Source organism: Niallia yueguangensis, from assembly GCF_052663115.1.
This window is the reverse complement of the sequence record NZ_JBQTCX010000001.1, coordinates 115,343-173,013: the sequence shown is the minus strand read 5'-3', so window position 1 is coordinate 173,013 and position 57,671 is coordinate 115,343. Positions and strand designations below refer to the sequence as shown.

Sequence of the window (57,671 nt, the reverse complement as noted above, 5' to 3'; positions counted from 1 at the left end):
CAGAAGTGAGACGGGAGTGGATGGAAGTTGAATAAAATTCCCGTACTTGAGATTTTCGGTCCAACGATACAAGGAGAAGGCATGGTAATTGGCCGAAAAACGATGTTTGTACGAACTGCAGGCTGTGATTATAAATGTTCCTGGTGTGATTCGGCTTTTACATGGGATGGTTCAGCCAAACAAGATATTCAGCAATTAACAGCGGCGGAAATATGGGAACAATTATCCCTTTTAGGAGGAGCATATTTTGACCATGTTACCATCTCAGGTGGAAATCCTGCCCTCTTAGCAGCTTTAGACAGTTTGATTAATTTATTAAAAGAAAAAGGCATTTCGGTCGCGTTAGAAACGCAAGGAAGCAGATGGCAAGACTGGTTTTATAAAATTGATGATTTAACGATTTCACCAAAACCACCAAGTTCAGGTATGCAAACAAATTTCTGCATTTTAGATACTATTATAACGAACTTACAAGAAAATAATAATGATTTTAGTGTTAAAGTGGTCGTATTTGATGAAGTGGATTTTGCGTATGCAAAAAAAGTCCATGCACGTTATCAACATGTTCCTTTTTATCTTCAAGTAGGAAACGATGATCTTACTAACTCAAATAATGCAGAATTAGGATCAAAATTATTAGAAAAGTACGAATGGCTCATTCAACAAACAATCGAATCAGCGGAAATGAATGATGTGAGAGTATTACCTCAGCTGCATGCACTAGTTTGGGGAAATAAAAGAGGCGTTTAATCTAGGCATTTTGGCAAAAAACCGCCATTACATTCTGACTTTTGAAGGATTTTGTAGAATTCATTCGAAAAATCTTAAAAAAGATTGTATAATAGAAACTTAGGATTGTAGATTCTAAAAAGAGGGAGGACCTTAAACGATGGAATGGACTTTAGCCATTTTGTTTGGTGCAGCCTTACTCCTATTTATTTTGTCGATTGTAAAATCACAACAATCGTCCAAAGCAGAACAACGAGAAATTGATATGATTCACTTTTCTGTACTGGATGAAGTGGAACAGCTGCAAAAACAATTACGAAACGTTGAGCTTGATTTAGAGATAATTGAAAAAAAAGCAGGGATTAAATTATCTTCTAATGAAAGAATCATGATGCGCGAAGTATTAGACTTATTTAAGCGCAACTACTCAATAGAAAGCATTGCTGCAGAAAAAAATCTATCTGAAATGGATGTAGAACATATGCTATCTCCTTTCTTAACAGCAAAAGAGGAAGGGAGAAAAGTCGCAAATGAAGTCTAATATAGTTACTAGCTTCTCAGCAGGACTCCTTTTAGCTACGACAGCATGTGGGATCATGTACTTCTCAAACAAGGGAGAAGCGACAAATGCTCAAACGGAAAACAAAAAAACAGAAGAAACTGCTGTAGCAAAAACACCTACTATTGATGAAATGAAAACTTTACTTGCTTCTTCCGGTTATGTAGTGCAAACAAAAGAAGAGATAGATAAAAAAGATGCTGCGACAGAAGACGAATGGAAGAAAAAAGTCGCAGAGGCAGAAGAATCTGCTAAAAAAGCAAATTCCGATAATAAAGACAATGATGGTAAGGTCGTTTATCGTACGATGATTACCGTAACAAATGGTATGACTAGCATCGATGTTGGACGAGCATTAAAAAGTAGCAAAATCATTAAAGAAAGCGCCTTTGACTTTTCCCGAAAAGTGGATAAAAAAGGGGTTGCCGAATACTTGAAGCCTGGAACATACGAAGTAGATAGTAATATGGAAACAGATAAAATCATTTCCACTATATTCAAAAAACGATAATATTTAAGGATATCCAAAATACACGGATATCCTTTTTATATTAGATGAAAAGCCTTATCGATAGTTAGGAAATACTCTTCTTACAGTTTCAGTAAACTCATTAAACAGTCCACTTATTGGCTGGCCATTTTCAATATCTTGTCCATAATTAGTCATTCGATCAAAAAAATCTGGGTTGGAGGAAACATATACATTGTCAACATCTTTGTCAGCATCTCTAACTTTATCTGCAATTTTTTCCTCGAGTCTATTTGTTACATTGCCTTCTTGGTTTCCAGTTAATTGGACTGCAACAAAAGCATTTTCGTCTGTTTTAAGTACAACTGCTCGTTCCACTTCTTTTAAATCCGTCACCATATCCGCTGCTTTATCTGCTAAATCAAGATTATCAGTTCCTCTATTATTTGTTTTATAACCAACATTCTCAACATCTACATTGCGGTTATTGTTTCTTTCATTCAAGGCAGTGTTATTATCATTAAAATTACAACCTGTCATTATTGCCATAGCCCCAGCTAAAACAAATAATATTTTTGCTATTTTCATTCCAGATCTTCCTTTCTATTTTTACTTCAATATTAATTTTCCCAATTATGCAGATATCATACTTTTCTTGATAAGGAAAAGCACGAATGCTTTTGATAAGGAGTAATATAATAAACATAAGCATAAAACTGAAAATAAAAATTGAGTTAATTCGTTCAAAATAACTGTCTTATTATTTCAAATATTGAATCAAATGAATTAAAATAAAAAATAAGATGAAATCTAGGAGGGAAAAGGCATGAAAAACGTCATCAATCAATTCATTTCTTTAGGAATCGGGGTAGCTGCAGCCAGTAAGGAGCAAGTAGAAAAGCTTGTGAATGACCTTGTAGCTAAAGGAGAAATTAGCAAAAACGAATCAAAAGATATCGTCAATCAATTATTAGAAAAAGGCCAACAAACAAAAAAAGAAATGGATGGTATCATTAAAACAAAAATTCAACAAGCACTAAAAGAGTTGGATGTTGTTACGATGGAAGAATACCGAGAGTTAGAGCGCAGAATCGCTTTGCTTGAGCAGAAGAGTGAATAATTATTTTTTGTTATCTTGGGAGGGATGGAAATGTTCAGCAAAAGAATGAAGCATGCTCATCGTTACCAAGAGATTATTCGAGCTTTACTTCGAAATGGATTTGGCTATATGGTAAAGGACCTAGGTTTAACGGAGGCATTTTCTCCTATTATTAAAAAGATCCGGAAATCACAAACCTCTTATCGGCGTACATTAGGAGAAAGAATTCGTATTGTATTAGAAGAACTAGGACCTACTTTTATTAAATTCGGGCAAGTGATGAGCACAAGACGAGACCTTTTTCCTGAACATATTATCCATGAATTAGAAAAGCTGCAGGATCATGTACCGCCTTTTTCTTTTGCGGAAGTAAACGAAATTATCCAAACAGATTTAGGCGGAACGATTGCTGGGATTTTTACAGAATTTCGTGAAGAACCAATTGCTTCTGCATCCATTGGACAAGTGCATTTCGCCGTCCTTCATACAGGCGAACAAGTAGCGGTAAAAGTGCAGCGGCCAAATATTACGAAAATTGTTAACACGGATCTGGAAATAATAAAAGATCTGCTGCAATTAGCTAAATCCAAACTAGAATGGACGAAAAAATATCCAATAACAGAGCTTCTCGATGAATTTTCCAGCTCTTTACGAGAAGAATTGAATTTTACAATTGAAGGAAGAAATGCAGAAAAAATAGGAAAACAATTCAAATCGAGCGCAATTGTCCATATACCTGCTATTTTTTGGAATTATTCAACCGAAAGATTGTTAACAATGGAGTTTTTAGACGGGATAAAAATCAATGATCTAAAAAGGATGGAAGAATTGGGGTATAACCGTAAAAAAGTCGCCGAAAAATTTGCAAACAGCCTTCTTCAGCAAATGTTAGAATACGGCTTCTTTCACGGTGATCCTCACCCAGGAAACATCCTTATTTTACCAGGAGAAAAAATTGGTTTACTAGATTTCGGCATGGTTGGCAAATTAAGTACAGAAATGAAATACCAATTTGTTTCGTTAGTCATTTCATTAAAAAGAGGAAACAATGACAGTATTATCAAGGTTCTGTCTCAAATGGGAATATTGCCTGATGACATAACCTTACCTACTATTCGGTTCGATATTGAAAAAATGCGGGACAAGTACTACGATATTCCCCTTAGTCAAGTAAGTTTTGGTGAAATCATTCACGATTTTTTTCAAATTGCCCAACGTCATCAAATTCAAATACCAGCTGAATTAATGATTCTAGGAAAGTCGCTTATGACGTTAGAAGGAATTGTCGAGTTTCTTGATCCGAGCTGCAATATTATGGGGTTAGCTGAACCATTTGCTGAACAGTTGGCAAAAGAACGATTCCACCCAAAAAACTTGGCGGAAAATGCCTGGCACCATCTAAATGATTATGCAGAATTGCTGTCCACTTTTCCAAAAAGTATGAAAGAATTATCAACGGCCATTAGAAAAGGGAAGCTTCGTTTTGAAATTTCCACTCCGGAATTACATATGATATTAAAAAAGATGGATCAAATCTCCAATCGCTTATCGCTAAGCATCGTGTTGCTTGCCTTTAGCATTTTGATGGTGGGCTTAATCGTCGGATCCTCCATCAGCAGACAATCCACCATCCTATGGAAAATTCCAGCAATCGAAATCGGATTTGTGGTGGCAGGATTGATGTTTTTTTGGCTAATTATCTCTATTTTTCGGTCAGGGAAGTTTTGAAAAATCGTTATTAATTCATGAATACCAAGAATTGTGAGCTTTTTCTCTACAAAGGAGGAAAAGCTTTTTGATGTTGTTTCAAAATAGGGTACAGCCACATTTCTTACATAAATACCCAATTTAATATAATAAATGGAAAGGTTTCAAAAAAATTCTTGACCTAGAGTAAACTCTAGCTATTATAATAAACAGCATCTTACTGAAAGAAAGGATGGAAAAAACATGTTGAATATCAAAGGGAAAGTAGTCGTTTTAACAGGAGCATCTAGTGGAATTGGTGAAGCAACAGCTAAAGTGCTTGCCAAAAATGGTGCTAAAGTAGTTCTTGCTGCTAGACGTAGGGAGCGATTACAAGCCCTGAAGGAAAATATAAACAAACAAGGTGGAACAGCTGAATTCAAGGTAACAGATGTAACTTCCCAAAAGGAAGTAGAAGAGCTTGCACATTTTGCTTTTAATACCTTTGGACAAATTGATGTGCTGATCAACAATGCAGGCATCATGCCTCTTTCATATTTACACGAAAGAAAAGTAGCGGAATGGGACCAGATGATTGATGTTAATATCAAAGGTGTACTTTATGGTATTGGTGCTGTTCTTCCATACATGCGAAACAAAAAACGCGGTCATATAATTGATGTATCTTCGGTTACAGGACATATCGTAAACAAGTCATGGGCTGTCTACTCAGGTACAAAGTTTGCTGTACGAGCAATCACAGAAGCTCTAAGACAAGAAGAAGCAATAAATAATATTCGCACGACGATTATTTGTCCTGGAGCGGTGGCAACAGAGTTGGTGAATACTGTTACTAATGAAGAAATCAAAAAAAATATTGAGGAGGGTTTGCAAATTGCAATACCTCCTGAAGCTATTGCAAATGCAATCCAGTATGCCATTTCTCAACCAGAAAATACCGCTATAAACGAAATGATTGTAAGACCAACGAATCAAGAATTATAAATGGGGGTTAAAACACGGGCTATACAATCGGTCAATCCGAAGCAAAAGGAATCTATTCATATTTTGCGATATTATGAGAATGAAGGGATTATGCCTTTTATAAAACGCAATGACAATGGAATACGGATTTATGAAAAAGAAGAATTGGATCTATACGCTGTCTTCGAGCGACGGATTAGCCGTTAAAAATTGGAAGAAGTTTGTTTCTCTTATTATGCAGGGAAATAAGACTATTGCTTACTTTCAATTAATTAATCTTTTTAATTTTACCACTAAGTTCCACTATTATTTCAGTAAATTAAGATAGTATTATATATCTTATGTGCAGATAGAAAAATAGGAGGAACAGTTTAATAGTGAAAAAGATTTTTAGTTTTTTAATTATTTTTTTAATAGTAGCAAGCCTTCTACCTAGCAAAGGAGTGGCAGTCTCTAATTCTCTAACTATTGGTTCTGTCAAAGTAGACAAAGTCAATGTATATAGTTCAGCAAAATTAAGTTCACAAATATTAACTGTGCTGAACAAAGGGGAAGAATATCCAATTATCACTTCAGTCGCAGGGGATTCTACAAGTTCGATTACTCATACAGTTGTTGCTGGCAACACATTATGGATTATTGCAAATCAATATGGAACAACAGTAAGTGAAATACAAAAAGTAAACAAACTAAAAACTACGCACATTACCGTTGGCCAAAAATTAAAAATTCCACAGAAATATACTACTCACACAGTTGTTTCTGGAGATACATTATGGAAAATTTCTCGTAAATACAGTGTAATCGTAAATGATTTAACAAAGGTAAATTCTCTCCGTACGACAAAACTTACGATTGGGAAAAAAATTAAAATTCCGATTTATTATTACCAAGTTCAATTACTTGGCGGAAAAAAAGGATGGATTAAAAAGTCCCTTGTTCAAGCGTCAACTAAAGACCGTATCATTATGGGATGGAATTATAATGGAACGACAGAAAGCTACATCCAACAATTGCAAAATAAAAAAAATCTAGAGGTAGTATCACCACGTTGGTTTTCGTTAAATAGTTCAGAAAATGTAGTGACTGTTTCTGCCAATGCTAAGTACGTTCAAGCTGCACACGCATCAGGAAAACAAGTATGGCCGTTGCTTGGAAATAAATTTGATCCAGTTTTAACGGATTCAATCATAAGCAATCCTCAAAATCGCCAAAAGCTTGTTTTAACATTACGTGATTCCTTGATCCAAAGCAATAGTGATGGAATAAATGTAGATTTTGAAAACATAGATATAAAAAACAAACAAGATTTTGTCCTATTTATTAGTGAGCTAAAAACTGCTCTTAAACCCTCTGGAATTGTAGTTTCTGTAGATGTTACCCGTACAAACAACGATCCATTTTGGTCAGGGAGTTTTGATCGCAAGGAACTTGGAAAGATAGCTGATTACATTATTATGATGGGTTATGATGAGTATTGGTCAGGAGGAACTCAGTCAGGTTCGGTTGCTACCTTGCCTTGGGTTGAAGAAGGAATTCAACTGTTGATGAGCGATGTACCATCTCATAAAATCATTCTTGGTGTCCCATTTTTTACAAGAGAATGGGTTACCAATTTATCCACTAATAAAGTAAAAAGTATAGACCGAACAATGACCGAAGTGAACCAAATTATTGCTGCAAATGGCTTGCAGGAAGTATGGGATGAAAAAGCTTCCCAAAATTATGTTGAATTCATTGCGAATGGAGAAAAACATCAAATATGGGTTGAAGACAAACAGTCACTAGAACTTAGGCTAAATATTGTAAAACAAAATCATTTAGCTGGAGCTGCAGCATGGTATATTGGTTCTGAAACTCCAGATATTTGGGATATTTTTCATTTTAATCAATAATAAGTTTAAATATCGTTTCATCTAATGCTCGGATAAAGTTATCCGGGCTTTTTTTTGTATACAATAATTTGTCTCTATGTAAATAAAGATAGTATCACAGCTAAGGAAAAGAATTACTTTAAAAATCCAAATAACAAATTACAAATTATAATATTTGTCATTTGTTATTTGTTATGTTAATCTCAAATCAGGAGGTGAGAGCAGCAATATTTTATTGCTGATTATGGAAAAGAAAAATACTATTTTAAGTAAAAAAGACATTCTAGATGCAGCCGAAAAAACATTTCGTCACTATGGACCGAAAAAAACATCTGTAACTGATATAGCAAAATTGTTAAATGTAAGTCATGGAACGATTTATAGACATTATTCCAGTAAAACCGTATTAAGAGAAGCTGTAACAGAGAGATGGTTGGAAGAAGAAATTATTGCTCCTCTGCAAGCTCTCATCAATTCTGAAGCAGCAGATTCAGAAGAATTATTGAAAACATATTTACTTCACTTAATTTCTCTTAAGCAAAATCATGCCCTAAATGATGAAGAAATGTTTGAAATGTATGCAGAAGTGACAGCTGAATCAGCTGCTCTTATTCAACATCACGTTAATTGCATTATCGAACAATTAATCTTCGTCATCGAAAAAGGGATTAATGCAAATATCATAAAAGAAGTAAAGGATAAAAATAAGTTAGCACGATCTATTTTTTTCGCAACGGCAAGATTTCATCATCCTTCTCATGCGTATGAATGGAAGAGCAAAACAATTAATGAAGAGTTCGATCAAGTATGGGATTTAATAAAAGAAGGCTTTAAAAAAGTATAAAATCCGGTAAGCAACAAAAATAAGAGAAAGAAGGGATTATACATGACGACAAATATAAGCGGAAAAGTAGCGATTGTGACAGGGTCTTCAAGAGGAATAGGAAGGGCAATAGCTGAACAATTAGCAAGTTTAGGAGCTAAGGTTGTAGTTAATTATTCCAGTAGTCGCAAAAAAGCAGACGAAGTTGTAAAAAGCATTCAAGAGAAAGGCGGGGAAGCGATTGCATTAAAAGCAGATATTGGTAATATAAGTGATCTTGAAAACTTATTCGCTGGAACTATTCGTGCTTTCGGAAAATTAGATATTTTAGTTAATAATGCTGGTTTAATGGTAAACAAACCTCTTTTAGAAGTGACAGAAGCAGATTTTGACCAGCATTTTGCTATTAATGCAAAAGGTACTTTCTTCGCTTGTCAATTGGCAATGAAGCATATGGAGAAAGAGGGGCGTATTGTGAATTTATCCACTTCTGTAAACGGGCAGATGTTCCCTTCCTACAGTGTCTATGCTGGAACAAAAGGAGCTGTTGAACAATTCACAAGACAGCTTGCAAAAGAATTTGGACCTAAACAAATCACAATCAATGCAGTTGCACCAGGGCCAGTTAACACAGCGCTTTTCACATTTGGCAAATCTGAGCAACAAATTGAAGGGATAAAGAAGTTGAATGCTTTTAACCGCATTGGTGAACCAGAAGATATCACGGATGTCATAGCATTTCTAGTAAGCAAGCAATCACAATGGATAACAGGTCAAACAATTCGAGTTAATGGTGGGTTTATTTAATAGATTAAAAGTTCAGTTATAAGTCCTTCTGCCTTTTTTGACCTACAAGGGCCAAGTGCAGGCTCTTACCAAAAAAAGAAAGGATCATATTCTCGTTAATGCTAAAGGGAAAAGCTATCGTTCCATCAAATAAAAAGATGTTTTTCCTGTATATAACGAAAGGACAATCTATTTATGAAATAATATTTAGAGTAACAAAGAAAGAGATCGATAATATGCTGAGAAAATATCATACAAAAGAAAAGACTATGTTTTTTTTCCGAAAAGTAGGTAAAGAAGAAATAAAGAAAACTAAGTATTTGCCTGATTACGGATGGACTTTCAATTGGTTGCACTAAGTCTAGGAGTGATGCTAAGGTGCAAAGAGATATTGAAAGATTCGGCAATGCTTTTCCCAATGGTGTATTTGCCTTTCCACCAAGTTCAGAAGCACCAAAAGTAAAGATTAGAGCATTAGGAGAGTATTGTAAAGCTAAAGGTATCGAACCAAACGATTTAAGCCCTAAAGAAATGGAGCAATTTTTATATTTTGAGTAAGATAAGAAAGGAAAAGTCCGTACATATAGGGGCTTTTTTATTGAATATGCAAATAATCTATTCTATTTTTTGAAATTGTATTCACTCCAAAATTATAATAAGTAAATGAATAGGTTTCACACTGAAAACATAAGTGGTAAAGTCAAAAAGGAGAAGGAGTGAAAGTGAAATGATGAAAAAATATGTTATAGAAGAGGTGTCCATTCCTAAAAATTCCTTGGCAAGCCAAGCTTTTACTTATAAACATTATTCAGATGCATATAAGGCTCTACTACCTGATAAGGCAGATTTTGATGTAGATACAATAACGCGGTTGTTTTTCACTTCTGTTCCTTCTTGGGTTTCTCATTTAATGATGGTGCGAGATAAAATAGTTAGGCTTATTGGGTTAAAGACATCTAATCGGTTTGAAGTACAAAATATGACATTTGAGCAGGGAAGCAATACGGGAATATTTCATGTCAAGAATCGTTCATCTAATGAAATATTGCTAGGGGAAGATGATCGTCATTTGAATTTTCGTATGTCCATTTTATTAAACGAAGGGAATGGATCAACATATGTAACGGTATCGACTGTAGTTTATATGAATAATTGGTTAGGAAGACTGTATTTTTTTATGATAAGTAAAATTCACAAATTCCTCGTCCCTGTCCTGTTAAAGAATATGATACTAAATATAAACAGGATGTGATAGCATGAAACACGCTTTAGTAGTTGGTGGTACAGGAATGTTATCAAATGTATCTTTATGGTTAATGAACAACGGATATCACGTATCTGTAATTGGTCGAAACCCAGAAAAAATGAAGCGTCTCATAGAAAGAGCTGAAAATGATTGTTTGATTACACCAATTTTGGTTGATTATCAAAATGAAAACGAGCTTAATGAAAAAATGGAATTTATCATTAATAAAAACGGTGAGATTGATTTACTGATTGCTTGGATACACTCTTACGCGAAAAATGCACTGGAAATTATTTTAAAACACAATTCTATAAACCATAACCAGTGGACTTTACTTCATATTTTAGGAAGTAGTTCAGATTTATTAAACATTAAGAGAAATATTAAAGTACCAGCTAATTGTTTTTATAGAATCGTACAGCTAGGTTTTATTATTGAAAATAATTATTCGAGATGGTTGACACACGAGGAGATTTCGAATGGAGTAATTAAAGCAATTGATAATGCGAATACAATAAATATTATAGGTGTTACAGAGCCTAGGGAAAAGCGTCCATAATTATAAGTTTGAATTACAAGAATACTAACATCGAAAATAGAAACAGAATACGGATAGATTTGACTAAAAAAATTGCTGTATACTATATTAGAATATATATAATTGTGTTCAAATGGGAGAGCTTTGTTGTCTACTGGGGTAACGACGTGACGAAGTAAATCGATAATTAGGCTTCTCGAACTTTTTGAACAACTTTTATATGGAATGTTAATGAAATCATTCGTGCAACGATGGAGTCTGTTCCTTCCAATTGGAAAATCGTAAAAAATCCTTCGATTCACACATGGATAAAACTTTTAACGCTGTGAAAGTATCTTCCATGCCAGAAATAGAGGAAGTGCAAGAAACGAATTGAGACGCTGACGGGGTATTTGTTGCAGGTTGGTGTGTAAGTAAATATGACAATTAGAGAGGTTTGAATGGGAAAGACAAGACGTGGCCATTATTGTAGAGGATGTGGATGTTATCGACCTAATGAACAATTTAGTGGAAAAGGACATCGTCAACATCTATGTAAAAATTGTAAAAAATCTAGAAGAAAAGAGATAAAGAAAAATATTTCCAATAATTTTGAAGAATGGGACTCTATTATTGAATCAGATGAACATTTTGCATTTATCGTCGATTATACAGAAGGTGGAGCACCTATTGGCATTACCCATGAAGAATGGGAAGAAATTGAACGAAATGAAAATAATAGGAGTGAGGAGCAAGTTTTAATTACTGTCCCAAAAGACGTAGCTTCCAAACTGAAATCGATAAACAGTCAGCAATCAATAGACGAAGCAATTCATACTTCTTTTGCGATTACTTTATTTTTGGCAAATAGAATATCCATTGAAAGAGCAGCATACATAGCAGATTGTCACGTAAATGACTTTATTCACCTTTTACAGCAAAATCAGATTCCTTGGAATATAGATGAAAAATCAGGAAATGAAGACTATCAGCGAAGTATTAATGATTTATTAGTCAAAATTGATAATATAATAGAGAGAGAATGATGAAATATAAATAAACCGAAATATTTAATGCTATACTTGAGTCAAAAGGATATACGTATTGCTACTTTATCAAAACTTTGTTAGGGGGTCTTATTAGTGAATAATAAAGAAAACGTAATTTTAATTGCCTCCGCTCCAAAAGGATATGGACAAAAAGTTGTAACAAATCGATTGAATCAAATGAGCGAGATAGAGCAAGTTTACAAAATAAACTGTCCAATATTAAAAATTCATCACGCTACGTCAAATAAACAGTGACCAACTTTACATTTTTGTAAAGTTGGTCTTTTTATGTAGACCCAACAAATGATGGAGAAGTTTGATAAAAAAATCTTATTCTTATTGATGAGATGGTAGAATGTGAAAGGGGAATTTCTTTCGGAAAATAACAACAAAACATGGGCATTTTCTATGTAGGTAAAGCAAAAACAGAAAATTTTTGAATGCGGGATTTACTTTATTCTAGCTTTGTGATACCAATTTTTTTGATAAAAATGTCTGTTCGTTACTTATTTCAATCAATCCATATAAAACGCTACTAGTCTGAAATTTCATGTATAATGAACATATTCAGATTTTGCATAAGATATTTCCATTTGGAGAATTCTATATATAAGTTGAATAATAATATAAAAAGAGGTTAATACATGATTGAAAGTAATTTTGAGGAATTTCCATTAAGCAATGAAATAAAAAGAGCACTTACTGTGTTAAAGTACGAAACTCTTACAGAAGTTCAACGTGAAGTTTTGCCAAAAGCATTGAATAATCAAGATCTTGTCGTGAAATCTCAAACAGGCAGCGGGAAAACGGCCTCCTTTGGTATACCTATTTGCGAAATGATAGATTGGGAGGAAAAAAAGCCACAAGCATTAATTCTTACACCAACTCGGGAGCTTGCTGTTCAAGTACGTGAAGACTTAACAAACATCGGCAGGTTTAAACGAATTAAAGCGATGGCCGTTTATGGAAAAGAGCCCTTTTCGAAACAAAAGGAAGAATTAAAACAAAAAACGCATGTTGTTGTCGGTACACCTGGTCGTGTGATTGACCATATTGAAAGAGGAACCCTTCCTTTAGACAACATAAAGTATTTTATCATTGATGAAACCGATGAAATGCTAAATATGGGGTTTATTGATGAGGTAGAAGCAATTATAAAAGAACTTCCTTCGAATAGAGTGACAATGGTATTTTCTGCAACATTGCCAAAAGATGTTGAAAATCTCTGTCATCAATATATGAAAAATCCTATTCATATTGAAATTAATGCTAACCAAATAACAACGAATACAATTGAACATCGATTAATCGAAGTGAAAGAAGAAGAAAAAATTTCCTTGCTTAAAGACGTAACAGTGGTTGAAAACCCAGATAGCTGTATTATTTTTTGTAGAACAAAAGAACATGTTGATTCCGTGTTTAATGACCTGGAAGAAGCCAATTATGCTTGTGAAAAACTACATGGTGGATTAGATCAAGAAGATCGCTTTGCCGTTATGGATGGTTTCAAAATCGGGAATTTCCGTTACCTTGTCGCAACGGATGTAGCTGCAAGGGGAATTGATATTGACAATGTAACGCTTGTTATTAACTATGATGTTCCAATGGAGAAAGAGAGCTATGTTCATCGAACAGGAAGAACTGGTCGTGCTGGTAATAAAGGAAGAGCGATTACGTTTGCAACTCCGTTTGAAGGAAAATTTATTAAAGCAATTGAAAACTATATTGGCTTCGACATACAAAAAATGGAAGCTCCATTACAAGAAGATGTAGCTAAAGGAAAAGCTGCATTCGAAGAAAAAATGAATGGACGCCGACTTGTTAAAAACAACAAAACGGCACGAATAAACAAAGATATTATGAAGCTGCATTTCAATGGCGGAAAAAAGAAAAAGCTGCGAGCAGTCGATTTTGTTGGAACTATCGCGAAAATTCCTGGAGTAACAGCAGATGATATTGGAATTATCACGATACAGGAACAGTTAACCTATGTCGATATACTGAATGGCAAAGGTTCATTAGTCTTACAGGCTATGCAAACGACAACAATCAAAGGAAAGAAAGTGAAGGTTAGCAAAGCAATTAAGTAATGCAATCAAACATAAATAATGAGCTTCAAATTATATAAACAAAAATCAAGCACAGTTCTTTAAAAAGGATTGTGCTTTTTATTTATTTTCAACATTGTACACTAATTCGGATATTATTCATTTAATTAACTATTTTATTATGTTAATGTAGTTTATTTACACAAATATGCTAAAATTTTCGAACTTAGACTCCAGAAAAATAATCTTACTATAATAATTACAGTGAAATTTGACTGTTTTAATCCTTAAAGTTTATTCTTCCGTTAAATGGTAAAGATAACATTAAAAACATTAAATGGAGGATTTTTAGTGATAAACAACAATCATAATAATGGGAAATTGCCACAAGACCCTGAATCCTATTGGACAAAGGATATTCAATTGCCTGATTTTCCGCGTTTGGATGAAGACATACAAGTTGATGTCGTTATTGTAGGAGGGGGCATTACCGGCATTACCTCTGCGTATCTTTTAGTGAATGAAGGCTTTAAGGTTGCCATTTTAGAAGCGGGGAAATTACTGAATGGGACAACAGGTCACACTTCAGCTAAAATCACCGCCCAACATGATGTCATTTACGATGAGCTTATTCGCTATACAGGTAAATCGATGGCAAGTTTGTATTATGAGGCCAATACAGAGGCTTTAATGTTTATTAGAGGATTGGTAGAGAAGCATCAAATTGATTGTGATTTTGTTAACCAAGATGCCTATGTATACACTACAACTGAAAAAAATGCACGTAAACTAGAAAATGAGGCGCATGCTTATAAAGAACTGGGGATAGAAGGCGGACTGGTTGATACCATTCCGTTTAACATCGAAATAAAAAATGCGCTTGTGATGAAAAACCAGGCACAGTTTCATCCGGTTAAATATTTGTTTCACCTCATTCAAACCATTACAGAAAAAGGGGGACAAATATTTGAAAATACTACTGCAGTGAATATTAAAAATGGAAAGCAGCCAGTCGTTCTTACTCGGGGAAGCGCGTCTGCTTTAGGCAACTATATTCTATCCTGTTCTCATTTTCCATTTTATGAAGGAGCAGGTCTTTATTCTACAAGAATGCATGCAGAACGTGCGTATGTTATCGCTGCTAAAGTAAAAAAAGAGTATCCAGGCGGAATGTATATTAGTGCTGATCAGCCAACAAGATCTCTCCGTTCAGTAACAATAAACGGGGAGGAAATGGTACTCATAATTGGGGAAAGTCATAAAACTGGGCAAGGTGAAGATACATTCAATCATTACAAAGCTTTAGAGACGTTTGGCCAAGAAGTTTTCGGACTCGAACATATTCCTTATCGCTGGTCAACCCAAGATTTAACAACACTTGACAAAATCCCATATATCGGAGAAATAACTTCCGGAAAAAAGAATGTATTGATTGCATCTGGATTCAGAAAATGGGGAATGACAAACGGAACGGCGGCAGCACTGTTGTTTAGAGATATGGTAGCGGGGAGAAAGAACAAGTATGAACAATTATTTGCCCCTTCACGCTTCCATATGAACCCAAGTCTGAAAAACTTTTTAGTAGAAAACGCAAACGTTGTCAGTCATTTAATTAAAGGAAAATTGGAAACTCCTTTTAATCGAATCTGTGATTTATCCAATGACGAAGGTGCTGTTATTACGATAGATGGGCACAGAAAAGGTGCTTATAAAGACAAAGAAGGGAAGCTCCATATTGTCGATACAACCTGTACACACATCGGATGCGAAGTCGAATGGAACAGCGGAGAGCGGTCTTGGGATTGTCCGTGCCACGGATCTAGATTTTCGTATACTGGTGAAGTAATGGAAGGTCCAGCTGAAAAACCATTGCAAAAGTACGATTATAAGATGATTGATAACTTGACATCTGAGGATTCTGGGTATTAGATGTAACCAATAAGATACAAACAGCCAAAATAAACCTTGGCTGTTTGTATTTTTTCTAGAGTAGTAAATACGAAAACAAATCAGATGTTTTATTTTTCCAATCCATGTATAATTATAGAAGAAAGTGTTATTCAATTAAAGACCAGAAAAAAAAATTGGAGGTTGCCATTTGTTATTTAGTCCAAAATGGAGTAAAGCAAAAAAGCATTTATCAAATTTTATATGTGAGCCATTGCGTAAGAGAGTGGATTTTCAAGTGATCAATTACCGGAAAGCTCATGATCAATTAGGCAGAGCTGTAATTACTGTTGATAAAGTGGAAGTATTAAGCATGTGTACCATTACAGCGGAAATTGAAGAATATTATAGAGAACGTGAAATACGAGCCAAAACTAATCAATATAACTGTGACTATAATGATGTAACCAAAAATCGTGCTATACAAGATCAGGCTCATAAAATGCTTAAAGCAGAAGGAATTTATGGTCAATACGATTTTTTCTCAGCATTAGAAGAATACTTTAACTCACCAATTGAAGAATTATTAAAGTCTTCAGAAATTCTGATTAAAATTCTTTGTCTATTAGATCGTCGCATCGGTAAAAGAACATTACGCAAGTTTGAAATGGAAGACGAGCATGAACTTGTTCAATATTTTTATAAACTTCGTTGTGAGGTTGAAAAAATAAAAGTAGTTACATTATTTCTTAAAAAATCGGTTGTTAATTTAGGAAAGGAATAGATACAATAACATCGATAGCTAAAAGTTTCCTTAATTGGAAAATTTTTTTATTTGCAGTTAGATTTAAGAAAAAATATTAGGTGTACTGATTAATCAATAATATCCAAAAAATAACTCCTTTCTTAAAAGAGATGTATAATTAGGGAAAACTAAATCGTCTGAAAAACCACTGCAAAACAGCCAAAGTGATGATTGGCTGTTTTTTATTAGTACGTTTTCTGCTAATTGATGGATACTTTTTTTAGAAATTTGTTCAAATAATGAACATTGCTCTTAAACTGTTTACAAACGGAATATACGTTCGTAAAATTAATCATAAGAACATTCATTCTAAGAAAAATAAAAACCAATCAATTGCACGAATTCACAAAATTATTAAGATGGCAGAATATTAATATCAGGGGGAATAGTATGCCGAGAAATCCAGGAATGACAGATGAAGTAATTATTAAAATGTACAAAAGTGGAATGCCCTTTAAAAAGATGGTACCAATTGTAGGCATCTCTGCTCAAGCTATTCGTAATGTGATGTATAAGCATGGTGTGAAAATGAATCGGGAACAATCATCAGGGCAGCCACGTAAGCATAGAGTAAATGAGGATTTTTTTAAAATATGGACACATGAAATGGCATGGGTATTAGGTATTATTTTAACAGATGGAACAATATCTAAACAAACACATACTATTACCATTACACAAAAAAATGAAAGAATTCTTCATTTGATTGCCGATTATTTAGAAGCAAATTGGAACATATCAGCAATATACCCAACAAGAAAAACGCCAACACTTATAATAAATTCTAAAGAAATAAAAATGGATTTAGAGAAGTTTGGTATTATACCAAATAAATCCTTAACAGTTCCATTTCCAAATATACCAGAAAAATTTCTCCCTTCTTTTATTAGAGGTGTAATCGACGGGGATGGGTGGGTTCAAGATAGAGGATATGTAATGAATGTAACGACAGGAAGTATTAAATTTGCTGAAGGATTGCTATCTGTTTTTAAATCATGGAATTTACGGACTGAGATAACTTCTGATAATAGATTCTCAAAAAATACAATATTCCGAGTTTGGGTAAAAGGTAAATACGATCTGCCTAAATTAGCAAAAATAATATATAATACGACTGAGGATAATTATGTATTTTACAAAAGAGAACGAATGGAAAAACATTCTATATAACTGCAGATATAATATATACTACATTCTCACATTTTGGAGGTAATAAATATGTGGAAATTAACAAATGGAAAATTAATTCAAGAAACTGATGTAGCAAGAATCCCGTTTAGAACAAATATTAGTAAAGTATTACTTAAAGAATTAAATGAACTTGCTGAAGAAAATGATACACATATCAATTATTTAATTGAAAATGGCTTACAGTATGTATTGTCTAACAAAAGTATTACTTATAATAAAGATTTAAGACCTAAAGATCGCATTCAATACAAAACAACATATGATAAAGAATTACTTGCTAATCTAAAAGATTTTGCAAAACAACATAATTTATATTTAAATGATGTGATTGAATATAGCTGCCAATTCATTAATATGGACGAAATAAAAAACAGAAGTTACAAACATAGAGTGGAATAGCTATTTTGCTATTTCATAAAACGCCATCACCATAATATATATTATGATCAGCAATTAAATAAAACAAAAATTCCGTCTCATTATTAAGTATACTTTTAATAGTGAGACAGAATAAAAATTTATTAACTTTTTATTTAATATTTTAAACTTTTAAATTTATAAAAATTTGTATTTTGCTGACACTATTTCTTTTAAAACTACTGAGCAACGTTCGTCGATTACTGGGTTCACTTTTTAAACAGAATTACTTTACAATAATGACAAAGTCATGCTGATTCATTCGGATATACGTACTAATTCGTTTCAAGCTATTAGGAACAATCTCCTGAAACCTTTCATATAATCGATTTACTGTATAGGATAGTTCATTATCTTGCTCTAGATCTTTAAAAGAAGCAATCCCATTAAACTTATTATTCCGCTCCTCAATAACCTTATTCGTATCTTCAAGTAGCTGTAGCATGTTTTGGTCCTCAAAATAAAGCAGTCCCTCGGTCACTCCTGGCCAATACCCCGGAGTCTGAAGCAAATAAGCTACCCAAGAATAATACTCGATTGCCGAATTCTTAGCATGATCATAAAATACCCTGAACATACATAATGCCTGCTGACCCTTGTTCAAACTAGTTATAGCCTGCGCCTTAGCAGTAGCATCTTTCCCGCGAATACTTAAAAGCGTTGTCTCCCCCACATGCCCATCCCAGTCTTTCGTCACTTAATGTATCAAAATCTGATTGCTTCATAGTCACTAATGTCATTTATACACCTCTTTTTTTGATTTACACGAATGTCAATATTAAGGGCAAAAAAATTTACTCCGGTATGACGATAGCTAAAGCTGTTTCCGTCACTTGCTCCAGTACAACCATTAATTGATCTTTTATCTCTTGTTCAGAAGTCTCATTCTTGTGAAGTTCCTGTTGCAATTGGCCCAGATAGTTCATACCTTGAGATATGGCTCCCCAGAATTGCATGGCTATGAGGCTCGGGTTCCCTTGACGAATTGTTCCTTGCTTCATGCCCTTTTCAATGGTAGATGTCATAGGCTGAATGAAATCCTTCACCCATTCAAAGGAAGAGAATTGTTCTTCCGTGTACAAAAAATGGATATCTAGACTGATGCGCATATAAAAGCGTGATATCGCTGGTTCTTCCAGAACTTTCCTGCAAACTAACCGTGCATACTCGCTTAGCAATTCCAGTGCAGATCCTTTCTGCTCGAAATGGGAAACAGTCGTCCTTTTGGTCTTGCCCATCATATGTTCATACAACTCACGAAACAAGGCTTGCTTGTTCTCAAAATAATGATACACCAAACCGCGTGCAAGACCGGCCTTTGCAGCAATATCACCAACCTCGGTAGCTGAGTATCCTTTATCCGCATACACAAGTATGGCTGCTTGCAATATTTCCTGTTTTCGCTGTCTTCTAATTTCTTCATTTTGTTCTTTTGTACGTGGTGACACAAGTATCCCTCTTTTCATTGACATTCATGTTAACCAAAATTATACATGTAAGATTGTTACATGTCAATTTATACCAATCTCCTCGAGTACTATCTTTTAGACTTTTTAAACAAACGTATTAGAATCACTCTTTTGATGCATCTCATCCAATCTTTGACTTCACGTATTTTGGCTGCACATACAGGATCATATTGAGCCTACTCAATCCAGTGTGTAGAATAACTTAGCCGTGAATGTTCAATTCCTTTATAATTCATATAGTGCACATTTTACGAATTGTTAAATAATATATACTTATCAAACGTACGTTTGGTATAATAAGCATAAAAATAAAAAAGCATTCCGTATTAAAGAACACTCTTTTGCAAAGTCGGTTAATTTTTATACACTCATATGAGTACGTATAAGAATTAATTTTTCATATTTTTATTTGCTCACTTGAGCACGAATATATTGGTTATACACTTTTTAGACTAATAAAAAAGAAAAAATAGCTCAGCCCTGCCGTGTCGGTAGCGGGGAAAAGCTATTTCCGTGCATGTATTACCAGCTCTACAAAACGGTAGCGGAGAAAGTAATACGATATATTTTATGATGCAATTATAACATCTATACATTGTAAGTCAACCAAAACATTTAGGAAGTGTGGTATGAATTACTTAATATATTTTGACGAATCGAATAAAATTGACCAATTTAACAAAGAGTTCTCTTATTATGGAGCTTATAGTGGCACAGATAATGCGTTGGCCAACCTTGTAAAACAAATTAGAAAAATTTATAAGAAGAGCCAGTCTAACAGAGAACTTCATTTTCGTGAATATACAAAGGATACTCATATAAAAAAATATTTTCAAACATTACATACAGTTATTAATGAGAACATTAGAATTAATATATTAATAGTTAATAATGAAGATGCCTTTTCTGCTGCAGATAAAATTGGATTGTCGGCTACTGAGTTACGAAACCTGTTCTATATTAAAATACCTGAAAGGCTTTTTTATGGATTAACACGTGATTTATCTCACATTGGCAATAATAGTGACTTAGTTAATGTAAAGATAAAAATAGATAGCAACGATGAATATGATAAATTGTTTTTAAATGATAAAATCATTGAACAAATGAATGCTCATTCTGCTTATAGGAATAAAAATTATCGTGTAAATAAGGTAATATCACAGGATTCAGAGAAGTCTATCCCACTACAGATTGTTGATACTTTTATGGGAATAGTAGTCTTTTTGTTAGAACAAGGTTTTTTAGAACAATCTGACCATTCTATAGTGAAGAGTGACTTAATATATCGCTTTTTATCAGTTGAAAATAATATCAATCGTTTCCAAAAACAAATAAGGTTATTCAAATGGACAGGAAATGAGGAATTGACTCAAATAAATATTGCAGAATACCTCTCCCCTTTTATAGTGTATAAAACAAATTATGATATAAATGAAATAACTAAAATTCAAAAGTTATTGTTAGAGTATCCTGAAATTTCTACCAAAGAGTTACGAGTCATGCTGGAATATCCAAATACAAGGTTAAGGCAGCTGCTTGGATATAAAGACCAAATTAATGGGATTGGAAGAAATACATACCTATTAGAAGATATATATAAATAAGAAATCAATAAAATATAACCTCCTTAATTTACCAATAAAATCACTGATTTGATAGCTAATTAAGGAGGTCATTTTTATTTGCCTTCTCTTTTGAAATTTTTATTACAATAAATTACTTGTTCAAATATTAACAGCAAGTTCATGAATAGCACGCTTTACCTGCATCTTATCAAAATGATCTCCAATGAAAACGGCTACTGGTTCTACAGACTGTTGAAGGTTTATTTTTACAAATTCTATTTCCCTATAGGCATATTGAAATAAATATTGCTCATGATCCTCTATGAATTTAATCACCCCTTTTGCTCGATACACTTCAGAAGGTATTTCACTAAACAGTTTCTTAAATTTTTGACGATCGACCGCTCCATCAAATCGATGCGTATAAGTCATGACATGGTTATGCGTATGATGATGAGTATACTCGCTCGCTTTTTCAATAGAAGGATACTGCTGTTCATTTTGACCACGAAGTTCTCCTTCTCTATGGATAGAAGTAAACAGCACGTCCATATCTATGTCACAACGTAATGTTTCTATAATATTAGCATGCGGGTTTAATTGCATAAGCTGGTTTTTGACTTTTTGGTTATGCTCGTCTGTAAGTTGGTCTGTTTTATTAAGGAGAAGTAAATCGGCACAACGAATTTGTTCCTCCATAAGGCGGCGCGTCTTTCTTCTTTCATGCGTAAGCGCAAGAAAATGCGGTGCTGAGACAACTGTTGTTACAAGTTTTAACTCAATATCAACTTTTAAAGAAACATTTGTAATTCCTTCGATGAGCTCCAGTGGATTGGCGATCCCGGTTGACTCAATGATAATAATATCTGGTTGGAATTGGTGGTACATGTTTAAAAGAGTCGCACCCAAATCTTCTCTTATCGTACAGCAAATACACCCGTTTAACATTTCTGTCATCGGCACATCATGATCTACTAAAAGCCCGTCTATATTTACATCTCCTATCTCGTTCATGATAACAGCCGGTCGTTTCCCTTGCTGTTTAAGATAATTTAACATACCGGTTAATAAAGTCGTTTTTCCACTACCCAAAAATCCTGATAGGGCATATACAGGAATTATTTTCAATTCATTTTCCCCCTTATTTGATTTGAATCACTGGTGATGAACCTGTTCGTTAACCCGAAAAAAATGTGTAAATATGCGATTAGCTTTATGTAGAGTGTATACGAATGAAAGATCCTTTCTTCTATCATTAAATTAATGATGTAAAATTCACTTAATACATCTAAAGCAAGAAAGATTGCTCTGTATCCTCTTTATGATCATTCTCTTAGTAATAACGGAAAAATTCGTATGCAACAATTGGAGGATGAATTATTTATTATATCAAATTCTCGTAAAAAAGATGTAAGACTCATAGTAAAGAATGCATATGTAAGAATAGATAACTTTAAAAATAGATTATTAGCTAAAAATATAAGTGGCGCTGGAGATGGAGACAATAACGAAGCTGAATTTTATGTGAGAGTCTACCAAGCGTATACTGATGACTATATACTGCTGAAGGATTTAATTGATAAAACATGAAGGGTGTCGTATTCTGACACCCTTTTAATATGAAATTTTTTTATTTCTTATTTCTCTGATCCAGCAGTGTGTTTATAATCTAACATTCTTATTTCAATATTCCCTTTTTCATTTTTGTTTGGTTCTACTCCAAAAGTGATAGTGTCTCTTCCTAATATTCCTTTTTTCTGTGGTGTAACATTAATTTTTACTACATAGGAATTGGGTAATTCATGCCCTTTCCCACTTTGCACCATTTCAATTACAGGAATATCCTTGCTATCATGACCATATTTAATAAAAATTGAATCAGAATTTGTGGAAATTTGATAAACCCTAATATTACCATCATTTCCTTTAAAATATTCATAACCAGCATTCTTTCTATTGTTATAAAAATTATTCGCTTTTTTGGAATATCCCATTTCTTCATATTTTGATAACCCAAAGTCTGGAGCATGTCTGTATGTATAATCAGCTAACGTTTTAATACTTCTCCAATTATATGGATTTTTAACCCTTGTATTTTACTTGCAGTACTTGTTGTAACATCTTTTCCATCTTTTGCTACAAATGATATAACTTGTTGTTCATATCCATGTGTTTGAGGATTATGAACTGATTTTAGTAGCTTCTTTCCTGGTTTTATGTTCTTAGCGCTAATACTTATTTGTCTAACAAGAACCCAGTTACCCTTTTCATTATATTTATTAACTATAAAATTTCCAGAAAGTGAATCGACAGTATCTACACCAATATTAGAAATATATAAATCCGTATCATCTCCATTAGCTAGTGGTGCAGTACTCTTCTAAAAGCTATTTCGGTGATATGATTCTTGCTGGATTGCCTACTGCTGTATGTTGAGCTGGAACATCCTTCAAAACAAGAGCCAAGGCTCCGATTTTTGCGCCTTCTCCTATTGTGATTGCTCCTAAAACTGCAGCTCCTGCGCCGATAAAGACACGATCTCCTATCTTCGGATGACGTCTTCCTGGCTTATTACTTACGCCTCCAAGTGTGACACCTTGATAAATAATAACATCGTCACCAATCTCAGCTGTTTCTCCGATAATAATCCCTGTTCCATGATCAATCAGTAGTCTTTTCCCAATGGTTGCTGCAGGATGAATTTCTACCCCTGTTAGCACACGAGCAAGCTGCGAAATCAACTGTGCAGCTAAATGATGATTCCTCGTCCACAATAGATGGGATAACCGGTAAAACCAAACTGCATGTAATCCAGAATATGTGAGAATCACCTGAGTGTTCGAGGTAACGGAAGGATCGTAGTCCCGAACCATTCTGACCTCCTCCCAAAAAGATGATTTCCTCTTGAACAGAAATGGTTTGTTGCTCATTTTCAGTAGTTTCATAACGTGTTCTCCACATCCGTAATGGCTTGATCAAGAATGGAAAGTCCTTCATCCAGCTCTTCGTAACTCACAGTGAGCGGTGGCGCTATTCGGAAAACCCCACCCATACCAGGCAAACAGACAATGTTCATATGGAGACCTAACTCAAGGCATCGTGCCGTAATTCGATCACCAATCTCTTCTGAGCGTTCTTTGCTAATCTTATCCTTTACAATCTCGATTCCTTGCAGCAGACCTCGCCCTCTAGCATCGCCGACGACTTCATGTGTTTGCACCATCTTTTTTAGTACTGCAGCTAGATATTCCCCTTTTTCTCGGACCTGTACAAGGAGACTCTCCTGTTCAATTACATTCATGACCGTGCACCCAACAGCTGCTACGAGTGGATCATTGACATGCGAAGTGTAAAATACAAAACCATTATCATGGGCTTTTTGCTCAATTTCTTCTGTTGTCACGAGAGCAGCAAGTGGTAGTCCTGCGCCAAGTGTTTTTGATAATGTCAAAATGTCTGGGGTTACACCGTCGTGCTGGAAACCGTACCAATGCCCTGTTCTACCAAAGCTTGTTTGCGCCTCATCAAAGATTAAGAGCATTCCTCGCTCCTGACATTTTTTCTTAAGTGCAGCTAAATATCCGGGCGGAGGAACAAGGATGCCACCACCAGATACAATTGGTTCTACGATGCACGCTGCCAAGCTACCCACAGATTGGGCATCGACCATTGCAAAACCATAATCTAGCTGTTTCTGCCAATCAAGATTCCCATTTTCATCCACGAAATCTGGCCGATAGTCATAAGGAGTGGGAATGGCCAACTGTCCGGGTGAGCCAGGTAATCCACTTTTTCGAGCAGAAGCATACGTTGCTCCTGCACTGGCTTCTGTTAACCCATGCCATGATCGGTTAAAGGAGACAATCTCGAACTTCCCTGTGACCAACTTTGCCATTCTTAATGCAGCTTCATTCGCTTCCGAACCAGTCGATAGAGGGATGACTTTGGATAGAGGAGCCGTTACTGTCTGGGCAATGTGTGTACATAGGTTAATGCTAGGTCTTGAAAGCATCCCACTGAACAGATGATCGAGTCGACCAGCGGCTTCACGTATAGTTGCCACCACATCAGGATGAGAATGGCCGATTGTCGAGGACATCTGACCCGATGTGAAGTCTAAGATTTTTCTTCCTTCTTCCGTGTATACATAGCTCCCCTCGGCACGGTCGATTATTTCTGGGATGAAGAATGGTGCACCATATCTTCCAACGTGTCGTTCCACGTCCCCCCAAGGATTCGTTCTTTTTTCATATGGATTCATCATTTTTCTTCCTCGCTTTCCTTCATAAATTTGCTCTTAATGTACTTAATGTTTATTATTAATTAATATTAAACACAAAACAATCAAGTTTTCCTTAACAATATGTTTAGTTATGCTGAAAGGAGGAATCAAATGCTCAACACTTGGCGATTACAATTACTTGTACAATTTGAAACATTAGGAACCATGCATCGTGTTGCCGAAGTCATGTATATTAGCACAGCAACTGTATCGCAACAGCTTAACCTTCTGGAGAAAGAAACCAATACAATTTTGTTTGAAAAAGTGGGACGAAGAGTTCAATTAACACATGCGGGGCGCGCTCTGGTGGAACAGGTTAAACCAGTGCTTAATCAGCTTGAATTGATTGAGAACTCTCTAAGTGACACTTCTGACGTCATTCAGGGGACTGTTCGGATTGCCTCCTTCTCAAGTGCTTTGCGTGCAATTGTTATTCCAGCTGTATCGAAATTGTCGAAAAGATTCCCTGAGCTTCAGATTAGGTTATCAGAAATGGAACCGGATGGGAGTCTTCCTGCGCTTGACTCCCATCAATTTGATCTAGCTGTTGTCGCTTATTTTGAAAAGCCTCATTCGCTCAAGCAAAACGATCGACGTCTCATCAAACTTGGAACAGACCGTCTGATGGTTCTAGTCGGTGATGAAAATCCACTGATAGACCACCCTCATGTCAGTATAGATGTGCTTATGGAGGAGAATTGGGTAATAGAGCCTGATGGTACCTACCTTTCAGAATACACAAAGAACCTGTGTCGAACTGCTGGGTTCCAACCAAATGTTATGAATATCTTTCAGAGCTATTCGTCCATACAGACAGTGGTTGCTCATAATCTTGCTATTGGCATTCTACCGAAACTAGCAGTAACAGAGCAGGTAGAAGGTGTTCATCTTCTAAACCTACAACCAGAATTGACACGCCATATTTACCTTGTTGCTCGCAGGTCTCAAACGACACTTCGTTCCATACAGATTGTTACCGAAGCGATCAATGAACAATCGAGACGTGTGTTCACTGATCATTAGTGGTGAATCGATGTGAAAAATAAAAATAGACAACTAACTTTGGTATGTGAAAAAAAACCAAAGTTAGTTGTCTATTTTATTACTAAAACGCTTCACTTATGGTACGGTTCACCGCGCTGTCTGTAACGGCAAGTTATAGGCCCTTGGCGATGTATAGCAGGAGGATATTACTATATCTAGCCGCACCATAAACACCATCCGCCAAATATCGCTGTTATTCCAATATCCCCGCTTCAATCAGCTTCCAGACCCCTTCAAATTCTCTTTTAATATCAATCAGTAACCACTTTTCTGCAAAGGCAGGTGCGGAAAACCAGGAGAATGCCAACAGAAGGGCATGTAAAAGCCCGTTGTCTTCGATTTTACTTGCCGCTTTTAAGCTTCCCACTAAATCTTCAATGTGTCGGGCCCATACAATTGGATTTCCATCAATATAGGTAGTATATAACTTGAACATTTCTGGCTCATGTAAATAAGATTGATATTTGGATTCGCTTAAACTCCATAGCCAGTCATGAACGATTTCCTTTGTAGATGAATAATTTTCAGTTTCAAAAGGAAAAAGTATTGCCAATTCATGATTAAGCCATGAACTTGCAAGAGCGGTCCATAGTTCTTCTTTTCCTGTGAAATACTTATAGATCGCCGCATGAGTCGTTCCTAGTTCATTTGCGACTTTTGAAAGATTAACTTTCTCCATGCCTTGTTCAGCCACCATTCGGTGAGCGGTTTCCAATATTAGTTCTCTGCTTAAACTTTTCATGCATTCATTATACATACAAACACTTCCAGTTACAACTATTGACTTTTGTAACTTAACAGTATATCTTAATATTATTACTTAGTTACAAAAATTAAAATTTGTAACTAGCAAAGGAGAATCTATATGGAGCTTAATAAAAATACAATTATCATCACAGGCGGTACCTCAGGTATTGGTCTTGCCTTTGCCAATGAATTGTTGAAACGTGGCAATAAAGTCATTGTTGTTGGTCGTAATCAAGAAACCATCGATAAAATAACAAAAGATAATAAAGGACTAGTCGGGCTTCAAGGTGACGTTTCAAATGCGGATTCTGTTCGCAAAATGGCAGCATTCATTAATGAAAACTATCCCGAGGCCAATATTTTAATCAACACAGCAGGCATCATGCGTCCATTTCAAATGCTAGATGAAAATATTGATCTAGAGCAGGCAACTTCTGAAGTCGAAACGAATTTAAACGGGACCGTATGGATGACAAAAGCATTGCTTCCCCAATTCTCCAAACAAAGGGAAGCAATAATCGTAACCGTAAGCTCTGGTCTTTCCTATATTACTTCGCCCATTCATCCTGTGTATTCCGCAACAAAGGCAGGCGTGCATATGTTTACCGACGCACTTCGAATACAGCTAAAGAAATCGAATAAAAATATTCACGTAATGGAGCTTGTCCCACCCCTCGTTGCCGAAACCAATCTTCAACCGAACATGCAGAAAGGAGGTCCAAATATGAGTTTGAAGACTCTCGTTAAGCATGGAATCAAAGGTATGGAAAAAAACAAAAAACGTGTAGTACCTGGTTTTTCAAAATTTTTGCGTTTCGCTGGTAAATACTTCCCCGACTTCCTTCCCAATTTGATGGCGAAAGAATGAATGAGCCTTGAGTGCAAATAGATGCTGGAATACAGGATGGCATTGATGAATGATCAGCAAAATCCCAATAAATGTTAGCGGTTCGATACTCTGATTAAGTCTGCAGATACATCAAAGCATTTCGTGATAAGCCATTCAGCTATATATAGAATCCAATTAATTGAACAGACAATATATGTTCCTTTTGAAGCCCAACCTGCACCTGGATTAAAAACCTGTCCAATTTCCTAGACGACAAAAAAGGCAAAACCTGCCCTATTATTAGATTCAGGTTTTGCCTTTTTATTTACTGTTTTTTAAAACTAGCATCCGCATTTCTTCTTTTTTATCCAATAGGTGAAATGTCCATTTCATTAGTGGTGGGACACAAAATAAGATAAATAATAATCGAAATAATTGATAGGTTGTAATGATTGTCAATTCCTCATTCACTGCTTGCCCTAATACTGCCATTTCCGCAATACCACCTGGTGCTAATCCGATAAATGCAGTAATGATGCTAATATTATCATCCAAATTAATTAAGATAATGCTTAGCAATAAGGAAAAAGCAACTAATAGTAGTGATGAAACAATGGCAACAGTCGAAAATACCGCTTTATTTTCAATGGTTCCTAATTTCACTCGTAATCCTAAATCGATACCGATTAAAATTTGCGAAATACTGATGATGCTGACAGGTACTGTTGGCACATGAATACCTCCTAATACAAGTGCAGCTATCACCACCATCGGTCCAATTAAAAACGGGGTTGGAAACTTACATTTTTCTACAACTTTTGCAGCAATAAATGCAAAAAGTAGATAAAGAAGAATCGTCCAATGAAACGGATTTGCTTGCTGAACAATCACACCCCCTGCATGTTCCTTACCATGCAGCAGCGGACTATAAACAAGAAAGGGCACAAGCATAACAACGGAAATAATCCTTGTTACTTGTATAATTGTCACCACTGCAAGATCGACGCCTTTTAATTCTGCACATAATGCTGTCATTTGTGTTAGTCCCCCAGGAATACTTCCTGTAATTGTAGACTTATAATTCGTACGCGTAATTTTTGTTGTGATAAATGCAAGAATAATACTAAAAGCGATCATAGCAACAGTCATTGCTATCATGGATGGTAAGTGGCTGGCCATTTCGTTAAACGTGTCTTTAGTAAAAGTGATTCCAATCGAGTAGCCAATGGAAATTAACCCTATATTTCGAAAAGAAAACGGTAGTTTCGGATATTGTTTTGTTACTTTGCAAAAAATAACCGTCGCAATCATTGGGCCAAGCAGCCAGGTTAACGGTAAATTACAGACATAAAAGATCAATCCGCCTATACAGGCAGAAAAGCTAAGTTTTAATAATGACATCACAATATTCCCTTCTAGCCTAACGTCCATCGAGTACCTCCATTATACTACTAATTAAAAAGGAATAAAGGTATTATCAGCAAAAATAGGCGGTGTCTGAGAAAAACATGATAAAAAAATGCAAAAGAAGATGCCCTATCAAAAACGGCTCTCCTTTTGCACATTCAAACCCCATTATTCTAATGACTTTTTTTGCTTACTTCTGTCACTTTTATTTTTTCTAGCTTCCAATCCTCCTTATTTCTTGTCCAAATCGTTTCCATATAAGCAATGGTATCTGTTTCGTCTATACCGCTTATTACTTGTGTTCCTTTAAATGCTGGTTTTTGATGATAACGTATGGCAAGAAATGAAGAATATGGCTGCACAATTAACTCTGACGGTTCATTTAATTGCCCCTTACGATAAACACCTAATTGATCATAATGGCCTTTTCGCTTAAATAAATTAAAAGAATACGTTTTCATCCCTTCAATCGTTAATTCTGCTTTATAATCTGCTTTAAATTGACTAGTTATGCTTGGCAATTCAGGAATTATTATTTCTGTTAATGCGTTAGATGAGAAAGTATATAAATAAAAATTAGGTTTATTTCCTTTTTTATCTGTAAATATTTTAATAAATATCGCAGGATGTTTCTCTCGATCCATATTCACAATTTGCAGAGATGGATTATATCCTCCCTCTAATTGAACATGCTTCTTCACACCATTCGTATCCTGAACTTCTAATATGACCTCTTTGTATAAATCCTTTTCCTCTTCGATGGAAATACCCATTAAATGAATCGTTTCCTCTTTTCCATCATGAAGAAAATCAACCTTATTTGTTGAAATCGTCGTTGCTGTTTCCTCTTTTTCTAAAGCATATGCACCTGTAATCGCACTTAACGATAAGAAAAAGAAAGCAGTAAAAGCAAATAGCAGTTCTTTTTTCATACCATCCCTCCATCGTTCAACATAAAATTATGTTGTCCATTTATGGAAAAAACATGTAAGACAGGAAAAAGAAAAAATCGACAGGAAATAGCTAACAAGTGAGGGACGTTTAACAACCGATTTTCAAAAGATTGTAACTTGGAATAAAGTTTGATCCAATTAATACTAATAACTTTGATAAACGAACAAGAGAAAGAGCGTGTTTTGAAAAAAGATCGATCAAAACACGCTCTTAATATATTCAATTGAATAAATAACTCGTACTAGCACCGTCCTTTATTGGAAAAGATGGTGCAGTAACCGATCTTTATCAGCAAAAAACTGTTTCATAATCGAATAATGATTTGTGTCTTCCAATGTTGATTCACTCATTCCGTCTTCTGTAAGCTGAATAATTTTAGCATTTGGGTAAGCCATAATAATCGGTGAATGGGTTGAAATGATAAACTGAGACCCTTGATTAACAAGCTCATTGATTCTAGCAAGCATCGACATTTGTCTTAATGGTGACAAGGCTGCTTCTGGCTCATCTAAGATATATAAACCATTACCTTGAAAACGTTCGATAAACGCTGCAAAAAAAGATTCCCCATGAGATTGTTCGTGCAGTGATTTTCCTCCATAGGAATCGATAATCTTACGGCCAAACGATGATTCCTTATCTAAATCCTCTATATTGGTTGCTACATTATAAAAAGTTTCAGCTCTAAAGAAAAAATAATCCTCCGCCCTATTTACTCCCTTTACTAATCGGAAGTATTCGTCTAAATTCGAGTGGGATTCATAACTAGAAAAATTAAAGTTTAACGTGCCTCCTTCTGGATTAAATCCTAAAGCAATAGCAATACCCTCAAGTAAAGTTGATTTTCCCATTCCGTTTTCACCAATTATATAAGTAACACTAGGATGAAATATTAATTCTTGGAAATTCCGAATGACTGGAAGATTAAGCGGAAAATGATCATAAGATGAAATATGATCTCTTTTAAGATAGACAGCCCTAATGTATTGAGAATCTTGATTTAACATGACCAATTAAATAATCACCTCGTTTTGAAGATAATACTAATTAACTATTATTATTTAAAACCATTTTAGGTGAATATTAAGGTTTCTTCTACAATAATCCACCGTACTTCAAATAAGAGCTTAATCAAAAGAAAATATAAAAATTAAAAAGTTAATATATCCAATTTGTCACTCATTATTGATAAGGATAAATATTGGCTTAAACATATGATAATAATTATACTATTTTTGTCATAAAAACTAAACGCAGCTCCGCCCCTTATCCACAAAAAGAGCACTTACTTTTCCGTAAGTACTCTAAGAGTGCAGACAAAGTGATTTTTGCAGACACTGCAGGCTGATCGAAAACGTTTGTCTTTCGAGGCGTGAAGCCTTGGGAGGAGCGGAGTTACCGTGGTTGGGTAATGAGCATCCGAGTAAGGCGAACAACGAAGAAAGCGAGCGTTTGTCGACAGCCTGAGAGCACTTACTTTTCCGTAAGTACTCTTTATTATCTATTCCTGTTTTCTCTCAGACCACATTTCCAATACTTTTCCTGCATCTGTTTCGTCAATGACAAAGGATCCATTGGAGTATCGGTCATTAAAGCGGATTGATTCTACGTCTACTTCTTCAACCATTCCTTTTTCTGTTTCAAATGACACTTTATCCTGTTTCGTAACAATTGCCATGCCTACGACTCTATGAGGATTTGATTTTAACTCTCTTAACATAATAAATCCTCGTTTTGCTCGACCAGATGATTCAAATTCAGAAAGCTTCATTTTTTTGATCGAGCCTCGTTGTGTTAAGATGACAACACTTTCTTCGTTTGGATTCGTTATTAATTTACCAGCAGTAACAAAGTCATCTGCTTTTAAGTTAATGCCTTTTACACCTGCCGCTCTTGCACCAACAATATTGACTTCTTCTTCATGGAAGCGTAAAGAGTAGCCGAAATGAGTGGAAAGCAGCACTTCAAACGTTCCATCCGTTACAAACACATCGACTACCTCATCATCACCTTTTAAATTAATCGCGACCAATGGTTTAGAGTATCTTTGTGCTTTATAGTTAACTAATTCGCTTTTCTTTGCCATACCATTTTTCGTAAAGAAAAGAAGATAATGTGCTGGATTAAATTCTTTTATTGGCATTGCTTGAATAATATATTCGTCACGGTCAATAGGAATAATATTTGAAATATGCTGTCCTAAATCTTTCCAACGAATGTCTGGAAGTAAATGAACTGGACAATATAAGTAGTTTCCTTTGTTTGTAAATAACAACAGAACATCTGTCGTATTTACATCTATTTTCCGTAAAATTCTGTCGCTGTCTTTCATGCCGAAGTCCTGGCCATTACTAGCAGCAAAAGATCGTTGACTCGTCCGTTTTACATACCCTTCTTTCGTAACCGTCACAATGACATCTTCACTTGCAACCAATACTTCAAGATTGATTTTTATTTCTTCAATTTCTGCTTGAATAACCGTTCTTCTTTCTGTTGCAAATCTTTTTTTCACGTCTTTTAATTCTTTTTTTATGACCGATACTAGTTTCTTTTCACTAGCTAAAATAGATGACCATTCTTCAATTTTTTTTGCCAGCTCTTCTGCTTCTGCTTGCAGTGCCGTAATATCCGTATTCGTTAAACGATACAGCTGCAATGATACAATCGCTTCCGCTTGCGGCTCCGTAAATTGAAAAGCCTCCATTAAATTGTTTTTCGCATCTCGTTTATCTTTTGATGCTCGGATCGTTGCGATTACTTCATCTAAAATCGATAAAGCTTTCATTAATCCAGCCACAATATGTTCCCTGTCTTTTGCTTTTTGCAAATCATATTGAGTCCGTCTTGTCACCACTTCTTTTTGGTGTTCAATATAAGCATCTAATAATTCTAAAATACCCATTAATTTCGGTCTTTTATTATGAATGGCTACCATATTAAAACTATACGTAATTTGTAAATCCGTATTTTTATATAAATAATGCAAGATCCCATTAGCATCTGCATCTTTTTTTAATTCCACCACAATACGTAAACCTGTTCGATCCGTTTCATCTCGAACTTCTGCGATGCCTTCTACTTTGCGGTCGAGACGTAGTTCATCAATTTTTTTTACTAAGTTGCTTTTATTTATTTCATACGGTATTTCGGTTAACACGATCTGCTGTTTTCCGCCGCGAATTTCTTCCATCTCTGTTTTCCCGCGGACAATCACTTTTCCTTTACCCGTTTCATAGGCTTTTTTTATTCCATCAATCCCTTGAATAATTCCGCCTGTCGGAAAGTCTGGACCTTTAATATGCTTCATCATATCTTCAACGGTACAGTTTGGATGATCCATTCTTTCGATTACCCCATCAATGACTTCTCCTAAATGATGTGGAGGAATATCCGTTGCATACCCGGCTGAAATACCGGTTGATCCATTTACTAACAGATTCGGAAATTTCGCAGGCAAAACGGTTGGTTCACTGGAGGTATCATCAAAGTTTGGAATAAACTCCACCGTTCTTTTTTCAATATCTTTTAACAGTTCTGCTGAAATGGCAGAAAGTCTAGCTTCCGTATAACGCATTGCAGCAGGCGGGTCCCCGTCAATGCTGCCGTTATTTCCATGCATCTGAATAAGCACATTTCTTACTTTCCATTCTTGACTCATCCGCACCATGGCATCATATACGGAGGAATCTCCATGTGGATGATAGTTGCCAATAACGTTTCCTACTGTTTTTGCAGATTTGCGGAAATTTTTATCATGTGTATTGCCTTCTTCATGCATTGCATAAAGGATGCGGCGCTGTACTGGCTTTAACCCATCTCTAGCATCAGGCAGCGCCCGCTCTTGAATAATATATTTACTATAACGTCCAAAACGGTCGCCGAGAACGTCTTCTAAAGGCAAATCACGAAATTGTTCTGCTGAACTCATGATGAACTTTCCTCCTCTGCCACGACAATATGTTCATTTTCTAAAATATTGCTTTCTTCTTCTAAACCGAAAGCAACATTAGATTCAATCCATTTTCTTCTTGGTTCTACTTTATCGCCCATTAAGGTCGTGATACGGCGTTCTGCTCGGGCAATATCATCGATTTTTACTCTTATCAACGTTCTTGTTTCCGGATTCATCGTCGTTTCCCAAAGCTGGTCTGCATTCATCTCGCCCAAACCTTTATACCTTTGCAAAATATAGCCTTTGCCGACTTTTTTGATGGCATCCTGCAGATCGTCATCACTCCATGAGTATTCAATCACTTCTTTTTTCCCTGAACCTTTGCTTACTTTATATAAAGGCGGCAAGGCAATATACACTTTTCCAGCTTCTAAAAGGGGCTTCATATATCGGTAAAAAAAGGTTAACAAAAGTACTTGTATATGAGCGCCATCAGTATCTGCATCTGTCATAATAATGATTTTATCGTAATTCGAATCACCCACATTAAAATCAGCGCCAACTCCAGCACCTATTGCATGAATGATCGTATTGATTTCCTCATTTTTAAAAATATCAGCTAGTTTTGCTTTTTCGGTATTAATGACTTTCCCGCGAAGAGGCAGCACTGCTTGGAAACGTCTATCTCTTCCTTGTTTGGCTGAACCGCCAGCAGAATCCCCTTCGACTAAATAAAGCTCATTTTTCATTGGATTTCTCGATTGTGCAGGGGTTAACTTTCCGGAAAGAACCGCTTCTGCCCGTTTTCTTTTTTTACCGCTTCTTGCTTCTTCGCGAGCTTTTCTTGCTGCTTCTCTTGCTTGAAAAGCCTTTATCGCTTTTTTAATTAGAAGAGAGCTTGTTTCTGGATTTTCTTCCAAAAAATAAGCAAGATGTTCTGATACAACCGCATCAACAGCAGATCGAGCCTCGCTTGTCCCTAATTTACCTTTTGTTTGGCCTTCAAATTGAAGCAAATCTTCTGGTACACGAACAGAAATAATAGCAGCAAGCCCTTCTCTAATATCCGAACCATCTAGATTTTTATCTTTTTCTTTTAAAAGATTCACTTTTCTCGCGTATTCATTTAACATTCTCGTCATCGCAGTTTTGGAGCCAGCTTCATGTGTCCCACCGTCTTTAGTGCGGACATTGTTGACAAATGATAATACATTTTCGGAATAGCCATCATTAAACTGAAAGGCAAACTCGACTTCAATTCCATTGCTTTCTCCTTCAAAGCTTACTACCGGATGAAGTGTATCCTTTTCTTCGTTTAAATATTCAACAAAAGCTTCAATGCCATTTTCATAATGGAAGACAGCTTGCTGACCGTGTCTTTCATCGACTAATTCTATTTTTAACCCTTTTAATAAAAACGCAGATTCTCTTAAACGTTCACAAAGCGTTTCATAATTATACGTAGTTGTCGAAAAGATCGTTTTATCTGGTTTAAAATGAATCGTTGTTCCAGTTTGGTTTGTCTTGCCTGTTTTCTCTAACGTCATAACAGGTTTTCCACCATCTTCAAAACGTTGTTCGTAAACAAATCCAGCTCGTCTAATCTTGACGATAACCCATTCTGACAATGCATTCACAACGGATGCACCAACACCATGCAAGCCTCCGCTCGTTTTATAACCGCCTTGTCCAAACTTTCCGCCGGCATGAAGCACAGTAAAAATGACTTCTGGTGTTGGCTTTCCAGTTTTATGCATTCCAGTAGGCATTCCCCTGCCTTTATCTTGAACACTTATACTATTATCACGATGAATTTTCACGATGATTGCATCGCCGAAGCCAGCTAATGCTTCATCCACCGCGTTATCAACTATTTCATATACTAAATGATGCAATCCTCTTGAATCCGTACTTCCAATATACATACCAGGGCGTTTTCTTACAGCTTCCAGCCCTTCTAACACTTGTATGGCATCATCATTATAATCAAATGTTTGTTGATTTTTTGCCACAGACATACCCCTTTCACTTTCCAAAACGACATGTTTACTTTTTATATAAAACATGTCGAACAATTGTTTATGTATTCGTCTAATAACTTCATTTTCCTTTTAATTTTCTATATTTTTTCGAAAAGCCATTATTCCAAAGTCAGATAGTTGTCTAGCTCCAGTGTCTAGCCCTTGTGAAAAATAACCATTTTCCTTTAGGGCTGAACAAGACGCTTCCGCTTTTCTTACTAGACGAGAAGAAAAGAAGGTCATGAATAACCTTCTCTTTTACCTTACATACACTTTAAGCTTTCCAAATGGCAACTAACTCATCGTTATTAAGGTCTATATATGATACATTAAGAACAAACGTTCTGCATGTAGTATTATACCACTTTTTTTAGTAAACGACGACATCTTTGACATTTTTCATTCGAATGAAGTAAAAAAATGCATCAAGTAAACTAAATAATATACGAAGAGAATAAAAAGAAAAAGGAATTTTTTTTCACTGTTTTTAAAAAACACCAATATTATGTTAACACAGAATATGTCCAAATAAAAAGGGAGCCCTTTATGACGCTGTTCAAAACGTCCGGAAACCTAAACCTGTGAATCGTCTTCGTGACTTTCGTCCATATTGTAATAAAAATAATCTCCTATGTATTGAAAAACTTAACTACTCACAAAATCAGAAAAAAAGCGGAATATCAGGATGCAAATTCAGTCATCCCATTCCACTTTTTATAAGAAATTTTTAACGCATGAAGGCATGTTCCACTTTAATGCAACGATCCATAATTACCGTGTAGCCTTTATTTTTTAAGGAATGAAAGGTTTCTTCGTGGATGATGCCTAATTGTGCCCAAAATACATCTGCATCGATTTTTTCAAATTCTTCTGCTACTTTTGGAAGATGTTCTGGTCTTCTAAATATATTGACAATATCAACATGTCCTTTTATATCGGATAAACGAGCTACTGCTTTTACTCCAAACACTTCATCAACTGTTGGATTAACAGGAATAATTTCATAGCCAGCATTTTTCATTGCATTTGCTACCATATAAGAAGTTTTCTCTGGATTATTGCTTAATCCAACAACCGCGATTCTTTTTGCTTTTTTTAAGATTTCACCAATTTCTTCTCGACTTGGATTTTCAATCGCCATGATGCATCTCTCCTTTTTTTTTTGAATTTCCTTCACTCAGAATAAAAACCAACAAGAAAGCGGTTTCTATCCTTTGAATAAAAATTCAATTTTTTTGCTCTGTTAAACTTGACTGTTGATTTCCTCTCCAGGCGTTCGCTTTCCGCGGGCGGTCCGGGAGCCTCCTCGGCGCTGTGCGCCTGTGGGGTCTCCCTCTGACTCGCTTTTCCCGCAGGAGTCTCACACCTTCCGCTCCAATCAACAAAGTGTCAATATCAACAATGAGCTTTAGCACAGCTTTTTTTTTAAAGAATACTACGTCATATAATTGAATTTTATCCTATTATCTCCTATTTGTGAAATTTATCCACTTCCTTTTTGAAAACTAAAATTGTGACGAAAATGTGACCATTAACAATTCCCAACATTTTTTATCAAAAAATGATTGAATCTTTTCTACTAATCTTATAGTGTAAATACTGTTATTAACTACACAGCTTATCAAAACGAATCAAGAATCTGAATTTACAGAAGCTGTCGCTATAGATTTATCAAAAAATGCACCATAACTGCTGCAAGAAGGAGTAATGATGTAATGGAAGCTATCAAGAGAGAATCAATAAATCAACATCAACAAAACTCTCTATACAACATTGTATGGAGATGGCATTTTTATGCTGGCATTATTTTTGCCCCATTTCTTATTATTTTATCGATAACTGGTTCTATTTATTTGTTTAAACCACAAATCGAACAAGTCCTTTATAAAGAGTACTATGAAGTGACAGCAAATGGAGAAAAAGTCCCAGCATCCGAACAATTGAATACGGTAAAAAAACAATATCCTGATGCTTTGATTACAAAGTATCATCCAGGAGAAAATAGCACCCGCTCTAGTGAAGTAACGATTTCGATGAACAATGAAACATATACCGTTTTTATGAACCCTTACACCGGGGAATCGATTGGAAAATTAAATAATAAAGACAGAATCATGGACAAAATTGAAGAAATTCACGGCGAACTAATGGCTGGTACAATCGGAGACAGAATCGTCGAATTAGCTGCTTGTTGGGCTGTAGTACTTATTGTTACTGGGCTTTATTTATGGTTTCCTAAAAAAAACTTCAAAATTTCCGGCATTCTTATTCCAAGGCTTCATAAAGGGAAAAAAATTCTAACAAGAGATTTACACGCAGTCCCTGCCTTTTGGTTAACCGCTGGAATGCTTTTTTTAATTATGACAGGTTTGCCTTGGTCAGGTTTCTGGGGAACAAATTTTCAACAAATCGCTACCAATACAGGTAAAGGCTACCCTCCTTCCATTTGGGTAGGCAGTGCTCCAACCTCAAAAATTCAAACAAAGGATATTGCAGAGGTACCATGGGCAGCAGAAACTTTAGGCGTTCCTACTTCAAAAGTACAAGGTTTTGTTCCATTATCAATAGATGATGTTGTGATGATAGCGGACCGTGAAGGAATTCACCCAAGTTATACCGTTTTTATTCCGAGTACAAAAGACGGTGTTTATACGTTGTCCGCATTTCCTCCAAAAGCACAAGATGAAGCAACGATGCATATTGACCAATATTCAGGAGCAGTACTTGCTGATTATCGTTATGAAAACTATGGAGTGATTGGAAAAATCGTTGCACTGGGAATTACATTGCATAAAGGATGGCAATTTGGTCTCCTTAACCAATTGGCAAGTCTGATGATTTGCTTAGGAATTATCTTTGTTGTTTGCAGCGGGTTCTACTTATGGCTAAAACGAAAACCAAATAAAGCCATCGGGGCACCAAAAGCTCCAAGTATGTGGAAACAGAAAAACTTTCTTATTCTGATGGCAGTACTTGCAATCTTGTTCCCGCTTGTCGGTTTATCGCTTTTAGTGGTCGGACTGATGGATTGGCTTATTATTCGACGAATACCGAGAGTGAGGAAGTTGATGAATGAATAAATGGATTTTGTTTATGATCGTTTGTTTAATTAGTATAGTATTAAGTGCTTGCTCACTAAAACAAGATATTGAAAAAAGCTACAAAAAAGAATCACCTCTTGATGCAAACATATTGATCCCAGAATCTTTTGCAGTAAACAAACAAACAACTATTAAAATTATGATTACACAAGCCGGAAAAAAAGTCGAACATGCAGAGTATGTTCAAGTAGAAATATGGAAACAAGACGGATCTTTTCGAAGTAAAAAAGAATCAGTAATGGAAGAAGGTAATGGTCTGTATAGTTTGAAAAAGAAGTTTGATCGTGAAGGACTACACTTTATTAAAGTATCAGCTAGTAACGGCGGTTCGATCATAATGCCTACAAAACAATTTATTGTCGGCAAACTGACGGAAAGTGATAAGAAATTTCTGCAAAAAGATGCTCCAAAACAAAATGAACACGAGCATCATCACCATTAATAGAAAGTTCTAAAGAATAAAGCAGGAAAGTCCGGTTAATAAAAGTAACCGGACTTTCCTGCTTTATTTTTTCTCAGCATCCCCCAGCGCCAATGAAGTCCACGCTTCTTCACTAGCAAAATAACGAGACCAGCTTGCTACTCCTGCTAGCTTATACTTATCGACCAGTTTTGCTCGTTTCGACAAGGATAGTTCGTCTTCCAGCCAAATTTTGTACGTTGATTTCGTTTTTTTATCGTAATATTCTGCGTAATTTTGTCCGGTTGTTTCATCATAGGTTGGTGTTACCTTATATTTTTTCAGCCATTCTTCTACTTTCTCCATCGATAAGCTTTGAGAAGAGATTTCTCCATTGGCTTTTTCTTCCCAAAGTCTTGCGTAAAGAGGGACTCCTAACACAAGCTTTTTATTCGGTACTTCCTTCAATAAATTTTCAAGGTTTGCTTCTACCCATGGAAAACTGGCCACACTTCCTGCGGTAGGAGAGCTTGCCCAATGTTCATCATAGGCCATTACTACCAAATAATCGACAATATCAGAAAGATGTCCTCTTTCATAAAAGGCAGAATAATTTCCTCCTGCAATAAAAGTAATATCCATTGATACCGTTAACCCAGCTTCATGTAAATAGGGGGTCAATTCCCGTACAAACTGGGTGACATATTTGCCGTCTTCTTTATTTACATTTTCGATATCAATATTTATTCCGTCTAGATGATACATTTTACTGTAAACTAACAGCTGACGAATGACTTTTTGTCTTTTTTGATAGTCTTTTAATACTTGATGTGTTTTGTCAGGATCAAAGTCATTAGAAAATAAACCCCAAACTTGATAGTTATGCTTATGAGCCCATTTTACATATGCTGCTGATCCTAAGTTGCTGACATTCCCGTTATTTCCGGACAGTTTAAACCAAGTGGGTGATACCACATTAACCCCTTCCATTTTTTCCAACTTAGAAGTATCTGGATTCTTTGTATAAACCGCTTCCCATGTTAACTGAATAGGTCCATCCACTTTAGATAATTTTGGTTTACGCTCTTCTCTTTTCACTTGAACTGTTTCTGTTTTTCCTAGCTGAATGATGTCTTTTTTCACGAAGCCAGCGACGCCATTCTTTTTTCTGACATAGTAAAAATCTCCGTCTTCTTTTTCCATCGTAACCGTCTCATTATTCGTAATTTCTTCTGTATAAGGAGATAAAAGACTTGCCTCTGATCGCAGCTTCATATATTTTTCATTGACTTTTTTGCCAGTCACAGCAGCCTCTGTTTTTTCTGCTCCATTTTGCTCTAACAGTACTGCTTGACCATCATTCAAAACAGAATATTGAATGGGATAAAAATTTACTAAAGGTTCAAGCGCGACATATACTTCCCCATTTTTGTCTTTAATCGGCGGAAACTGCAAATCTACTGCTTTATTATTCACAAAGTAAGAAACAGTCTTAGAAGGAAACTGAACCACTTTATTTTTTGTAGTCACAATCACTGAGTTGCTGTTGGTGTCATATGTAATGGTGTCATCAATATTTTGTTGCCAAACAGATAATGGTACATAGACGTTTTTCTTTATGACCATTGCATTGCCGATTTGTTTTCCATTTAGAAGAATAGGGTTTTCACCAGTAAAATAATTCGTTTTCTCCTTGCTCGCAAAAGGATACAATAATAATAGAATGCTAGACATTATCATAAATATTCCAATGCAGAATCCAACAATTATTCGTCTCTTTTTATTGTTTTTATGTGCTTGAAATTGTATTTCTGCCATCTTTTCCTCCTTAGCGTAATTCTGTAGGTGTTTTTTCTCCCTTATAGAAGACGAATCGATTGCATGAATAGTTTCTTATTAACATAAAAAAGAACCAAGAATTTTTTTCTGATGGTTCTTTTTCTACTATTTATGAGGATAGTGTTTCTCCGATTTTTATTTGTTTTTTACGGATTTCTTCTGGAACAAGGCTGCCGCCTGTTCCCCAGAATATATGGGTTGCCTTATTCATTTTATGCGTAAGGTTATATTTCTCTATATAGCTATTGCCTGTATTACTATTAAGTGCAATTGGTCCATAAAATGCTGCCAAGGCAGAAGGCTCTAAGTATTGCTGCTCTGTATGATATAAAGCAGCCACCAATCGAAAAAGCGAAGAATCGGAAACAGTATAACATCCATTTATGAGCGTACCAATATGTCCTGCTACAAAATTAGAAGCTTTCCCAACTGCTAATCCATCTGCTTCCGTTTGATTGTCTATGCCTAAATCTTGCACAGAAATATCCTCCATACCGGTATATAATCTAGTCAACATGGCTGGAGAATGGGTTGGTTCTGCAAAAAAGCAATGAACATGTTCGCCAAAAATTTTTTTTAATCCATAAGTAATGCCGCCAGGCGCACCGCCAACTCCACATGGCAAATATACAAACAGCGGATGCTGTTCATCTACTTTTATCTGTTTTTCTTCCAGTTGTTGTTGCAGTCGATACGCACCAACTGCATACCCTTCAAATAAATGCTCGGAATTTTCATCGTCAATAAAATAGCTGGAAGGATTATTTTCAGTTTCTTTTCTTCCTTGTTCCACTGCTACACTATAGTCTTCCTCATGCTCTATTACTGTTGCACCAATTTCCCGCAGTTTTTGTTTTTTCCATTGTTTTGCATCTTTTGACATATGTACAACGACTTGAAAACCTAATTTTCTGCTAATAATGCCAATGCTTAACCCTAAATTCCCAGTTGAACCGACGATAATCGTATATTTTTGAAAAAGTGATTGCATCTCGGAAGAAAGAAGTGTTGTATAACATTGTCCTTTTTGTGATTTTCCAGCTTGTTCTGCTATGCTTTCAGCAAATTTCAGAACTTCATATATTCCTCCTCTTGCTTTAACCGATCCTGATATAGGGAGAGCGTGGTCACATTTTAAATACCATTTTCCAGGAAACAGCGTATTCTTGCTTTTTTCCATATATTGTTTCATGTTCGGTACTTCTAGAAGGGAAGATTCTATCAAGCCATGATTTGGTTTCGTTTCAGGAAATAATGTACTTATTACAGGAGCAAAACGCTCCAATCTACTAATAGCTCCCTTTATATCCACTTTCTTAATGGCCGTAACAGAATTTCCTTTACACGCATCCTCATTAATCCAAAATACTTCGTCATATTCTTTTATATTATTTACTAGCGGAAATGATCTCTGTAATGAGGTGATAAATTCAAACGACATGTTTTCTCCTCCTTTCCTTTTTCATGAAAATGTAGGTGGCGTCACTACCCAAATACTGATGCATTCCGTTTTCCCATTATTTTTATAATAGTGAGGAATACTCGCATCGTAATAAATGCTATCTCCTTCTTCCAGCTCATATGTTTCGTTACCAATTTGATAAAACATGCTTCCCTTTATAACAAAACCAAATTCTTCTCCTCTATGGGAATGAGGTTCTGTTCCAGAAGCTGCACCTGGCTTTAATGTTACAAGCACTGCTCCCATTTCTTTATTTCCAGATGGAGATAAAAGCTCATAAAAGGTTGATTGGTCATTTGCTTTCATGATGGTGACACGCTCATCTTTACGAACAACTCTGGAATTCTCTTGCTGATCCTGAAAAAATTCTACAAGTGTAGTAGATAATGCTTGAACAATCTTTCGTAAGTTTTCAATGGTCGGGCTGTTTAAATTTCGTTCCACATTACTAATATACCCGTTAGACAGACCTGTTTTTAATGCAACATCTGCAATCGTTAACCGTTTTTGTTTTCGTATGTCTTTTATTTTTTCACCTAAATTCATTCACCTGGTTCCTTTCATTTTCCTTTCCAACTTACAAGATTTTATAATTATATATTATTAATCTTTCATATTGTGAAGAGATATTTTTTCATTATACTAAAAATTCTTTCATTTACATACATATTCCTTCTTATCTAAAAAATCACCTTTCAAAAATGTTAAAATTTTCAACTAACTGTGGTAGTATGCATATAACAACGCTAAATGAGTTATTAAGGGGTTGCTATAGAAGAAATCCGTATCTTCCCATTATTTGATTTGGAAGGAAAACGCTACGAACATTTAGATAAATTAATAAGTAAGGGGGTTCATAAAAATGAAAATTGCTACGCTCTATGATATTCATGGTAACTTTCCAGCGCTAAAAGCAGTTCTTGATGAACTTGAAACAATACAGCCAGATTTGATTATAATTGGAGGTGACATAGTCTCAGGACCGATGCCTGTTCAAACACTGGATTGTCTACTGAATTTACGTAAAAGAATAAAAGTTAAATTTATTAGTGGAAATGGTGATAGAGAAGTTGTCGAAGCATCAATAGGATTAAGGTTGCTCCAATTATCAGAACAAGGTCGTAAAACCCAACAGTGGGTAGCTGATGAATTAACTGATAAGCATCTTGAATTTCTTTCGAGCTTGCAAAGCATTACGGAGATTCATATGGAAAATCTCGGTGATCTTTTATTCTGTCATGCGACACCAGAAAGTGATGCAGATATTTTTACTCCCCTGTCCTCAAAAGAACGGCTTGAAACACTCTTCGCTCATGTTGAGCAACCAATTGTTGTGTGTGGGCATACTCATATACAATTCAAGATAGAACTCGGGAAAACGAGTATCATTAACTCAGGAAGTGTTGGGATGCCCTTTGCGAAGCGACCAGGTGCATATTGGCTACTTATTAATTCAGATGGGATTGAATTTAAACAAACGCAATATGACTTTGAAAGAGCAGCAAGAGATATAAGAATGAGTAACTATCCAACTGCTGAAGATTTTATTAAAAATAATTTTCTTCACATTCCAAATGAGGAAGAATCAATGGTATTACTAGAAAAAATGTCAAAAAAATAAATTAAAATGAGAAAAATATCTATTGAAAAAATAGTTCAAATGACCAAAAATAACGGTTCATTATAAACTACGATTTTTTATATTTATTAAACAACTCTATTTTAAAATAGGATAAAATTACAACGTAAGAATGCGGCTTCATGGTTTCAAAGTTAAACAACCTTATTAGAACTTATCAACGATCGAAGAAATAAACGTACTATCGCATTTTATATTATACGAATAATTAAAATAACCAAACCAAAAGAGAAAGCTGTTTTCATTTTCGCTTCCTCTTTTGGTTTTTCATTTTTTTATTTATCTTTTCTAAAAGATCAAAGAGTTCCATATAAATACCAAGTTAGGAAGTTTACTTAATTTCTAGTAATAATTTTCTCATCTTTTCATGAGCATTTAATTCTCTTGCAAAATCAGGGTACTTTTGTAAATGTTCCTTTAAATTTTGATACTCGGGAAACAATGTAAAAAAGTCTTTATTTAGCAATTTTCGTTGATTACGAGGTATTCTTTTGTTGCTAAGCACATAATCTAGACTTCCACAAATGAGGGAACAATAACTATCAAAATCCCCAGTAAAATAGTGTTCTTCACTATCTTTAATGATATCTTCTTCTATTTTATTTATATCTTCGGTAGGGAAATCATTTTCTAACAATTTTTCTACTTGTTTAAGCTTTATTAATAATTCCGTGTCTATTTTCATATATTGAGAGATTCACCTCTTTTCATTGTGTGAAAAAGTTGCTATTTTTTATCTTATATCCCTTTTTCCCTGTCATTAAGGTGTGAGGCTTTCGTAAGTGATTATTTGATCGATAGAATGCCCCTGCCATACATGAAATGTAAACCTACAGGGGAATATAATAGTAATAACATTAAAGGAGTTTTTTAAAGGAAATGAGAAAAACAATTCTCGCTTTTATGCTGGTTATAACGATTATTACTACCTTTCAAATTAAAGCAGAAGCAATATCAAAACCAACTCAAGATTCTGAACAACTTAGACTACAAGATATGCTTTTGAATTTACTAACTCCATATATAAGAGAAGATCTAGATAAGTTTTATCCTCCAAATATTTTAAAAAAGTTTTCGCCTGAAGTTGAACCCTGGAAAATAGAAGTTATTCAAACCAAAAGAATTAACGGTTTTCGTGGCTTAATATTGGAAATTACATTTGAAATAGAACCTTCAACGGCACATCATGTTTCTATTGGCAGGGACCGAATGACTTATCGAATTTCTTATGGGCCTACGGTGAACTTAATAAATTACACCCACCTAAAGACATATAATTTGCTTCCAGATCTACAATAAATATACTTTATCAAAAACAGGTCAAATTACCATATCAAAAGTAGAATACTGTGATCCATTAGAACTATATTCATTTCTACTATAGTCAAATAAATAATCACTGCTCCACTCATCTTTAAAATACATAATTTTTTTAATAGCTGAAGTGATCTTATATATCTCTTCATTGCTCATCGTTGGGTGCAAAGATAAACGAATCCAGCCTGGTTTATGAATAAAATTGCCTTCCTTTACTTCTTCGCTGATTTGTTTAGACTGCTTTTTATCGAGATTTAATAAATAATGTCCATATGGTCCAGCACAAGAACATCCGCCGCGAACTTGGATGCCAAACCGGTCATTTAAAAGTCTAACCATTAAATCATAATGCATGTCTTTACATATAAAAGAAATGATGCCAAGACGATCCTTATTTTCACCATCTAAAATCGATATTCCTTCGATTTTATGAAGCTCTGTTAACGTTAACTCTACAAGCTCTTTTTCTCGCTCTTCTATGTTTTTTATTCCCATTTTATCTTTTAATTTTATCGATAAAGCTGTCTTAATCGCCTGTAAAAATCCAGGTGTTCCTCCATCCTCTCGCTCTTCTACGTCTTTTTTATAAACAATATCTCCCCATTGGTTTGTAAAATCAACCGTTCCTCCCCCTGGCAAATCTGGTATTTCAGACTTTATTAACGTCTTATTCAAAATAAGAACTCCACTTGTACCAGGGCCGCCTAAAAATTTGTGTGGGGAAAAATAGATAGCATCTAATTGGTCTTCCGGATTTTGTGGGTGCATATTGATTTCCACATACGGTGCAGAAGCGGAAAAATCAACAAAGCAAACGCCACCGTATTGATGCATCATTGCTGCTAGTGCATAATAATCCGTTTTTCTTCCCGTCACATTTGAGCATGCTGTGAATGCACCTATTTTTTTATCCCGGTGTTTATTTGCTTCAAGCATTTCCCGTAAATGTGTTAAATCGACATCTCCAGTAGATGTCGGGCGAATCATCTTAACCTCAGCAATCGTTTCAACCCATGAAAGAAAATTAGAATGATGCTCCATATGTGTGACAAACACAATCGGTTTTTTTTTATCAAGCATAGCAATGTTATGTTCAGGATTACCTTGTTTTTTCAACCCTAATATTCTCTGTAATTTATTCACAACCGCTGTCATGCCAAATCCAGCAAAAAGGATAACATCCTCTTTATTTGCATGTACATGTTCCTTAATAATCGTTTTCGCTTCTTTATAAGCTTTCGTCATATACGTTCCGGTTATATTAGATTCTGTATGTGTATTTGCCACATATGGTCCTAATTCAGATACCATCTTTTCTTCAATTTTATGATATAAACGACCACTAGCCGTCCAATCGGCATATAAAAGCTGTTGTGTTCCATTTGCGGTTAAAAATGTATATTGATCGCCAATAATATTTTCTTTTATTGGCTGAAAATATGTTTCTAACGGACTTTTGAAAAAGTATGTGGATTTACCAACTTTTGCTGTTATCAATCTGAAAATCCCCCTTCTCCCTTACATATTAACGTATGATAAAATAAGAAAGAGGGTAACCATTAATTACTTTTTCAAACGGAAAGATCTAAAACCACTTTTATTAGTGAAGAAAGTTTTTGCAGAAGGAGCTGGAGCAAGTGATTATAACCTTACCAGATTATATATATGTTTTTATGGAAGATTTACAGCTTGCGGGTCGTTCCAAGCTTACATTAAAACAATACGAATCAGATATAAAAAAGTTTTTTGTATGGATGGATAAACATAAAGAAAATACCGAGTTTGACACATTTAAAGCGCTGCGTGCAGAGGATATTCGTTCTTATTTTCTGCATCTACATCATCTTCAATTGTCACAAGCAACGATTCGGCGATTAGCTTCGGTACTAAGTCGCCTAATGAAATTTCATCAATGTATCGCAGCTGAAGAAATACATAAACTTGCTGCTGCCTCTCCTTTACGTGCATTAAATGATAAAGACTTTATCACGGATAAAGAATTTACACAATTAATGAAAAGAATGAAAACGAAAGACAGCGAACAACAAAAAAAGTCAGCCAGAAATTATTTATTGAACAGAAATATTGCGATCGTATTACTTATTCGCACTTACGGTTTAACACCCACAGAAATCCATTCCCTTACGATGAAGCATATTAATTTTGCACAAAAGGAATTAATGGTACAAACGAATGAACAGAGAAGAACGTTTCAGCTGCAAGAAAGCATGATGAACTATTTAAGAGACTATTTTTTTTCTATACCGCCTTTATTCCGACCAAAGTATAATTCAAAGGATCCTTTGTTTGTTGCATTTAATAATATTTCCTTATCTTTTCAGTATGATTATGATAGACAACGACCAAAGGATTTGTCAGTCCGTGCAATACAGGAAATGATAAAAGATGAAGTAAGGCTTGCTAATTTGCGAAAAATTTCTGCTGTTACGCTGCGCAACACGAGCATCCTTGATTTTTTACAATTAGGCTACCTGGATGATGTACTAATGGAGCGATTTGCGCTTACAAGTGAAGCATCGTTAAGACGGTATAAACAATATTTGGAGAATATAAGTGAAAATAATTAAATTGGAAAGATGCCAGAATTATTTGCATCTTTCCTTTAATTATTCTTTACTAGCATTATTTTCTTCCCAATAAACGTCTGAAAATACATCAGCAAATGCTTCTATTGTCCGATTTAATTCTTCTTGATTATTGTCAACCCCGCCTACTTCTAAAAGAATGGCTTTATTAGAAAAGTTTTGATTATACACGCCATTCCCTTCTTCTCTGCCCTTGGCAAATACCCCTTTACTAATGCCGGGATATTTATTATTAAGTGCTTTATGCAATTTTTTGGAAAACTCTTCGTTCTTTTCATAATTTCTATTAGCTTTTCCAATCACAAATACTACCTTAGCAAACGATTTACCATTAATTGTGGCAGTCGTGTTATCTTTACGGGCAGAATCACGATGTATATCAATTAAATATTTTAAATCATGATTTTTTGAGACCGCTGCCTCCACAACTTCTTGGGACACATTATATGATGCGTAATAACTCCATTTCCTATCGAGAAGTTTTTGGTTTGTATTGGTTGTATCATGCTGCACACCAATGCCATTCTGGTGTAATAACTCAGTTAATTTATTGCCTAATCCAACCACATTAACTCGTGTATCTGAACTAATCGCTTCATTAGAATCAGCAGCGTCCTTTAGAAGCGGCAAATACGATTCCAAGTTATGCGTTTGATAAATAAATACATTTTTCGTTTTTGGTTCCTTTTCAATAACAGTGTCTTTTTTCGGCTCTTTTACAATTTTATTTTCATCAACTTCTTTTGGATTTTTTAAAATATTTTCAGATGGAGTCGATTCAAAAGGTAAATTGGCAATCGTGGTCCCTTCCTCTGCCACTACGATTTCAGTATGATAAAAGGTTAATAACGGCAGTTCTGTTCCTAATAAGGTCCTCGTATCATCCAATTTAATATTTGTCGCTACTTGAAATAATAAAGAAGAAATAGAAAGTTCATCATTTTCCGTTTTCGGGAAAGAATGATTTTCGCCACGAAACAATTGATAGTATATAGAGGTTGAATCAACATTTTTTAAGAAGTCACTAACATGCTCGGAAGAAAGCTTCATGGAGAATAACGACGTTGTAATACCTGCAGTGAGCAAAAAAACAAGGATGACTCCTAAAATAGTAGTATTAATATACTGGAAATAGTAACGGAATTTGGTTGTTTGCATAGGTCGTCTCCTTTCTACTAAAGGTATATGTAGTTAATTACTTATTTAGAATGGAAATATTAATTTGGATGCGTAAAATTATATAGTTTCTCTGCTTTTCTTCTATTATATTAGCGATTTTCTACTTTTATTTTTCTATGCTTTAAACTAGAGACTTTATTATATTTTTATGGAACGAATCATTTTGGATGCGTAAAATTATTTTATTTGTTAATTATCAAGACCTAAAAATAAAGGTGATACATATTAGTCATGTATAAAAATTTTTTAGTCTTTCCATAATATCTTTGTTGACGAACATATGTTCTTTGTTTTATAATGCACTTATAGGTAATAATGGATAGTAGTTACTACTACTATCCATTTTAAACGCAAGGTTTGGAAGTTCCTCAAGTATAGTAAAAAAAATTAAAATCCAAGGAGCTGTTTAATTATGACATTACGACTATCCCCCTATTTAATGATGAACGGAAATACAAAGGAAGCAATCCAATTTTACGAAAAAGCATTGGATGGGAAAGTCCTTTTTAACCAAACTTTTGGAGAAATGCCAGAAAATCCAGAATTTCCTTTACCAGAAGAAGCAAAGGGACTTGTGGCACACGCAATGATAAAGATTGGAGAAACGGATCTCATGTTTTCAGATATGTTTCCAGGTCAAACCAGTCAAATAGGAGATCAAGTTACGATCTGTATTACAATTAACGACATCGAAAAATCAAAACAAATTTTTGAATCCCTACAGCAAGACGGTCAAGTAAAAATGCCGCTGCAGGAAACTTTTTTTAGCCCTGCTTATGGGATTGTAACGGACAAGTTCGGTGTAACCTTTCAAATTTACACAGAGGGTAAACAATAAATTATTTCATTTTGATCAATCTTTTTCAAATTGAATTCTTTTTCTTTGATTAAAAATGCAGGTTTATACGCCATTTTTAATCAAACTATTTTACAAGGCAACATTTTTTGCTTTTGAATGCGTAAAATTTCATTTAAAAAGCACATGATACAACAAATAGTATCATGTGCTTTGATTAGAAAAATGGACAAAGAACGAGCCTATTTAAAAGCAAAAAGTAATTCCGTTTCGCAGATCAGTTCGCCTCTGACGGTTGCTCTCCCTTTTGCCTTTGCAATTGTATTTTTGACTTTTGTAACAAAAACTTCTAAACAAAGTTCATCCCCAGGAAATACTTGTTTACGGATCCTGCAGTTGTGTATTCTAGCCAAGAGAGCTTGTTTATCATCGTGTTTTTCATCACTATGAATAGCAACTGCGGTTACTTGCGCAATTGCTTCCATAATTAAAACGCCTGGCATAAGTGGGCTTTTCGGGTTTTGTCCAAAAGCAAAGGTATCTTCCTTGCTGATTTGTTTGATGCCAACAGCCATCAATCCTGCCTTTAACTCTACTATTTCATCTACTAATGGCAAAGGATAACGATTTAAAATTTCTTTAATTTTAGGCAAATTAATCATTTTCAATCCCTCTCTATTGCTCAAGCTTTTTTTGAAGTGCTGCCATTACTTCACTTAATTCTGTTGTAATAGCTGCCACATCTTTTTTGGTACCATCTTTTGTTTTTAATTCAATTGGATCCCCAAAAATAACTTTGATTTTTTTCCCGCTTAACAACCCTTTTAAATCGGTTGGGCCGCTGAAGGCAGCTGGTACAATTGGTACTTTTGCAAGATTCGCGATCGTCGCAGCTCCTCTTTTTAAAGGAACGTCTTCTGAACTTCTTGTCCCGCTTGGAAAAATACCAACGATTTTATCTTCTTTTAATAATTTAACTGGTGTCTTAATACTGCTTGGACCAGGATTTTCTCTGTCTACTGGAAATGCATTAATACTCGATAAAAACCGAGCAGTTTTTGGTTTTTCAAACAGCTCTTTTTTCGCCATAAAATAAATTTGTTTCGGCAAAAGCGATGTTCCAAGCGCTAGAACATCTACCCAGCCAATATGAGAGCACGCCACAATATAACCTTGATTTTCTGGCAGCTTTTCCTTATTGATAACCTTTGTCCGACCAAATATTTTTAATACTACATTAGCTAAATTTGCAGTAAAGTTATACATTGAAAAATCTCCTTTATATGTATCATCATCGTTTTTTTAATCTATTATTTAGTATACCATCTACTCTTAGTACTAGATACTATATTTTTTTCTTACAATAAATTATAAACTATAAACGCTTGATTGAGTAGTAGAATTATACAATACAAAAAACAGCAAATGTATGATGTACACTTGCTGCCATTAGAAACCGCTCCTATTCGTTTATAACCTTTTATTTTGTTACTTGTGCTTTCAAGATAAAGCGGTTAATTGCGTTTGCTACTCCATTATTTTCATTTGTATCAGTTATTTCTATGCAGGCTTTTTTAACATCTTCTCTTGCATTTCCCATTGCAATTGGATACCCTACTCTATTAAGCATCGAAAGGTCATTCATACTATCTCCCATCGCCATCGTTTCCTTTAATGAAATGCTTAAATGCTCGGTTAATTTTGCTAAAGAATGTCCTTTTGATGCAAGCAGATGTTCAAATTCAAAATTATATTTTCCTGAAGTAACTAGTGTTACAGATTTATCTTCTTTAAACATTTCCCAGCCTCTATCCCTTTTTTTTCGGTCAAAAGAAAAGGCTAAAATATTATACACATTAATCGGTGATATCGTTAATTCCTTATACGAAGAGATAAAATAAAACCCTGTTTGACTGTATTGAACATCGGTATGCTTTTCGAGGTCCTGTCTATCAAGATCAGGATTTGCTTTGCATAATTGATCTATTTCAATTGTAAGAAGCTCTCTTCCTTTTTGTCTCGTGTAAATATAATCATCACTAAATACTTCATAATAATAGTCATTTGTTTCAAGCCATTCTAGCAGTTGCATTGCTTTTTGATTATTCATTGGCACATGATGAAACAATTGTCCTTCTGGTGTATGGATGGTTGCTCCATTTGCACCAATTATCCATGTTTTTACACCTGTATCTTTAAATATCTCCACCACATCTGGATAATTCCTTCCAGTTGCAACCACTACTTCTATCCCTTTATGTTGTGCATCTTTTATACTCTGCAGATTTTCATCACTTATTTTGCTATTATGATTTAACAGTGTTCCATCCAAGTCAATTGCAATACATTTAATCATTTATTTCCCCACCTTTTTAGAATGCACTACTAATAGAGGTTATTCAAAAAGTCCGGTAACACAAGCTTGTTAATCTCTTCGTTTTAATGTCACTCCAGTCCTCACAAATCAACCTACGCTCCAGGCTTCGTGACCTCCGCGCCTCGACCTTCTCTGCTTTGATTGCCCTTATGCTTGAACACATACTAATAACTCAACATCATTTTCTTTTAACAATTGAATAAATGCTTTATTTGGTTCTTTATCTGTTATAAATACATCGATTTCAGCTAATTTGGCAAATTGATAAAATTCTGTCATTCCTATTTTACTATGATCGGCTACAACAATTACTTGTTTCGCTTGCTGCATCATCTTTCGTTTCACTGCACCATCTTCTTCATCAACGATTGTTAAGCCTTTTTCCGATATGCCAACAATCCCAATAAACACTTTATCTACGGAATAATAGTCGAGTTTTTCGACAACGGACTGACCGTAAAGATACCGATGTTCTTTGTGTAAAATCCCCCCAAGCAAATGGATTTTCGGATTCGTTTTATCTGACAATATTTCAGCAACATGAATAGAATTCGTTATGACCGTGCATTCCTGGTCTATATACTGTCCCATTGCTTGCACAGTAGTTGACGTGTCTAAAATAATATGATCATTGTCTTGAATTAAGGTTGCAGCCAATTTGCCGATTTCTTTTTTCTCTTCGGACACAAACTGCAGGCGATGATGATAATTATGAATTCTCTTATGGCTGCTAGGAAGGATTGCCCCTCCTCTAGTTCGGATAATTTTTTGCTGTTCCTCTAATTTTACTAAGTCTCTTCTTGCTGTATCTCTAGAAACATCATAGTTGGAACAAATATCCTCAACCGTTATTCGTTTATGCTCCGTTAAATACTGTAAGATCATCGATAATCTTTCTTCCTGAGACATAGATCTTCTCCTTTTCTTTCGCTTACATAAGTAATTATAAGTGATAACACGATAAAAATCCATAATAAATAAGTGTTAATAAGTAAAATAATTAATATTACTTATAAATTCAAAATCATGTATGAATCCAAGAAGATAGGCACTGCTGCAAGTAACCTATAGAACTTCAGAAAATTTCTTACATAAGAACAAAAGCGCAAGCGCCTTGAACAGCTCTGAAGAAAAATGTTCACATGACTCAAAAAGTGCTTTTTACTTTTAGAGGCATGGGGTTATTTTTCACAAGAGTTAGGCGCTGGCCGATTAAAGGCGCCACGGCCTTATGTCTTCATCGGCACTAGTACGTCCTGTACGTCGAAGCTAGATGCGGACACAACCGCCGAGTTATCCACAATCCCATTTCGTTTATAATTTTCTGGACGATAAAAAAGCTTATAAACTGTTTTCATACAACGACGAAAAAGTTTACAAGCTTTTTATTATGAAACAGGAAGATTTGTTTTCATTTTTAACAACCATTCTACTGTTCGATTTATTAATTCGTTAAAATAAGTATCAGTGGAAAAAGTATGATCCCCATTTGGGATTGTGTATGTCTCTACACTGCCGCTTTTTCTTTGTAAATAATTTGTTTCATATTGCTCCATATAGTCATATGGGATATCCTCATCATCTGTTCCATGAATAAGCAATACGTCCCCAGTGAATCTTGAACATTCTGTTAGTGGGTGATAGTTTTTCATCGATTGAAAATAATAGTCGGTAAAAGAAAATCCATGATAATCAATCGAATCGCAATTTTTTAATGAATGCACTTTGTTTTCACCAAAAATTTGCGCAAGATTATGATATGGTTCACCTACAGCTGCCCATTGCACTAATGTATTTATTCTTGGATCAACGGCTGCTGTTAATGCAGATACAGCTCCACCAAGGCTATGTCCAACAAGAATAATGTTTCTAACGTACTTTAAAGACGACACATAATCCAAAATGGTTTTTGTTTGATCCAATAACTCCACCATTCCATACTTACCGTAATTCCCAGTGCTTTCCCCACAACCGCTATAATCAAACCGAAAAACAACGTAATCTTCTTTTGTGAAATGCTGGCCAGCTTTCACAAATAGTCGGTCCACTCCAATTCTGCTGCCAATAAATCCATGGCAAATAATAATACTATCATACTTTTTCTCTTCATTAAAATGATTGGGATAATCAATCGATAAGGCAAGCTGCTCCGACTGCCATTTTATATGTTTAAACATTATTTTTACCTCCTCGATCCTAACCATTTAAAACAAGCCTAACAAAATAAACTATTCCTACCTGTTTACTTTGTTTTAGACCTCAATAATGGATTTAATAATAATATTATAGTGTATATTAATTTTTAATGTCAAAGTAAAGTTTTATTTTCTACTGACTTCTCCATACAAGTATGAAATAATAGAAAGAAAAGGTAAAGGAAGAAGTAGATGTATTATTTCGATTATCATCATCACTCTAACCATTCTTTTGATTCACAAGCAAATATGGAAGACATATGTTTACATGCCATTAAAACGGGGGTGAAAGAAATTTGTTTCACCGAACATTTTTCTGTCAACCCAAAAGTGCCTACATATGGACACATGAACTGGGTTTATTATTTAAAAGAAATAAATCGTTGCCAAGAAAAATTTTCTAATAAATTAACCATAAAAATAGGAATTGAGCTTTGTGAGCCCCATTTACTGCAATCAGAATATAAAAAGGCTCTTTCTGAGATTCCATTAGATTTTATTCTCGGTTCAGTCCACAATATTGAACAGTATACGCTGCGTCGATTTATGAATGCATTTCCGGAAAAAGATATTTATGAAGCATATTTTTTAGAACTATATGAGATGATACAAACAGCAGATATTGACGTAATTGCTCATTTTGATTTAATGAAAAGATATGCCCATCAAACAGTAGGACTTTATGAATTTGAAAAATACAAATCTATTATAACGGACATCTTAAAGACAGCAATTAAACGCGGCATCGGGTTAGAAATTAATACATCTGGATGGAGAACAAATTTAAATGAAAGTCTGCCATCAAAAGATATTTTATCCTTATATCGTAAATTAGGGGGAGAAATTTTAACGATTGGTTCAGATTCTCATCATGCGGAAACAGTTGGAGCTCATTTTTATGATGCTGTATCGTTAGCAAAAGAATGCGGATTTACTCATATATATACATACGAAAAAAGAAAACCACAAGCTATTCAAACCTAAGTAAGGTATAACCGTCTATTCATCGACACATACAATCGAAGTAGACATTTATCTAACTCGATCCATATAAAATGATAGTAAAAAGATGTGCAAATGATACTATTTGCACATCCCCTTTTCTGCCTATTATAAATAAGAAACGATCAGTTCGCTATTACCTGATAATGCAAAGTCAGCCACCTGACTAGGAAGTAAAAAATGGTCTCCTTTTTGGAAAGTGTATTCATCCGCATTAATATTTAACTTTCCTTGTCCTTCCAAAACACTGCATAATAGAAACGGCTTAGACTGCGTAAAGCTGCTTTCTCCGTTTAATTCCCACTTTTCGACCGAAAAATAATCACATTTTACGAAGGTCGTTTTTGTAACCCCTGCTAGATGTTCTACTTCTACTGCTTGCTGGTTGACAAGATGAGGTACAGTCGTAACAGCAATCGATTGGTTTATATGCAGTTGCCGCTTGTTTCCAGCATCATCTATTCTGTCATAATCATAAACTCTATAAGTAGTATCCGAATTTTGTTGTGTTTCTAATATAATAATTCCTTCTCCAATCGCATGGATCGTTCCACTTGGCACAAAAAAGAAATCCCCTTTTTTTACAGGCACTTTACATAATAAATCATTCCAGCGATTTTCTGCTATCATTGTTTTTAATTCTTCTGTAGACTGAGCATGATGTCCAAAAACAATTTCAGCACCGTCTTTACAATCGACAATATACCAGCATTCGGTTTTACCTAGTTCTCCATTTTCATGTTTATTTGCATATTCGTCATTAGGATGCACTTGAACAGATAAATCTTGGTTAGCATCTAAAATTTTCGTTAATAACGGGAAACGATCCCCTTTTACATTCGCAAATAACTCACGATGATTGTCCCATAGAGCTCCTAAAGTCTTTCCTTGAAAGGCACCGTTTTTAACTACACTTTGGCCATTTGGATGTGCTGCAAAAGCCCAGCATTCACCTGTTGTATCTGAAGGAATGGTATAGCCAAAACTGCGCAGCTTTGTTCCTCCCCAAATTCTTTCTTGAAAAATCGGATCAAAAAAAATAGGTTGTTGACTCATATTAATTGTAAGCTCCTTTTACTACTTAGATACTACTATTCTACCATATGATACCTTTTGTATTGTAAGTATTTTCATATTATGAAAGAAATATTCTCTTTTTCCATCTAGAAGCTTTGGCGTCATTTGTTTGTAAAATCTAGTAGAATCTAGTAAAAATGAAATCAAAATGAAAACGTGTTTTTCTGAAGATGAACCCCTTATTTGACTGCTATATCGATATAGAATATGAAGAAATCTAACTTATGTGCCTTTTGTTCGAACCCCTCATCAAATTTAAGTGAATGCAGTTGTTATGTTGTTTTTTCTATAGAACGAAG

At 35.0% G+C, this 57,671-nt stretch carries 58 protein-coding genes (1 of these 58 cut by a window edge); 32 read left to right on the top strand and 26 right to left on the bottom strand.

The genetic code is table 11. From position 1 onward, the window contains the following. The 4 genes from queD to ACTYA4_RS00845 form a co-directional block, all read left to right on the top strand. Positions 1-35: the 3' end of a 6-carboxytetrahydropterin synthase QueD gene (gene queD, locus ACTYA4_RS00860; RefSeq protein ID WP_443479647.1), read on the top strand. Its footprint begins 454 nt before the window's first position; only the last 35 of its 489 coding nucleotides appear in the window; its start codon lies off the left edge, out of view; the stop codon is at positions 33-35. Further along, positions 28-750: a 7-carboxy-7-deazaguanine synthase QueE gene (queE, locus tag ACTYA4_RS00855; RefSeq protein ID WP_443479646.1), complete on the top strand. Its 723-nt coding sequence runs from the start codon at positions 28-30 to the stop codon at positions 748-750. The genes queD and queE overlap by 8 nt, the downstream gene beginning before the upstream one ends. Before the next feature lie 139 nt (positions 751-889). After that, on the top strand, positions 890-1,270 hold the full coding sequence (locus ACTYA4_RS00850; RefSeq protein ID WP_443479645.1) for a hypothetical protein: 381 nt from the start codon (positions 890-892) through the stop codon (positions 1,268-1,270). After that, positions 1,260-1,799 carry an aminodeoxychorismate lyase gene (locus ACTYA4_RS00845; protein WP_443479644.1) on the top strand — a complete coding sequence of 180 codons (540 nt, stop codon included), beginning with the start codon at positions 1,260-1,262 and terminating at the stop codon, positions 1,797-1,799. The genes ACTYA4_RS00850 and ACTYA4_RS00845 overlap by 11 nt, the downstream gene beginning before the upstream one ends. A gap of 54 nt (positions 1,800-1,853) precedes the next feature. Here ACTYA4_RS00845 and ACTYA4_RS00840 read toward each other — a convergent pair whose 3' ends face one another. Further along, entirely contained in the window at positions 1,854-2,345 is a 492-nt protein-coding gene (locus ACTYA4_RS00840) for a YhcN/YlaJ family sporulation lipoprotein (protein WP_443479643.1), read from the bottom strand. A 238-nt stretch (positions 2,346-2,583) separates the two neighbouring features. On the opposite strand from ACTYA4_RS00840, the gene ACTYA4_RS00835 reads away from it, so the two are divergent. The 17 genes from ACTYA4_RS00835 (at position 2,584) to ACTYA4_RS00755 (ending at position 18,151) form a co-directional block, all read left to right on the top strand. Beyond that, a complete protein-coding gene (locus ACTYA4_RS00835; protein WP_443479642.1) occupies positions 2,584-2,877 on the top strand; it encodes a phasin family protein in 294 nt (97 codons plus the stop codon). Positions 2,878-2,907: 30 nt separating this feature from the next. Continuing rightward, positions 2,908-4,584, top strand: coding sequence for an ABC1 kinase family protein (locus ACTYA4_RS00830; protein WP_443479641.1), 1,677 nt, complete (start codon positions 2,908-2,910; stop codon positions 4,582-4,584). A 222-nt stretch (positions 4,585-4,806) separates the two neighbouring features. Then, positions 4,807-5,547, top strand: coding sequence for an SDR family oxidoreductase (locus ACTYA4_RS00825; protein WP_443479640.1), 741 nt, complete (start codon positions 4,807-4,809; stop codon positions 5,545-5,547). Next, positions 5,548-5,733 (top strand): MerR family DNA-binding transcriptional regulator, encoded by a 186-nt coding sequence (locus tag ACTYA4_RS00820; protein ID WP_443479639.1) that lies wholly within the window; start codon positions 5,548-5,550, stop codon positions 5,731-5,733. It begins immediately after the preceding gene. Positions 5,734-5,903: 170 nt separating this feature from the next. Further along, positions 5,904-7,421: a LysM peptidoglycan-binding domain-containing protein gene (locus ACTYA4_RS00815; protein WP_443479638.1), complete on the top strand. Its 1,518-nt coding sequence runs from the start codon at positions 5,904-5,906 to the stop codon at positions 7,419-7,421. A gap of 223 nt (positions 7,422-7,644) precedes the next feature. Beyond that, entirely contained in the window at positions 7,645-8,244 is a 600-nt protein-coding gene (locus ACTYA4_RS00810) for a TetR/AcrR family transcriptional regulator (protein WP_443479800.1), read from the top strand. Positions 8,245-8,286: 42 nt separating this feature from the next. Then, positions 8,287-9,030 carry an SDR family oxidoreductase gene (locus tag ACTYA4_RS00805; protein ID WP_443479637.1) on the top strand — a complete coding sequence of 248 codons (744 nt, stop codon included), beginning with the start codon at positions 8,287-8,289 and terminating at the stop codon, positions 9,028-9,030. 357 nt (positions 9,031-9,387) lie between these two features. Next, positions 9,388-9,567, top strand: coding sequence for a protein-tyrosine phosphatase family protein (locus ACTYA4_RS00800; RefSeq protein ID WP_443479636.1), 180 nt, complete (start codon positions 9,388-9,390; stop codon positions 9,565-9,567). A gap of 169 nt (positions 9,568-9,736) precedes the next feature. After that, entirely contained in the window at positions 9,737-10,261 is a 525-nt protein-coding gene (locus ACTYA4_RS00795; RefSeq protein WP_443479635.1) for a DUF2867 domain-containing protein, read from the top strand. 4 nt (positions 10,262-10,265) lie between these two features. Further along, positions 10,266-10,814: a short-chain dehydrogenase gene (locus ACTYA4_RS00790; protein WP_443479634.1), complete on the top strand. Its 549-nt coding sequence runs from the start codon at positions 10,266-10,268 to the stop codon at positions 10,812-10,814. A 419-nt stretch (positions 10,815-11,233) separates the two neighbouring features. Beyond that, positions 11,234-11,818, top strand: coding sequence for a UPF0175 family protein (locus ACTYA4_RS00785; RefSeq protein WP_443479633.1), 585 nt, complete (start codon positions 11,234-11,236; stop codon positions 11,816-11,818). Between the two features lie 96 nt (positions 11,819-11,914). Further along, complete coding sequence (locus tag ACTYA4_RS00780; RefSeq protein WP_443479632.1) at positions 11,915-12,076, top strand: hypothetical protein; 162 nt, start codon at positions 11,915-11,917, stop codon at positions 12,074-12,076. Positions 12,077-12,465: 389 nt separating this feature from the next. Further along, positions 12,466-13,911: a DEAD/DEAH box helicase gene (locus tag ACTYA4_RS00775; protein ID WP_443479631.1), complete on the top strand. Its 1,446-nt coding sequence runs from the start codon at positions 12,466-12,468 to the stop codon at positions 13,909-13,911. A gap of 267 nt (positions 13,912-14,178) precedes the next feature. Next, positions 14,179-15,798 (top strand): FAD-dependent oxidoreductase, encoded by a 1,620-nt coding sequence (locus ACTYA4_RS00770; RefSeq protein ID WP_443479630.1) that lies wholly within the window; start codon positions 14,179-14,181, stop codon positions 15,796-15,798. 169 nt (positions 15,799-15,967) lie between these two features. Beyond that, complete coding sequence (locus ACTYA4_RS00765; protein ID WP_443479629.1) at positions 15,968-16,540, top strand: SF0329 family protein; 573 nt, start codon at positions 15,968-15,970, stop codon at positions 16,538-16,540. Positions 16,541-16,951: 411 nt separating this feature from the next. Continuing rightward, positions 16,952-17,731: an LAGLIDADG family homing endonuclease gene (locus tag ACTYA4_RS00760; RefSeq protein WP_443479628.1), complete on the top strand. Its 780-nt coding sequence runs from the start codon at positions 16,952-16,954 to the stop codon at positions 17,729-17,731. Between the two features lie 48 nt (positions 17,732-17,779). After that, positions 17,780-18,151: an rRNA methyltransferase gene (locus tag ACTYA4_RS00755; protein ID WP_443479627.1), complete on the top strand. Its 372-nt coding sequence runs from the start codon at positions 17,780-17,782 to the stop codon at positions 18,149-18,151. A 244-nt stretch (positions 18,152-18,395) separates the two neighbouring features. Here ACTYA4_RS00755 and ACTYA4_RS00750 read toward each other — a convergent pair whose 3' ends face one another. Both ACTYA4_RS00750 and ACTYA4_RS00745 read right to left on the bottom strand, forming a co-directional pair. Next, the gene (locus tag ACTYA4_RS00750; RefSeq protein WP_443479626.1) at positions 18,396-18,842 is read right to left on the bottom strand and encodes a hypothetical protein; all 447 of its coding nucleotides are present in this window, start codon (positions 18,840-18,842) and stop codon (positions 18,396-18,398) included. Between the two features lie 121 nt (positions 18,843-18,963). Then, a complete protein-coding gene (locus tag ACTYA4_RS00745; RefSeq protein WP_443479625.1) occupies positions 18,964-19,617 on the bottom strand; it encodes a TetR/AcrR family transcriptional regulator in 654 nt (217 codons plus the stop codon). Positions 19,618-20,267: 650 nt separating this feature from the next. Between ACTYA4_RS00745 and ACTYA4_RS00740 the strand changes: the two genes are divergently transcribed. Next, a complete protein-coding gene (locus ACTYA4_RS00740; RefSeq protein ID WP_443479624.1) occupies positions 20,268-21,245 on the top strand; it encodes a DUF3800 domain-containing protein in 978 nt (325 codons plus the stop codon). Between the two features lie 120 nt (positions 21,246-21,365). Here the strand turns inward: ACTYA4_RS00740 and ACTYA4_RS00735 are convergent, their stop codons facing one another. Continuing rightward, positions 21,366-22,334 (bottom strand): CobW family GTP-binding protein, encoded by a 969-nt coding sequence (locus ACTYA4_RS00735; protein ID WP_443479623.1) that lies wholly within the window; start codon positions 22,332-22,334, stop codon positions 21,366-21,368. 228 nt (positions 22,335-22,562) lie between these two features. On the opposite strand from ACTYA4_RS00735, the gene ACTYA4_RS00730 reads away from it, so the two are divergent. Next, positions 22,563-22,796 carry a hypothetical protein gene (locus tag ACTYA4_RS00730; protein ID WP_443479622.1) on the top strand — a complete coding sequence of 78 codons (234 nt, stop codon included), beginning with the start codon at positions 22,563-22,565 and terminating at the stop codon, positions 22,794-22,796. 47 nt (positions 22,797-22,843) lie between these two features. Here the strand turns inward: ACTYA4_RS00730 and ACTYA4_RS00725 are convergent, their stop codons facing one another. The 3 genes from ACTYA4_RS00725 to ACTYA4_RS00715 all read right to left on the bottom strand — a co-directional run bounded on the left by ACTYA4_RS00725 (position 22,844) and on the right by ACTYA4_RS00715 (position 25,470). Beyond that, the gene (locus ACTYA4_RS00725) at positions 22,844-23,200 is read right to left on the bottom strand and encodes a hypothetical protein (protein ID WP_443479621.1); all 357 of its coding nucleotides are present in this window, start codon (positions 23,198-23,200) and stop codon (positions 22,844-22,846) included. 393 nt (positions 23,201-23,593) lie between these two features. Then, positions 23,594-24,079, bottom strand: a complete 486-nt coding sequence (gene cysE, locus ACTYA4_RS00720) for a serine O-acetyltransferase (protein WP_443479620.1) — start codon at positions 24,077-24,079, stop codon at positions 23,594-23,596. A gap of 68 nt (positions 24,080-24,147) precedes the next feature. Next, entirely contained in the window at positions 24,148-25,470 is a 1,323-nt protein-coding gene (locus tag ACTYA4_RS00715; protein WP_443479619.1) for an aspartate aminotransferase family protein, read from the bottom strand. Positions 25,471-25,599: 129 nt separating this feature from the next. On the opposite strand from ACTYA4_RS00715, the gene ACTYA4_RS00710 reads away from it, so the two are divergent. Further along, positions 25,600-26,511 carry a LysR family transcriptional regulator gene (locus tag ACTYA4_RS00710; protein ID WP_443479618.1) on the top strand — a complete coding sequence of 304 codons (912 nt, stop codon included), beginning with the start codon at positions 25,600-25,602 and terminating at the stop codon, positions 26,509-26,511. Between the two features lie 214 nt (positions 26,512-26,725). Here the strand turns inward: ACTYA4_RS00710 and ACTYA4_RS00705 are convergent, their stop codons facing one another. Beyond that, positions 26,726-27,289, bottom strand: coding sequence for a TetR/AcrR family transcriptional regulator (locus ACTYA4_RS00705; RefSeq protein WP_443479617.1), 564 nt, complete (start codon positions 27,287-27,289; stop codon positions 26,726-26,728). A 108-nt stretch (positions 27,290-27,397) separates the two neighbouring features. Here ACTYA4_RS00705 and ACTYA4_RS00700 point away from each other — a divergent pair, with 108 nt between their 5' ends. Further along, the gene (locus tag ACTYA4_RS00700; RefSeq protein ID WP_445505409.1) at positions 27,398-28,147 is read left to right on the top strand and encodes an SDR family oxidoreductase; all 750 of its coding nucleotides are present in this window, start codon (positions 27,398-27,400) and stop codon (positions 28,145-28,147) included. Positions 28,148-28,429: 282 nt separating this feature from the next. Here ACTYA4_RS00700 and ACTYA4_RS00695 read toward each other — a convergent pair whose 3' ends face one another. From ACTYA4_RS00695 to ACTYA4_RS00670, 6 genes are all read right to left on the bottom strand, one after another. Further along, positions 28,430-29,539 (bottom strand): AbrB family protein, encoded by a 1,110-nt coding sequence (locus ACTYA4_RS00695; protein WP_443479615.1) that lies wholly within the window; start codon positions 29,537-29,539, stop codon positions 28,430-28,432. Positions 29,540-29,688: 149 nt separating this feature from the next. Further along, a complete protein-coding gene (locus ACTYA4_RS00690) occupies positions 29,689-30,447 on the bottom strand; it encodes a YybI family spore inner coat protein (RefSeq protein ID WP_443479614.1) in 759 nt (252 codons plus the stop codon). 276 nt (positions 30,448-30,723) lie between these two features. After that, positions 30,724-31,476: an AAA family ATPase gene (locus ACTYA4_RS00685; protein ID WP_443479799.1), complete on the bottom strand. Its 753-nt coding sequence runs from the start codon at positions 31,474-31,476 to the stop codon at positions 30,724-30,726. Between the two features lie 494 nt (positions 31,477-31,970). Continuing rightward, positions 31,971-34,397 carry a DNA topoisomerase IV subunit A gene (gene parC, locus ACTYA4_RS00680; protein WP_443479613.1) on the bottom strand — a complete coding sequence of 809 codons (2,427 nt, stop codon included), beginning with the start codon at positions 34,395-34,397 and terminating at the stop codon, positions 31,971-31,973. Then, on the bottom strand, positions 34,394-36,373 hold the full coding sequence (gene parE, locus ACTYA4_RS00675) for a DNA topoisomerase IV subunit B (protein ID WP_443479612.1): 1,980 nt from the start codon (positions 36,371-36,373) through the stop codon (positions 34,394-34,396). Before parE ends, parC begins: the two co-directional genes overlap by 4 nt. A 736-nt stretch (positions 36,374-37,109) precedes the next feature. Then, the gene (locus ACTYA4_RS00670) at positions 37,110-37,523 is read right to left on the bottom strand and encodes a CoA-binding protein (protein ID WP_443479611.1); all 414 of its coding nucleotides are present in this window, start codon (positions 37,521-37,523) and stop codon (positions 37,110-37,112) included. 574 nt (positions 37,524-38,097) lie between these two features. Between ACTYA4_RS00670 and ACTYA4_RS00665 the strand changes: the two genes are divergently transcribed. Then, positions 38,098-39,462, top strand: a complete 1,365-nt coding sequence (locus tag ACTYA4_RS00665) for a PepSY-associated TM helix domain-containing protein (RefSeq protein ID WP_443479610.1) — start codon at positions 38,098-38,100, stop codon at positions 39,460-39,462. Beyond that, entirely contained in the window at positions 39,455-39,925 is a 471-nt protein-coding gene (locus ACTYA4_RS00660) for a FixH family protein (protein WP_443479609.1), read from the top strand. Before ACTYA4_RS00665 ends, ACTYA4_RS00660 begins: the two co-directional genes overlap by 8 nt. Positions 39,926-39,988: 63 nt before the next feature. Here ACTYA4_RS00660 and ACTYA4_RS00655 read toward each other — a convergent pair whose 3' ends face one another. The 3 genes from ACTYA4_RS00655 to ACTYA4_RS00645 form a co-directional block, all read right to left on the bottom strand. Then, positions 39,989-41,701 (bottom strand): glycosyl hydrolase family 18 protein, encoded by a 1,713-nt coding sequence (locus ACTYA4_RS00655; RefSeq protein ID WP_443479608.1) that lies wholly within the window; start codon positions 41,699-41,701, stop codon positions 39,989-39,991. Positions 41,702-41,831: 130 nt separating this feature from the next. Then, a complete protein-coding gene (dsdA, locus tag ACTYA4_RS00650; protein WP_443479607.1) occupies positions 41,832-43,163 on the bottom strand; it encodes a D-serine ammonia-lyase in 1,332 nt (443 codons plus the stop codon). Positions 43,164-43,184: 21 nt separating this feature from the next. After that, a complete protein-coding gene (locus ACTYA4_RS00645) occupies positions 43,185-43,730 on the bottom strand; it encodes a cupin domain-containing protein (RefSeq protein WP_445505408.1) in 546 nt (181 codons plus the stop codon). A 316-nt stretch (positions 43,731-44,046) separates the two neighbouring features. Between ACTYA4_RS00645 and ACTYA4_RS00640 the strand changes: the two genes are divergently transcribed. Further along, positions 44,047-44,805 (top strand): metallophosphoesterase family protein, encoded by a 759-nt coding sequence (locus ACTYA4_RS00640; protein ID WP_443479605.1) that lies wholly within the window; start codon positions 44,047-44,049, stop codon positions 44,803-44,805. 349 nt (positions 44,806-45,154) lie between these two features. Here the strand turns inward: ACTYA4_RS00640 and ACTYA4_RS00635 are convergent, their stop codons facing one another. Continuing rightward, positions 45,155-45,508, bottom strand: coding sequence for a YxiJ family protein (locus ACTYA4_RS00635; protein ID WP_443479604.1), 354 nt, complete (start codon positions 45,506-45,508; stop codon positions 45,155-45,157). Between the two features lie 194 nt (positions 45,509-45,702). On the opposite strand from ACTYA4_RS00635, the gene ACTYA4_RS00630 reads away from it, so the two are divergent. Further along, a complete protein-coding gene (locus ACTYA4_RS00630) occupies positions 45,703-46,122 on the top strand; it encodes a DUF3888 domain-containing protein (RefSeq protein ID WP_443479603.1) in 420 nt (139 codons plus the stop codon). 21 nt (positions 46,123-46,143) lie between these two features. On the opposite strand, the gene ACTYA4_RS00625 is transcribed toward ACTYA4_RS00630, so the two are convergent. Continuing rightward, positions 46,144-47,637, bottom strand: coding sequence for an aminotransferase class V-fold PLP-dependent enzyme (locus tag ACTYA4_RS00625; RefSeq protein WP_443479602.1), 1,494 nt, complete (start codon positions 47,635-47,637; stop codon positions 46,144-46,146). 140 nt (positions 47,638-47,777) lie between these two features. On the opposite strand from ACTYA4_RS00625, the gene ACTYA4_RS00620 reads away from it, so the two are divergent. Then, a complete protein-coding gene (locus tag ACTYA4_RS00620; protein ID WP_443479601.1) occupies positions 47,778-48,728 on the top strand; it encodes a tyrosine-type recombinase/integrase in 951 nt (316 codons plus the stop codon). 39 nt (positions 48,729-48,767) lie between these two features. Here ACTYA4_RS00620 and spoIIP read toward each other — a convergent pair whose 3' ends face one another. After that, a complete protein-coding gene (gene spoIIP / locus ACTYA4_RS00615; RefSeq protein WP_443479600.1) occupies positions 48,768-49,904 on the bottom strand; it encodes a stage II sporulation protein P in 1,137 nt (378 codons plus the stop codon). A gap of 433 nt (positions 49,905-50,337) precedes the next feature. On the opposite strand from spoIIP, the gene ACTYA4_RS00610 reads away from it, so the two are divergent. Further along, positions 50,338-50,763 (top strand): VOC family protein, encoded by a 426-nt coding sequence (locus ACTYA4_RS00610; RefSeq protein ID WP_443479599.1) that lies wholly within the window; start codon positions 50,338-50,340, stop codon positions 50,761-50,763. Between the two features lie 200 nt (positions 50,764-50,963). Here the strand turns inward: ACTYA4_RS00610 and fabZ are convergent, their stop codons facing one another. The 5 genes from fabZ to ACTYA4_RS00585 all read right to left on the bottom strand — a co-directional run bounded on the left by fabZ (position 50,964) and on the right by ACTYA4_RS00585 (position 55,275). Further along, entirely contained in the window at positions 50,964-51,383 is a 420-nt protein-coding gene (gene fabZ, locus ACTYA4_RS00605; protein WP_443479598.1) for a 3-hydroxyacyl-ACP dehydratase FabZ, read from the bottom strand. Between the two features lie 13 nt (positions 51,384-51,396). Beyond that, on the bottom strand, positions 51,397-51,987 hold the full coding sequence (locus ACTYA4_RS00600; protein WP_443479597.1) for a lysophospholipid acyltransferase family protein: 591 nt from the start codon (positions 51,985-51,987) through the stop codon (positions 51,397-51,399). A 214-nt stretch (positions 51,988-52,201) separates the two neighbouring features. Beyond that, positions 52,202-53,077, bottom strand: a complete 876-nt coding sequence (locus ACTYA4_RS00595) for a Cof-type HAD-IIB family hydrolase (protein ID WP_443479596.1) — start codon at positions 53,075-53,077, stop codon at positions 52,202-52,204. A 168-nt stretch (positions 53,078-53,245) separates the two neighbouring features. After that, positions 53,246-54,007, bottom strand: coding sequence for a DeoR/GlpR family DNA-binding transcription regulator (locus tag ACTYA4_RS00590; RefSeq protein WP_443479595.1), 762 nt, complete (start codon positions 54,005-54,007; stop codon positions 53,246-53,248). Positions 54,008-54,486: 479 nt separating this feature from the next. Then, on the bottom strand, positions 54,487-55,275 hold the full coding sequence (locus tag ACTYA4_RS00585) for an alpha/beta hydrolase (protein WP_443479594.1): 789 nt from the start codon (positions 55,273-55,275) through the stop codon (positions 54,487-54,489). 210 nt (positions 55,276-55,485) lie between these two features. Here ACTYA4_RS00585 and ACTYA4_RS00580 point away from each other — a divergent pair, with 210 nt between their 5' ends. Further along, a complete protein-coding gene (locus tag ACTYA4_RS00580; RefSeq protein ID WP_443479593.1) occupies positions 55,486-56,277 on the top strand; it encodes a histidinol-phosphatase HisJ family protein in 792 nt (263 codons plus the stop codon). Between the two features lie 126 nt (positions 56,278-56,403). On the opposite strand, the gene manA is transcribed toward ACTYA4_RS00580, so the two are convergent. After that, complete coding sequence (gene manA / locus ACTYA4_RS00575; RefSeq protein WP_443479592.1) at positions 56,404-57,351, bottom strand: mannose-6-phosphate isomerase, class I; 948 nt, start codon at positions 57,349-57,351, stop codon at positions 56,404-56,406. Between the last annotated feature and the right edge of the window lie 320 nt (positions 57,352-57,671).

What these genes read in the sequence shown, in the direction of transcription:
- ACTYA4_RS00850 (WP_443479645.1), top strand. Translation starts at nt 890, where the DNA reads ATGGAATGGACTTTAGCCATTTTGTTTGGTGCAGCCTTACTCCTATTT.
- ACTYA4_RS00845 (WP_443479644.1), top strand. Translation starts at nt 1,260, where the DNA reads ATGAAGTCTAATATAGTTACTAGCTTCTCAGCAGGACTCCTTTTAGCT.
- ACTYA4_RS00840 (WP_443479643.1), bottom strand. Translation starts at nt 2,345, where the DNA reads ATGAAAATAGCAAAAATATTATTTGTTTTAGCTGGGGCTATGGCAATA.
- ACTYA4_RS00835 (WP_443479642.1), top strand. Translation starts at nt 2,584, where the DNA reads ATGAAAAACGTCATCAATCAATTCATTTCTTTAGGAATCGGGGTAGCT.
- ACTYA4_RS00830 (WP_443479641.1), top strand. Translation starts at nt 2,908, where the DNA reads ATGTTCAGCAAAAGAATGAAGCATGCTCATCGTTACCAAGAGATTATT.
- ACTYA4_RS00825 (WP_443479640.1), top strand. Translation starts at nt 4,807, where the DNA reads ATGTTGAATATCAAAGGGAAAGTAGTCGTTTTAACAGGAGCATCTAGT.
- ACTYA4_RS00820 (WP_443479639.1), top strand. Translation starts at nt 5,548, where the DNA reads ATGGGGGTTAAAACACGGGCTATACAATCGGTCAATCCGAAGCAAAAG.
- ACTYA4_RS00810 (WP_443479800.1), top strand. Translation starts at nt 7,645, where the DNA reads ATGGAAAAGAAAAATACTATTTTAAGTAAAAAAGACATTCTAGATGCA.
- ACTYA4_RS00805 (WP_443479637.1), top strand. Translation starts at nt 8,287, where the DNA reads ATGACGACAAATATAAGCGGAAAAGTAGCGATTGTGACAGGGTCTTCA.
- ACTYA4_RS00795 (WP_443479635.1), top strand. Translation starts at nt 9,737, where the DNA reads ATGATGAAAAAATATGTTATAGAAGAGGTGTCCATTCCTAAAAATTCC.
- ACTYA4_RS00790 (WP_443479634.1), top strand. Translation starts at nt 10,266, where the DNA reads ATGAAACACGCTTTAGTAGTTGGTGGTACAGGAATGTTATCAAATGTA.
- ACTYA4_RS00785 (WP_443479633.1), top strand. Translation starts at nt 11,234, where the DNA reads ATGGGAAAGACAAGACGTGGCCATTATTGTAGAGGATGTGGATGTTAT.
- ACTYA4_RS00775 (WP_443479631.1), top strand. Translation starts at nt 12,466, where the DNA reads ATGATTGAAAGTAATTTTGAGGAATTTCCATTAAGCAATGAAATAAAA.
- ACTYA4_RS00770 (WP_443479630.1), top strand. Translation starts at nt 14,179, where the DNA reads ATGGTAAAGATAACATTAAAAACATTAAATGGAGGATTTTTAGTGATA.
- ACTYA4_RS00760 (WP_443479628.1), top strand. Translation starts at nt 16,952, where the DNA reads ATGCCGAGAAATCCAGGAATGACAGATGAAGTAATTATTAAAATGTAC.
- ACTYA4_RS00755 (WP_443479627.1), top strand. Translation starts at nt 17,780, where the DNA reads ATGTGGAAATTAACAAATGGAAAATTAATTCAAGAAACTGATGTAGCA.
- ACTYA4_RS00740 (WP_443479624.1), top strand. Translation starts at nt 20,268, where the DNA reads ATGAATTACTTAATATATTTTGACGAATCGAATAAAATTGACCAATTT.
- ACTYA4_RS00730 (WP_443479622.1), top strand. Translation starts at nt 22,563, where the DNA reads ATGCAACAATTGGAGGATGAATTATTTATTATATCAAATTCTCGTAAA.
- ACTYA4_RS00725 (WP_443479621.1), bottom strand. Translation starts at nt 23,200, where the DNA reads ATGGGATATTCCAAAAAAGCGAATAATTTTTATAACAATAGAAAGAAT.
- cysE (WP_443479620.1), bottom strand. Translation starts at nt 24,079, where the DNA reads ATGGTTCGGGACTACGATCCTTCCGTTACCTCGAACACTCAGGTGATT.
- ACTYA4_RS00715 (WP_443479619.1), bottom strand. Translation starts at nt 25,470, where the DNA reads ATGATGAATCCATATGAAAAAAGAACGAATCCTTGGGGGGACGTGGAA.
- ACTYA4_RS00710 (WP_443479618.1), top strand. Translation starts at nt 25,600, where the DNA reads ATGCTCAACACTTGGCGATTACAATTACTTGTACAATTTGAAACATTA.
- ACTYA4_RS00705 (WP_443479617.1), bottom strand. Translation starts at nt 27,289, where the DNA reads ATGTATAATGAATGCATGAAAAGTTTAAGCAGAGAACTAATATTGGAA.
- ACTYA4_RS00700 (WP_445505409.1), top strand. Translation starts at nt 27,398, where the DNA reads ATGGAGCTTAATAAAAATACAATTATCATCACAGGCGGTACCTCAGGT.
- ACTYA4_RS00695 (WP_443479615.1), bottom strand. Translation starts at nt 29,539, where the DNA reads ATGGACGTTAGGCTAGAAGGGAATATTGTGATGTCATTATTAAAACTT.
- ACTYA4_RS00690 (WP_443479614.1), bottom strand. Translation starts at nt 30,447, where the DNA reads ATGAAAAAAGAACTGCTATTTGCTTTTACTGCTTTCTTTTTCTTATCG.
- ACTYA4_RS00685 (WP_443479799.1), bottom strand. Translation starts at nt 31,476, where the DNA reads ATGTTAAATCAAGATTCTCAATACATTAGGGCTGTCTATCTTAAAAGA.
- parC (WP_443479613.1), bottom strand. Translation starts at nt 34,397, where the DNA reads ATGAGTTCAGCAGAACAATTTCGTGATTTGCCTTTAGAAGACGTTCTC.
- ACTYA4_RS00670 (WP_443479611.1), bottom strand. Translation starts at nt 37,523, where the DNA reads ATGGCGATTGAAAATCCAAGTCGAGAAGAAATTGGTGAAATCTTAAAA.
- ACTYA4_RS00665 (WP_443479610.1), top strand. Translation starts at nt 38,098, where the DNA reads ATGGAAGCTATCAAGAGAGAATCAATAAATCAACATCAACAAAACTCT.
- ACTYA4_RS00660 (WP_443479609.1), top strand. Translation starts at nt 39,455, where the DNA reads ATGAATAAATGGATTTTGTTTATGATCGTTTGTTTAATTAGTATAGTA.
- ACTYA4_RS00655 (WP_443479608.1), bottom strand. Translation starts at nt 41,701, where the DNA reads ATGGCAGAAATACAATTTCAAGCACATAAAAACAATAAAAAGAGACGA.
- dsdA (WP_443479607.1), bottom strand. Translation starts at nt 43,163, where the DNA reads ATGTCGTTTGAATTTATCACCTCATTACAGAGATCATTTCCGCTAGTA.
- ACTYA4_RS00645 (WP_445505408.1), bottom strand. Translation starts at nt 43,730, where the DNA reads ATGAATTTAGGTGAAAAAATAAAAGACATACGAAAACAAAAACGGTTA.
- ACTYA4_RS00640 (WP_443479605.1), top strand. Translation starts at nt 44,047, where the DNA reads ATGAAAATTGCTACGCTCTATGATATTCATGGTAACTTTCCAGCGCTA.
- ACTYA4_RS00635 (WP_443479604.1), bottom strand. Translation starts at nt 45,508, where the DNA reads ATGAAAATAGACACGGAATTATTAATAAAGCTTAAACAAGTAGAAAAA.
- ACTYA4_RS00630 (WP_443479603.1), top strand. Translation starts at nt 45,703, where the DNA reads ATGAGAAAAACAATTCTCGCTTTTATGCTGGTTATAACGATTATTACT.
- spoIIP (WP_443479600.1), bottom strand. Translation starts at nt 49,904, where the DNA reads ATGCAAACAACCAAATTCCGTTACTATTTCCAGTATATTAATACTACT.
- ACTYA4_RS00610 (WP_443479599.1), top strand. Translation starts at nt 50,338, where the DNA reads ATGACATTACGACTATCCCCCTATTTAATGATGAACGGAAATACAAAG.
- fabZ (WP_443479598.1), bottom strand. Translation starts at nt 51,383, where the DNA reads ATGATTAATTTGCCTAAAATTAAAGAAATTTTAAATCGTTATCCTTTG.
- ACTYA4_RS00600 (WP_443479597.1), bottom strand. Translation starts at nt 51,987, where the DNA reads ATGTATAACTTTACTGCAAATTTAGCTAATGTAGTATTAAAAATATTT.
- ACTYA4_RS00595 (WP_443479596.1), bottom strand. Translation starts at nt 53,077, where the DNA reads ATGATTAAATGTATTGCAATTGACTTGGATGGAACACTGTTAAATCAT.
- ACTYA4_RS00590 (WP_443479595.1), bottom strand. Translation starts at nt 54,007, where the DNA reads ATGTCTCAGGAAGAAAGATTATCGATGATCTTACAGTATTTAACGGAG.
- ACTYA4_RS00585 (WP_443479594.1), bottom strand. Translation starts at nt 55,275, where the DNA reads ATGTTTAAACATATAAAATGGCAGTCGGAGCAGCTTGCCTTATCGATT.
- ACTYA4_RS00580 (WP_443479593.1), top strand. Translation starts at nt 55,486, where the DNA reads ATGTATTATTTCGATTATCATCATCACTCTAACCATTCTTTTGATTCA.
- manA (WP_443479592.1), bottom strand. Translation starts at nt 57,351, where the DNA reads ATGAGTCAACAACCTATTTTTTTTGATCCGATTTTTCAAGAAAGAATT.